Source organism: Flavobacterium sp. W21_SRS_FM3, from assembly GCF_052113625.1.
Lineage (GTDB): Bacteria > Bacteroidota > Bacteroidia > Flavobacteriales > Flavobacteriaceae > Flavobacterium.
Window position 1 is genome coordinate 173,015 of record NZ_JBGQOD010000003.1, and the last position, 57,671, is coordinate 230,685.

At 33.5% G+C, this 57,671-nt stretch carries 45 protein-coding genes and 1 other RNA gene (2 of these 46 running past the window's edge); 34 read left to right on the forward strand and 12 right to left on the reverse strand.

Going from position 1 to position 57,671, the window contains the following annotated elements:
• From ACEN2K_RS07010 to ACEN2K_RS07020, 3 genes are all read left to right on the forward strand, one after another.
• A protein-coding gene (locus ACEN2K_RS07010) for an acyl-CoA carboxylase subunit beta (RefSeq protein ID WP_441758802.1) crosses the window boundary here: on the forward strand, positions 1-506 show its end. The gene continues 1,123 nt to the left of window position 1, outside the view; only the last 506 of its 1,629 coding nucleotides appear in the window; the start codon falls outside the window, past its left edge; it ends in the stop codon at positions 504-506.
• Positions 507-594: 88 nt separating this feature from the next.
• The gene (locus tag ACEN2K_RS07015; RefSeq protein WP_441758615.1) at positions 595-2,154 is read left to right on the forward strand and encodes a S41 family peptidase; all 1,560 of its coding nucleotides are present in this window, start codon (positions 595-597) and stop codon (positions 2,152-2,154) included.
• A 236-nt stretch (positions 2,155-2,390) separates the two neighbouring features.
• Entirely contained in the window at positions 2,391-3,023 is a 633-nt protein-coding gene (locus tag ACEN2K_RS07020) for a hypothetical protein (RefSeq protein WP_441758616.1), read from the forward strand.
• A 76-nt stretch (positions 3,024-3,099) separates the two neighbouring features.
• Here ACEN2K_RS07020 and ACEN2K_RS07025 read toward each other — a convergent pair whose 3' ends face one another.
• Positions 3,100-4,149, reverse strand: a complete 1,050-nt coding sequence (locus ACEN2K_RS07025) for an AMP-binding protein (protein WP_441758617.1) — start codon at positions 4,147-4,149, stop codon at positions 3,100-3,102.
• A gap of 14 nt (positions 4,150-4,163) precedes the next feature.
• Positions 4,164-5,099 carry a CPBP family intramembrane glutamic endopeptidase gene (locus ACEN2K_RS07030; protein WP_441758618.1) on the reverse strand — a complete coding sequence of 312 codons (936 nt, stop codon included), beginning with the start codon at positions 5,097-5,099 and terminating at the stop codon, positions 4,164-4,166.
• Positions 5,100-5,200: 101 nt separating this feature from the next.
• On the opposite strand from ACEN2K_RS07030, the gene arsC reads away from it, so the two are divergent.
• The gene (gene arsC / locus ACEN2K_RS07035) at positions 5,201-5,548 is read left to right on the forward strand and encodes an arsenate reductase (glutaredoxin) (protein WP_441758619.1); all 348 of its coding nucleotides are present in this window, start codon (positions 5,201-5,203) and stop codon (positions 5,546-5,548) included.
• A gap of 100 nt (positions 5,549-5,648) precedes the next feature.
• Positions 5,649-8,132, forward strand: a complete 2,484-nt coding sequence (locus ACEN2K_RS07040; protein WP_441758620.1) for a TonB-dependent receptor domain-containing protein — start codon at positions 5,649-5,651, stop codon at positions 8,130-8,132.
• 135 nt (positions 8,133-8,267) lie between these two features.
• Here the strand turns inward: ACEN2K_RS07040 and ACEN2K_RS07045 are convergent, their stop codons facing one another.
• A complete protein-coding gene (locus tag ACEN2K_RS07045) occupies positions 8,268-8,441 on the reverse strand; it encodes a hypothetical protein (protein ID WP_441758621.1) in 174 nt (57 codons plus the stop codon).
• Between the two features lie 257 nt (positions 8,442-8,698).
• Here ACEN2K_RS07045 and fumC point away from each other — a divergent pair, with 257 nt between their 5' ends.
• Positions 8,699-10,096, forward strand: coding sequence for a class II fumarate hydratase (fumC, locus tag ACEN2K_RS07050; protein ID WP_441758622.1), 1,398 nt, complete (start codon positions 8,699-8,701; stop codon positions 10,094-10,096).
• A gap of 183 nt (positions 10,097-10,279) precedes the next feature.
• Here fumC and ACEN2K_RS07055 read toward each other — a convergent pair whose 3' ends face one another.
• The gene (locus tag ACEN2K_RS07055; RefSeq protein WP_441758623.1) at positions 10,280-11,482 is read right to left on the reverse strand and encodes an NAD(P)-dependent oxidoreductase; all 1,203 of its coding nucleotides are present in this window, start codon (positions 11,480-11,482) and stop codon (positions 10,280-10,282) included.
• 245 nt (positions 11,483-11,727) lie between these two features.
• Here ACEN2K_RS07055 and ACEN2K_RS07060 point away from each other — a divergent pair, with 245 nt between their 5' ends.
• The 4 genes from ACEN2K_RS07060 to ACEN2K_RS07075 all read left to right on the forward strand — a co-directional run bounded on the left by ACEN2K_RS07060 (position 11,728) and on the right by ACEN2K_RS07075 (position 16,463).
• Positions 11,728-12,924, forward strand: coding sequence for a serine hydrolase domain-containing protein (locus ACEN2K_RS07060; RefSeq protein ID WP_441758624.1), 1,197 nt, complete (start codon positions 11,728-11,730; stop codon positions 12,922-12,924).
• A 90-nt stretch (positions 12,925-13,014) separates the two neighbouring features.
• Positions 13,015-13,411, forward strand: a transfer-messenger RNA (tmRNA) gene (gene ssrA, locus ACEN2K_RS07065).
• A gap of 781 nt (positions 13,412-14,192) precedes the next feature.
• On the forward strand, positions 14,193-15,704 hold the full coding sequence (locus tag ACEN2K_RS07070; RefSeq protein WP_441758625.1) for a DEAD/DEAH box helicase: 1,512 nt from the start codon (positions 14,193-14,195) through the stop codon (positions 15,702-15,704).
• 216 nt (positions 15,705-15,920) lie between these two features.
• The gene (locus tag ACEN2K_RS07075) at positions 15,921-16,463 is read left to right on the forward strand and encodes a hypothetical protein (protein ID WP_441758626.1); all 543 of its coding nucleotides are present in this window, start codon (positions 15,921-15,923) and stop codon (positions 16,461-16,463) included.
• 162 nt (positions 16,464-16,625) lie between these two features.
• On the opposite strand, the gene ACEN2K_RS07080 is transcribed toward ACEN2K_RS07075, so the two are convergent.
• Positions 16,626-17,096: an OsmC family protein gene (locus ACEN2K_RS07080; RefSeq protein WP_441758627.1), complete on the reverse strand. Its 471-nt coding sequence runs from the start codon at positions 17,094-17,096 to the stop codon at positions 16,626-16,628.
• A gap of 213 nt (positions 17,097-17,309) precedes the next feature.
• On the opposite strand from ACEN2K_RS07080, the gene ACEN2K_RS07085 reads away from it, so the two are divergent.
• Complete coding sequence (locus tag ACEN2K_RS07085) at positions 17,310-18,167, forward strand: EamA family transporter (RefSeq protein ID WP_441758628.1); 858 nt, start codon at positions 17,310-17,312, stop codon at positions 18,165-18,167.
• 395 nt (positions 18,168-18,562) lie between these two features.
• Here ACEN2K_RS07085 and ACEN2K_RS07090 read toward each other — a convergent pair whose 3' ends face one another.
• The 3 genes from ACEN2K_RS07090 to ACEN2K_RS07100 form a co-directional block, all read right to left on the reverse strand.
• Positions 18,563-20,134 carry a GMC oxidoreductase gene (locus tag ACEN2K_RS07090; RefSeq protein ID WP_441758629.1) on the reverse strand — a complete coding sequence of 524 codons (1,572 nt, stop codon included), beginning with the start codon at positions 20,132-20,134 and terminating at the stop codon, positions 18,563-18,565.
• A gap of 175 nt (positions 20,135-20,309) precedes the next feature.
• Entirely contained in the window at positions 20,310-21,890 is a 1,581-nt protein-coding gene (locus tag ACEN2K_RS07095; RefSeq protein WP_441758630.1) for an NADP-dependent glyceraldehyde-3-phosphate dehydrogenase, read from the reverse strand.
• Between the two features lie 52 nt (positions 21,891-21,942).
• Entirely contained in the window at positions 21,943-22,254 is a 312-nt protein-coding gene (locus tag ACEN2K_RS07100) for a rhodanese-like domain-containing protein (protein ID WP_441758631.1), read from the reverse strand.
• A gap of 295 nt (positions 22,255-22,549) precedes the next feature.
• Here ACEN2K_RS07100 and ACEN2K_RS07105 point away from each other — a divergent pair, with 295 nt between their 5' ends.
• From ACEN2K_RS07105 to ACEN2K_RS07115, 3 genes are all read left to right on the forward strand, one after another.
• Positions 22,550-23,176 carry a Crp/Fnr family transcriptional regulator gene (locus ACEN2K_RS07105; RefSeq protein ID WP_441758632.1) on the forward strand — a complete coding sequence of 209 codons (627 nt, stop codon included), beginning with the start codon at positions 22,550-22,552 and terminating at the stop codon, positions 23,174-23,176.
• Between the two features lie 72 nt (positions 23,177-23,248).
• Positions 23,249-24,037 carry a sulfite exporter TauE/SafE family protein gene (locus ACEN2K_RS07110; protein WP_441758633.1) on the forward strand — a complete coding sequence of 263 codons (789 nt, stop codon included), beginning with the start codon at positions 23,249-23,251 and terminating at the stop codon, positions 24,035-24,037.
• A gap of 76 nt (positions 24,038-24,113) precedes the next feature.
• A complete protein-coding gene (locus ACEN2K_RS07115; protein ID WP_441758634.1) occupies positions 24,114-25,388 on the forward strand; it encodes an FAD/NAD(P)-binding oxidoreductase in 1,275 nt (424 codons plus the stop codon).
• A gap of 73 nt (positions 25,389-25,461) precedes the next feature.
• On the opposite strand, the gene cydB is transcribed toward ACEN2K_RS07115, so the two are convergent.
• Positions 25,462-26,538 carry a cytochrome d ubiquinol oxidase subunit II gene (gene cydB / locus ACEN2K_RS07120; protein WP_441758635.1) on the reverse strand — a complete coding sequence of 359 codons (1,077 nt, stop codon included), beginning with the start codon at positions 26,536-26,538 and terminating at the stop codon, positions 25,462-25,464.
• 6 nt (positions 26,539-26,544) lie between these two features.
• Positions 26,545-27,876, reverse strand: coding sequence for a cytochrome ubiquinol oxidase subunit I (locus tag ACEN2K_RS07125; RefSeq protein ID WP_441758636.1), 1,332 nt, complete (start codon positions 27,874-27,876; stop codon positions 26,545-26,547).
• A 226-nt stretch (positions 27,877-28,102) separates the two neighbouring features.
• On the opposite strand from ACEN2K_RS07125, the gene ACEN2K_RS07130 reads away from it, so the two are divergent.
• The 7 genes from ACEN2K_RS07130 (at position 28,103) to ACEN2K_RS07160 (ending at position 31,660) form a co-directional block, all read left to right on the forward strand.
• Complete coding sequence (locus tag ACEN2K_RS07130) at positions 28,103-29,521, forward strand: MBL fold metallo-hydrolase (protein WP_441758637.1); 1,419 nt, start codon at positions 28,103-28,105, stop codon at positions 29,519-29,521.
• Between the two features lie 100 nt (positions 29,522-29,621).
• Positions 29,622-29,825, forward strand: coding sequence for a YgaP family membrane protein (locus ACEN2K_RS07135; protein ID WP_441758638.1), 204 nt, complete (start codon positions 29,622-29,624; stop codon positions 29,823-29,825).
• Positions 29,826-29,849: 24 nt separating this feature from the next.
• Positions 29,850-30,149, forward strand: a complete 300-nt coding sequence (locus ACEN2K_RS07140; protein ID WP_441758639.1) for a DUF202 domain-containing protein — start codon at positions 29,850-29,852, stop codon at positions 30,147-30,149.
• Positions 30,142-30,972 (forward strand): methyltransferase domain-containing protein, encoded by an 831-nt coding sequence (locus ACEN2K_RS07145; RefSeq protein ID WP_441758640.1) that lies wholly within the window; start codon positions 30,142-30,144, stop codon positions 30,970-30,972. The genes ACEN2K_RS07140 and ACEN2K_RS07145 overlap by 8 nt, the downstream gene beginning before the upstream one ends.
• Positions 30,969-31,160, forward strand: a complete 192-nt coding sequence (locus ACEN2K_RS07150; RefSeq protein ID WP_441758641.1) for a hypothetical protein — start codon at positions 30,969-30,971, stop codon at positions 31,158-31,160. The genes ACEN2K_RS07145 and ACEN2K_RS07150 overlap by 4 nt, the downstream gene beginning before the upstream one ends.
• A 6-nt stretch (positions 31,161-31,166) precedes the next feature.
• Positions 31,167-31,469, forward strand: coding sequence for a thioredoxin (trxA, locus tag ACEN2K_RS07155; RefSeq protein WP_441758642.1), 303 nt, complete (start codon positions 31,167-31,169; stop codon positions 31,467-31,469).
• Positions 31,466-31,660 carry a DUF6132 family protein gene (locus ACEN2K_RS07160; protein WP_441758643.1) on the forward strand — a complete coding sequence of 65 codons (195 nt, stop codon included), beginning with the start codon at positions 31,466-31,468 and terminating at the stop codon, positions 31,658-31,660. The genes trxA and ACEN2K_RS07160 overlap by 4 nt, the downstream gene beginning before the upstream one ends.
• Before the next feature lie 43 nt (positions 31,661-31,703).
• Here ACEN2K_RS07160 and ACEN2K_RS07165 read toward each other — a convergent pair whose 3' ends face one another.
• Positions 31,704-36,929 (reverse strand): PAS domain S-box protein, encoded by a 5,226-nt coding sequence (locus tag ACEN2K_RS07165; RefSeq protein WP_441758644.1) that lies wholly within the window; start codon positions 36,927-36,929, stop codon positions 31,704-31,706.
• A gap of 139 nt (positions 36,930-37,068) precedes the next feature.
• A complete protein-coding gene (locus ACEN2K_RS07170) occupies positions 37,069-42,294 on the reverse strand; it encodes a PAS domain S-box protein (protein ID WP_441758645.1) in 5,226 nt (1,741 codons plus the stop codon).
• A gap of 586 nt (positions 42,295-42,880) precedes the next feature.
• On the opposite strand from ACEN2K_RS07170, the gene ACEN2K_RS07175 reads away from it, so the two are divergent.
• From ACEN2K_RS07175 to ACEN2K_RS07235, 13 genes are all read left to right on the forward strand, one after another.
• Positions 42,881-43,576: a DUF6799 domain-containing protein gene (locus tag ACEN2K_RS07175; RefSeq protein WP_441758646.1), complete on the forward strand. Its 696-nt coding sequence runs from the start codon at positions 42,881-42,883 to the stop codon at positions 43,574-43,576.
• Between the two features lie 80 nt (positions 43,577-43,656).
• A complete protein-coding gene (locus ACEN2K_RS07180; protein ID WP_441758647.1) occupies positions 43,657-44,535 on the forward strand; it encodes a hypothetical protein in 879 nt (292 codons plus the stop codon).
• A 101-nt stretch (positions 44,536-44,636) separates the two neighbouring features.
• Positions 44,637-46,097 carry an NAD(P)/FAD-dependent oxidoreductase gene (locus tag ACEN2K_RS07185; protein ID WP_441758648.1) on the forward strand — a complete coding sequence of 487 codons (1,461 nt, stop codon included), beginning with the start codon at positions 44,637-44,639 and terminating at the stop codon, positions 46,095-46,097.
• 341 nt (positions 46,098-46,438) lie between these two features.
• Positions 46,439-47,752 (forward strand): TolC family protein, encoded by a 1,314-nt coding sequence (locus ACEN2K_RS07190; RefSeq protein ID WP_441758649.1) that lies wholly within the window; start codon positions 46,439-46,441, stop codon positions 47,750-47,752.
• Between the two features lie 61 nt (positions 47,753-47,813).
• Positions 47,814-48,893, forward strand: a complete 1,080-nt coding sequence (locus tag ACEN2K_RS07195; RefSeq protein WP_441758650.1) for an efflux RND transporter periplasmic adaptor subunit — start codon at positions 47,814-47,816, stop codon at positions 48,891-48,893.
• 187 nt (positions 48,894-49,080) lie between these two features.
• Entirely contained in the window at positions 49,081-52,272 is a 3,192-nt protein-coding gene (locus ACEN2K_RS07200) for an efflux RND transporter permease subunit (protein ID WP_441758651.1), read from the forward strand.
• A gap of 80 nt (positions 52,273-52,352) precedes the next feature.
• Positions 52,353-52,658 (forward strand): hypothetical protein, encoded by a 306-nt coding sequence (locus ACEN2K_RS07205; RefSeq protein ID WP_441758652.1) that lies wholly within the window; start codon positions 52,353-52,355, stop codon positions 52,656-52,658.
• A 49-nt stretch (positions 52,659-52,707) separates the two neighbouring features.
• Positions 52,708-52,893, forward strand: a complete 186-nt coding sequence (locus ACEN2K_RS07210; protein WP_441758653.1) for a YgaP family membrane protein — start codon at positions 52,708-52,710, stop codon at positions 52,891-52,893.
• Positions 52,894-53,256: 363 nt separating this feature from the next.
• Positions 53,257-53,484 (forward strand): helix-turn-helix domain-containing protein, encoded by a 228-nt coding sequence (locus ACEN2K_RS07215; RefSeq protein WP_441758654.1) that lies wholly within the window; start codon positions 53,257-53,259, stop codon positions 53,482-53,484.
• A complete protein-coding gene (locus tag ACEN2K_RS07220; RefSeq protein ID WP_441758655.1) occupies positions 53,484-54,683 on the forward strand; it encodes a phospholipase D family protein in 1,200 nt (399 codons plus the stop codon). Before ACEN2K_RS07215 ends, ACEN2K_RS07220 begins: the two co-directional genes overlap by 1 nt.
• A gap of 57 nt (positions 54,684-54,740) precedes the next feature.
• Positions 54,741-55,058: a helix-turn-helix domain-containing protein gene (locus ACEN2K_RS07225; protein ID WP_441758656.1), complete on the forward strand. Its 318-nt coding sequence runs from the start codon at positions 54,741-54,743 to the stop codon at positions 55,056-55,058.
• Positions 55,058-56,665, forward strand: a complete 1,608-nt coding sequence (locus tag ACEN2K_RS07230; RefSeq protein ID WP_441758657.1) for an Eco57I restriction-modification methylase domain-containing protein — start codon at positions 55,058-55,060, stop codon at positions 56,663-56,665. The genes ACEN2K_RS07225 and ACEN2K_RS07230 overlap by 1 nt, the downstream gene beginning before the upstream one ends.
• 249 nt (positions 56,666-56,914) lie before the next feature.
• Positions 56,915-57,671: the 5' portion of a hypothetical protein gene (locus ACEN2K_RS07235; protein ID WP_441758658.1), read on the forward strand. 278 nt of this gene lie beyond the right edge of the window; only the first 757 of its 1,035 coding nucleotides appear in the window; the start codon lies at positions 56,915-56,917; the stop codon falls past the right edge of the window.

The following is a 57,671-nucleotide window of genomic DNA, read 5'->3' on the forward strand; positions in this document are numbered from 1 at the left end:
CTTTAGTATTTGTTCAAGATGTAACAGGTTTTATGGTGGGTTCAAAATCTGAACAAGGCGGAATCATTAAAGATGGTGCTAAAATGGTCAACGCAGTTAGTAATTCAGTAGTGCCCAAGTTTACTGTTATAGTTGGTAATTCTTATGGTGCTGGAAATTATGCCATGTGCGGAAAAGCTTATGATCCGAGGCTAATTTTTGCTTGGCCTAGTGCAGAACTTGCCGTAATGGGCGGAACACAAGCGGCGAAGGTTTTAGCACAAATTGAAGCTTCTTCACTTAAAAAGAGTGGTGAAGTAATCGATGAAGCTAAAGAAGCAGCACTATTTGCAAAAATAAAAGCGCGTTATGACGAACAGGTTTCTCCATACTATGCTGCCTCTCGATTGTGGACAGACAATATTATTGACCCTTTAGAAACCCGAACTTGGATTTCGATGGGAATTGAAGCAGCAAACCACGCTCCTATTGAAAAACCATTTAACTTAGGAGTTATTCAAGTATAATTTGTTTTTAATCTCAGTTTTATTGCTAGTGCACTATCCCTTAGTAACAGCAATAAAACTGAGATTGAATAAAGTCACATCAAAATAGATGAAAAAATGCTTTCTTTTTAGTTTAATACTTGTACTATTTATTCAGTGTACTGCTGTAAAAAAACATAATAAACGTTTGTCTACTATAGTCCCGGCTTCGGCGTTACAATCTGATGTTGATTTTACATACAATAAATTAAAAAAATTACACCCTAATCTTTACTTGTACATAAGTAAAGAAAAACTCGACTATAAGTTTGACAGTTTAAAAACCAGCATTACAGCACCCATGCTTCCACTTGATTTTTATAAAAAATTAAGTCCTGTTGTAGCTGCTGTGAGGCAAGGTCATTCCTTTGTTTATCCTCCGTCAAAATTACTAACTAAAAAAGAAAGTAAAGCATTAGAGAAAAAAGGTACAGGACCATTTTCACAATTTGATTTTGAATTTCTTGATAACAAAATATATGTCGTCAAAAATAAATCGTATGATCAAACTATAAAAGTAGGAAGCGAACTCATCAGTGTAAACGACGTTAAACCACTAGATTTAATTCAACAATTCGGGAATTATTATTCATCAGATGGATTTAATACCACATTTAAAAAGCAAAGTTATACCCAACGTTTTACTCGATTTTTTACTATTGAAAACGGAATAAAAGATAGTCTAAACTATGTTTTTAAGCATAGCGACAGCATTCATAATGTAATTATAAAAAGGTTTAAAAAAGACAGCATCAAGCAAAAATACTCAAAATCAACAACTAAAGCTGTCACTATTGATCACCAAGAAAGAAAAGAATTAAGGCGAAAAAAGAGGATAAATGGTTATGACAAAGAAGACAATAATTATACACGTAATTTAAGTTTTTTAGAAAAAGACAGCAGTACAGCCCTAATTAAAATAAGAGGTTTTAAAAACGGTCCCTATAAACGTTTTTACAAAGAAAGCTTTCAAAAAATAAAAGATAAAAATATTAAAAACGTAATTCTCGACTTAAGAGACAATGGTGGAGGCCGCTTGAGTGAAGTCAACCATTTGTATTCCTACTTAGCTGATTCTACCTTTATTTTTTTAGATAAATCAGAAGTTGTTTCAAAATCAAGTTTATTTAATGGCGCTTATTTTAACGGCGGTTCACTTCCGTTGAAAATCCTCAAAGCGGTATATGCACCCGCTGTCTATGCATATTTATGCTTGACTGTTCGTAAGGACAAAAACTTAATTAACTATTTCGCTACAAGAACAAAACCCCAAGAAGTTAAGAAAAATGCGTTTAACGGTAAGCTTTATGTCATTATTAATGGAGGAAGTTTTTCGGCATCAAGTATCATTTCATCAAATTTAAAAGGTTCGCACCGAGCCACATTTGTAGGAGAAGAAACGGGAGGAGCTTTTAATGGAACAGTAGCAGGATTTATGCCCAACATCAAATTACCCCAATCTAATTTAAAGATTAGGATAGGACTAATGCACATTGTAACTCATTATAAGACTGACACTAAAGGTCACGGGATTTATCCTGATCAAGAAATCACACCGACAGTCCAAGATATTATTACCAATAACGACCCGGAACTTAAGTGGATATTAAACGATATTAAAGAGCAGTAATGCTAATCTTTCTTTAGTGTTGCACAATAACCAAAGGGTTATTCTACCATTACAACTTATTTGAAATCACTATTTTAAACACTTTTTTACCAATAAAATTCTTGACTAAAACTGATTTCAACGCATTATTTCTTATCTTTATATAACACCCCACCTTACCTACTTTCTCTCATTTATTAATTAAATAGTAGTAACGTTACACGTTAGCACTTTTAAGATTTAAAAAATAAATCAAGATGAAATATTCAACTTTGATCTATATAGGTATAATGATGTTTTTGGGGCAAGAGGCTTTTGGGCAAGAATTTAAATATTCTAAAAATCCATCAAAAGAATATCAAATAATTCATTTAGAGTCTGGAGTAAATCTTTCAATACCTGTCCACATTATGATGTTTAGAACCCATAGGCTTGCTGTAGGATTTAATGTTAGAGCCTGGAAGAAAATCACTCCCGTGTACGACTTAGGATTAAAACTTGATTACGACTATCGCTTTATAAAAAAAGGCAGTCAAAAACTAATCACCCCTGAGAGCACCTTAAAAGAGCGAGCTTCACATAATAATTTTAGTCTATTTTGTATCAAACCTAATATTCAATTCAATTTAAGTCCTGACTGGTATTTTGGAGCAGAGTCTGGCGTTGGTTATGCGTTGTCTGATCTAAATGGTGGTATCGGCCTAGGTTTTGTTTCGGAATTTGCCGGACCTCAAAAATTTGGGCTTTGCTCAGGGATTTATGTGGGGAAATCTTTTAACTATAAGGAGTACAACAATAAGATGAGTATCTCATTAGATTTTACTCAGTTTTTAGCTCATGGCCATGCTGAAAATAGTTTGGGCTTGAAATACAAATATTCGTTCTTCTAAAAAACAATCATTTTAACCCATAAAAAAATCCAGTAAACTGAGCATTTACTGGATCCGTTTTTTTAAAATAGTAGTTTTAAAGACTTTGTACAATTTCTTTTCTTTTTACTTTACCATTTTCAGTCTCTGCAAATTTAGCAACATAGAAAACTTCTTTTGGTTTTTCATATTTATCTAAAGAATTAAAAACAGTCTTATCGAATTTTTGCTCCTCACCTTCTATAATAAGCACTAATTTTTCACCTAAAGTAGCATCAGGCATTCCAGCAATAAAAAATCGAGCATGGATTTCATTAGCTAATTTTTCCTCAATTTGTTCTGGGATTAATTTTATTCCTCCACTATTTACAATATTGTCAATGCGCCCTAAAAAGACAAATTGATTTTCATTTATAATCTCAACTAAATCATTGGTAACAATTTGTTCATTTGAAATTTTAGGAGCATCAATAACTAAACAATTAGAATCGTTTTGCGAAATCTTGATATTAGGCAAAATTGAAAAAGCCTTCTCACCAACTTTTTTAGCAGCGATATGTGTTATAGTTTCTGTCATTCCGTAAGTTTCATACACTTCAGTTTTCTTCAGCTTCAACAAACTTTTCTCTAGCGAAGGGCTCATTTTTGCACCGCCTACAATTATTTTCTTAACATCTTTTAAAGCAGCTAATGAATTTTGGGCTTGTAAAGGCACCATGGCAACAAAATCGTATTTGGTTTCATTCTTAGCCAAAGGATGTGAACTTGGTGGAACAAAATCAATATCCAGTCCTAAAATAAAGCTTCGCACTAACATCATTTTCCCCGCTATATATTTTGTTGGCAAGCAATATAATGCTTTGTCACCTGGATTCAAATCAAAAAAATCACCTGTTGCCAAGGCAGAATGTACCATTTTTTGTTTGTCGATTCGTACCATTTTTGGCGTACCCGTTGTACCCGAAGTAGGCAAATCAATGTATTCTTTATTATCAAACCAGTCCAATAAAAAATCTCCAATTGATTTTTCAAACTCATCCCCCTCTTTGATCAAACAATAAGAGACCCGGCATAAGTCATTTTTATCGAGATGGAAGCCGTTTAATTTAAAACGATTGTGTACATTTTTATAGGTTACTTCTTTCATTATTTTTGTCTTATTTAAAGAATATTAGATTCATTTACAGTTATTTTTCCTGTCAGTTTTTCTTTCCAACCAGTCCAACCATATTTGCTACTAAAGATATATAAAAGTATTGGGTATACAACTATAACTGGCAAGATTACATCCAGTCCTGCTTGAGGTTCTGAAATATCTTTAAAAATGGAATGCGTTTGAAAAGCAGACCAATCAGATGTTATCAGTAAAGCACTTACCAGATTATTAGCAGCGTGAAAGCCTAGCGCTAACTCCATTCCCTCGTCCATAAGGGTTATAATACCCAGAAATAATCCTGTCCCTATATAATACACAAAAATAATATTGCCCAGTTTAGTTACCTCTGGATTAGAAAGATGCATCCCTCCAAAAATTATTGAAGTCATTAATAAAGGAAACCATTTATTCTTAGCAAGATTAGCAAAACCCTGCATCAAATACCCTCTAAAAACGTATTCCTCTGTACTGGTTTGAAACGGAATTAAAATAACTCCTATAACGACTAATATTAGAAAAGGAATCGGCTTAAAGTTGAATTGAAAATCCTCAGGGCTTATTTGATAAAAAATTAATGTAGAAACGATGGTAAACATCGACCACAAACCAAAGGAAAATAAGATGCGGTTCCAATCAACCTTTTTTCGAGAAGTGGTAACCGACAGAAAACTTTGGTTATGAATATAGCGCACTACAAAATAAACTCCCATTAAAGTAACCACAAATGAAATGAGCAATAAGAACAAAGTAACATTTGGCTCAAAAAAACGCATCATTTCTTCGGTAGTAGACGGCATGTGCCTGTTGCTATTCATAGCTTCGTAAAAGAAGGCTAGTAATAATGGTACTTGACCTATGAAAGAGGTGGCTATAATGATTATAGACCCAACAATATACTTCCAAAATTTATTTTCCTTATTTACTCCCTGTTCTATAAACATGTATTTCTATTTAATTATATGTATAATTTAATTCTCATAGCTTATTTTTGTTTTAACAATGAATGCTCAACTTGAAAAAAGCGTAAAACAAAAATAGCACAATGATACAAATATACCATAATCCCCGATGCGGTAAATCCAGAAACTGTTTAGCCTTTCTGGAAGATTCAAAAAACGACTTTGAAATTATCAGATACCTTGAAGATACACCCACCTTTCAGGAACTTACTAATCTAATTAAAAAACTCAGCATTAAACCTATAGAATTAGTACGCCAAAAAGAAAAAGTTTGGATTGAGAATTTTAAAGGTAAAATTATTTCGGACGAAGAAATTATATCAGCGATGGTTCAAAACCCAATACTTATTGAACGTCCTATCGTCATAAAAGGAGATAAAGCGATCATTGCAAGAGAGTTAAACAAACTTCAAAACTTTCTGCAGGTGTAGCTATAACTTACACATTTTTTATTTAACAGTTTTTTATGATTCTCTCATTAAACCAAATGCGATTTTTGTAATCCTATTACGATAATCTAAACTAAAAATAATGCGTCATCATTTAAATTACTTTCTAACCTTAACACTATTCCTTTCCTTCTTTTTCACTTTTGCACAGCAACGGCCAGGTCCTGGACAACAAGGTCCGGCAATGGAAAGAATTAAAATTACAGGAACTGTTATTGAAAAAATAAGCAAACAACCTCTTGAATATGCTACTGTTACTTTCATTAATTCAAAAAGTGCTAAAGTAATTGCTGGTGGAATCACTAATCCCAAAGGAGAATTTAATATTGATGTTTTCCCGGGAATGTACACTATTAAAATTGAGTTTATTTCATTTAAATCAATTGAACTAAAAGAGAAGGTTTTAAAAGAAAGTACTAATTTAGGGACTTTAGCCTTGACTGAAGATGCGGCGCAATTAAACGAAGTGGTAATTCGTGCCGAAAAGTCTACAGTAGAGATTAAACTAGACAAAAAAGTATATAACGTAGGTCAAGACATGCTTGTAAAAGGGGGAACTGTCAGCGATGTATTAGAAAATGTACCTTCTGTATCTGTAGATGTTGAAGGAAATGTAAGTTTAAGAGGTAGTGATAATGTTCGTATTTTTATTGACGGACGTCCCTCTAATGCTTTAAATATGGCTGAGGCTTTACGCCAAATACCAGCAGATGCAATTGATAAAGTTGAAGTGATTACTAATCCATCTGCACGTTATGACGCTGAGGGTGGAGCCGGTATCTTAAATATCATTTTGAAAAAAGGAAAAAACCTTGGTTTTAATGGTACTTTTATCGCTTCAGTAGGTATACCGGAAACTTATGGTTTAAGTACAAACTTGAATTACAAAACAGAAAACTTAAATTTCTTTACTTCTACTGGTTATAATTATAGAACTAATGAAGGTGCAGGTTTAACAAACTCACAGTATTTTAACCCTGATGGATCTACTAATAAGTACATATATGAAGATCGCGACACGCAGCGAACAAGAAAAGGGATAAGTACTAAAACGGGAGTTGAGTGGACGGTCGCTCCAAATACATTTTGGACCAACTCCATTAGCTACAGAGAAAATAACGGGAAAAACAAAGACATCGTTAATTACAACAACTTTGATAGTAATAATGTCTTTACATCTTCTAATTACCGTTTAAATGATGGAAATGATAAAGGTAAAGATTTCGAATTTGCGTCAAATTTCCTTAAGAACTTCAATGATAGAGGACATAAATTGACGATGGATGGATCGTATTCTAGAAGTAAAGATGTTGACGACTCTGTTATTGATGGTATTTATGTAAACACCCCAACTTCTAATACTTATCAAACTACTTACAATAACAGCGTACAAAAACAATTTCAGTTCCAAGCTGATTACGTTTTACCTATAGGTGAAGGAAGCCAGTTTGAAGCTGGTTATAAAGGTAATTTTAATGATTTGAATAAAGATTATGATATCTCTAAAAGCGGGAATAATTTAGATAATTTCCTATCAAACACCTTAGAGTACAAAGAGAAAATCAATGCGTTGTACACGCAGTATGGTTTTAAAGTAAATAAACTTTCATATTTGTTTGGATTGCGTTGGGAAGATACAAATATCGATGTTAACTTATTAAAAAGTAACGAATTCAATAATAAAAGGTACAACAAGTTTTTCCCAAGTGCTTTTATGAATTATGAGATTTCAGAACAAAGCAGTTTATCTTTAAGCTATAGCAAACGATTATCTAGACCAAGAGGAAGGTTTTTAGATCCTACTCCTAACGTTTCAAGTAATATTAACATCTTTAGAGGTAACCCAGATTTAGATCCATCATTGACTGATAAATTTGATATCGGATATATTAAGCGTTGGGATAAAGTAACTTTTAACACTTCGATGTATTTTGAAAAAACTACTGATGTATTTTCTTTTGTACGTTATGAAAGCGGAGAGTTTGTAGATGGCACACCAGTTATCCTTAGTACTCCTATCAACATTGGAAAAGAACAAAAATTTGGATTTGAATTCACTTTAAATTATTCTCCAATCAAGAAATGGAAAATAAATAGTAGCTTCAACTTGTACGACACTAAAACGACGGGGGATTTTACCTATACTAATTCACAGGACGAAGTGATTGTTCAAAATTTAGATAACAAAGCATTTTCATGGTTTGCGAGAGTTAATTCTCGTTTAACATTGCCTTACAAAATTGAATGGCAGGCAAGCGGAATGTACTTTGGACCAAGCAATACAGCACAAGGAAAAAGTTTAGGTCAATACATGGTAAATACTGCTTTTAGCAAGGATATCTTAAAAGACAAAGCTACAATTGCATTTAATGTAAGTGACATCTTCAATTCACGCAAAATGAAATCAGAGACTAATTTATCTAGTGTAAGCTCTTACAGCGAATTTCAGTGGAGAAAAAGACAATTTAACTTATCATTCACTTACCGTCTTAATAAAAAGAAAACAGACAGAGATAAAAATGCACCAAAAAACACAGAAGATGATGGCGGTGGTTTTCCAGGATAATACAATGATTTAATTGGGTTAATTAATCATGATAAATGCGGGTTCGTTTCAAACGGACCCGTATTTTTTTTACAGGAAATATTGGCACAAAAAAAAGACCCGTTTTCACGAGTCTTTTTTTATCTAACAGTCAAATTAAATTGATTGTTGTTCTTGCTTCTTTTTAGCTTTTTTTTCTTTATAAGCTTCCCAAGTTGCGCCTCCTATCCAATAGGATACAAAACTAACTAGAAAGAACATTAACCAAAATCCTAATGTAAGAATGGTTAAAAAAAGTAAAAAGCCTAAATACTGTGAAAATTCAAACATGTTTTCCGGAATTTTTGAATGTAGCCACAAATGTAAGTTTAATATCCATTCTTAGCAATAAAAAATTATAAAAACTATCTATCAATTTTTATAAAATACTATTTATCCGTATTTTTGAGCTCGCTTTTAGGAGCAATTTCCAGCTATACGCTATATCCACGCAAAAAAGCGTGGGATACCGCTGCTATCTGGGCTAGGCCATAAATAAACTAGAGCATTTAGAATTCTAAAGTAAAAATAACACAAACAAATATAAAATGAAATTCAGAATAGAAAAAGACACCATGGGTGAAGTGCAGGTTCCTGCTGACAAATATTGGGGTGCACAAACAGAACGTTCTAGAAACAATTTTAAAATAGGTCCATCGGCTTCAATGCCAAAAGAAATTGTAGAAGGTTTTGCATACTTAAAAAAAGCAGCCGCTTACGCTAACTGTGACTTAGGTGTTTTACCAGTTGAAAAACGTGATGCTATTGCGGCCGTTTGTGATGAAATTCTTGCTGGAAAATTAGACGACCAGTTTCCATTAGTAATCTGGCAAACAGGTTCAGGTACACAAAGTAACATGAACGTAAATGAAGTAGTTGCTAACCGTGCTCAAGTGCTTAAAGGTTTTGAAATAGGTGAAGGCGAACAATTTATTAAAGCAAATGATGATGTCAATAAATCGCAATCATCTAACGATACTTTCCCAACGGGAATGCATATCGCTGCATACAAAGCGATTGTAGAGATCACTATTCCTGGTGTGGAGCAATTGAGAGATACATTACACGCAAAGGCAACTGAATTTAAAAACGTGGTAAAAATAGGTCGTACACATCTTATGGATGCAACACCATTAACTGTAGGTCAAGAACTTTCAGGATATGTAGCCCAACTGAATTATGGTTTAAAAGCAGTGAAAAATACTTTAGCTCACTTATCTGAAGTAGCTTTGGGAGGAACGGCAGTGGGAACAGGTTTAAATACACCTGCTGGATACGACGTAAAAGTGGCCGAATATATTGCTGAATTTACTGGTCACCCATTTATAACTGCAGAGAATAAATTTGAGGCACTTGCTGCTCATGATGCAATTGTTGAATCACATGGCGCTTTGAAACAATTAGCTGTTTCATTAAATAAAATTGCTAATGACATTCGTATGTTAGCTTCTGGACCTCGTTCAGGAATTGGAGAATTAATCATTCCTGAGAACGAACCAGGTTCTTCTATCATGCCAGGTAAAGTAAACCCTACGCAATGCGAGGCATTAACCATGGTATGTGCTCAAGTAATGGGTAATGATGTTGCGATCGCTGTTGGAGGAATGCAGGGTCACTACGAATTAAATGTATTCAAACCATTAATGGCGGCTAACTTCTTACAGTCTGCACGTTTATTAGGAGATGCCTGTGTATCGTTTGATGAACATTGTGCTCAAGGTATCGAACCGAACTACAAAAGAATTAAAGAATTAGTTGACAATTCATTAATGCTTGTTACCGCTCTAAATACTAAAATAGGTTACTATAAAGCGGCAGAAATTGCTCAAACAGCACATAAAAACGGAACGACTCTTAAAGAAGAATCTGTACGTTTAGGTTATGTTACTGCCGAAGACTTTGATGCTTGGGTAAAACCAGAAGACATGGTCGGAAGCTTAAAATAATATCCCTTTTAAGCAAATCACACTTATAAAGTAAAACCCCTGCAGTTTTGAAACTGCAGGGGTTTGTTGTTTTTATCTATCAAGAAAAAAGGCTAATATGTATTACTAAAATACACTAAAAGCAAAACATTATTATTATTATTATTATTATTATTATTATTATTATTATTATTATTATTATTATTATTTTCCGTCGACGTACTCTTGTAAATAACTAAATCTAGGAGTCAATTTACCATTCTCAGTCATTTTGGCTCTAGCCAGAATTCCATCTTTATCATCATTAAAGAAAGCTGGAATAACATGCTCTAAGAACATGGTTCCAAAACCTTCACTAGCATCTTTAGGCAACTCACAAGGCAAATTATCTACTGCCATCACGACAACAGCGGCAGGATGGAAAACATCCACTTCTTTATGCTCGGATGGTAAATAGCCATAGAGGGGCTCAGCTATAGTTGAAGCACGAAGGGTACAAGCAATTGGTCCATTAATATCACAAGAAACATCACCCACCACTTTTATTTTACAGTCCTTAGATTGTAGCATGGCTCTCGTAAGAATATCTGGCGCATCATTTCCATGAAAATGACCAGTAATCACTATATCAGATACTTTAGTAAAACGTTCAAAATTTCCAATATAGTCCTTAGAGTTATTGTAAAAATCTTTACAGTTGATTACTTGTCCATCGATACGCTGGTTATAATCTAAAACATCAATTTGAGTATATACTGCCTGTGTATAGTTCTTCGTTAAATAATTTTCAACCGTAACTTGCTTAATTTTAATAGCATCCAATACTTCCTTTATACCACCACCCACTTTTCCGCTTCCTGTGACTACAAATTTAATAGGTGGAAAAACGATACGTTTCAATTGCCTGATTAATTCATCTTTACCCGATAGCGTTTCTGCCTTAGGCAATTTAAATAACTCAAACTTTAAACCAAACGCACGAATGGTGTTGTAAGCACCTACTATTCCAGCATATCTGCCGAAACCAATTAATCTTCGATTATTAGCATCAACAATAGTCTCGTGATCATATAAAGTAATATTCTTATCTAATACAGCCTGTAACAATCCTCTATTATATGGTTGCTTTTTTATCGTATGAGAAAAAAAGAAATAGGATTTATTAGCAATTAAGTTCTCAACTGGAACTTCTTTTACTCCAAATAAAACGTCACAATCGCTTAAATCATCAGTAATCTCGATACCTAAACTTTGATATTGCTCATCTGAAAAAATTCTTATATCTGATCGTTCCACCTTTACAGTAGCAGCAGGATAAAGTTCTTTCAATTGCATTAAGGCATCAGGTGAAAAAACAACTCTTCTATCTGGCGGGCTTTTTCTTTCTTTTATAATTCCGAATTTCATATGCGTGTACGTCTTTTATTTAGGTTTTAAATAAGTTCCAAATTTTAATTGTTACAAATATAACACTTTAAAGTAAATTTGTTTGATTTTTAAAAAAGATAGTAATCTGTAAAGTATTAAAAGCTGACTCCCAAAATGATAGTAATGAGTAGCAAAAAACTTTTATAAAATACTGTTAAGGTTTGAAAAAAAAATATAGCAAAAGAGATTGATTCTATATATTTGCGTTTCAACTCCACAGGATAATGATCTTCATAAAAAAAGCAAATATACTACAAATACTCATGCTTACAGCGGTTTTGAGTTCTTGTAAACAAAAGAATCAAACAAACTCGACCTCAACAGAAAATGAGAAGCCTACAAAAGTAGAATTGATAAAAAAGGGACCAAAACTTTCAGAAAGTTATGTTGCTTCCAAGAAAAATGCTATAACTCATTTCTACAATAAAAACTGGCCTCATAATAGTCTAAATGGAGGATTTCTAGTAGCAAAAGATGGCCACATTATTTTTGAAAAATATGAGGGCTATGCTAATTATAAGAAAAAAACCGTAATGACTGATACCACAGCATTACACATAGCCTCAGTGAGTAAGGTGATTACTGCCACTGCTGTTTTAAAACTGATTAATCAAAATAAAATCACTTTAGAGCAGAAAGTCAATACTATTTTAAAAGAGTTCCCATATCCCGAAGTAACAATTAAAACCTTACTTAACCACAGAACAGGAATGCGTAACTATGCCTATTTTACGGAGAAGAAAGTAATATGGGATCGTCATAAAATCCTGACTAATCAGGACATTTTAACAATTATGGCTACTAAAGGAATTGATCTAGAATTTAAAACTGATAGTCGCTTTAGTTACTGTAATACTAATTATGCAATGCTAGCCTTGGTAATCGAAAAAGTTACTGGTTTGCCTTACAAAGAGGCAATGAAAGAAATTATTTTTGAGCCACTTGGTATGAAGGACACGTTTGTATTTGATTATGAAAAAGACAAGAAAACGGCTACGCCCTCTTACCGAGGTAATTTTTCGATGGTTAATTTGGACTATTTAGATGCAGTGTATGGAGATAAAAACATTTATTCCACGCCGAGAGATCTATTAAAATTTGATATGGGTCGAAATTCACCTCAGTTTTTTGAGCCTAAATTGTTAGCAAAAGCTTTTATTGGATACAGTAACGAACATAAAGGAAAAAACAACTACGGTTTAGGAATGAGAATGATAAACTGGCCTACGGGACAAAATTTTTATTTTCATAATGGCTGGTGGCATGGTAACACGTCAGCATATATCACCCTGCCAAAAGAAAAGGTGACAATCATAGCATTATCAAATAAATTTAGCCGCATGACCTACAAAGTGCGTAATTTGGCTGCTTTGTTTGGTGATTATCCTTTTAAATTAGATGATGATGGCAAAGAGGAATGATTTTTGCATTGTAATAAATCGAGGGTGACTTGTCTATTTAATTAAAAAAAGAATACATTTGCACTCTCAAAATTATTTTGAATACTAATTGGGGTCGACTGGTTTTGACAGCAAGTCGAATTGAGAAGTAAGCACGCCGAGCATTGAGACCTTGCTCGTAAATATAAGATCTTACAATTTTACACGGCGAAAATAACTACGCTTTAGCTGCATAATCCGAATTATAGTACGATTACGCCACGTTCCTATCAGATAGGAAAGCTGGATTCTCCTTGAAAGCCTTGGTTTGTGGCGTTCAGTCCAGGAGAACCGTAAAAATAAACCTAGATTTCCATAAGCTTCGGGTGGATTTCGAAATTAAGAAGATAAGTATTGAGTGGCTGTTTCTGGCCTTGCTCACTATCGAAAATCTAATCAGGAAATAAGCGCGTAGAAAGCTTTTTAGTTGCTTGTTTGGACCCGAGTTCGATTCTCGGCGACTCCACAAAAAAAGCCTGTAATTCTAAGAATTACAGGCTTTTTTAATTTTATCAAGACTGTGTTACAGAACTTCGCAGCTCGGGAAATAGAAAACGGAAAACTTATAAGAGCTTTCGATAAAAAGAGAGTTGGTTTGCTTGTGCAAGCAAGCATAATGCTTCGTCCATCTTGTCCACTGCTACAATCATTACTTTTGAATTTACATGATTACGACTGCATATTCCACTACCCTTACCTAAAAGCTTCCAAATGCCTCTCAGCATCGTCAGTATAAGAAGTGACTTCTATTCCGTTTTTAGTACGAACCTATAAATAGGACATCATATGGCATAACGCCGCTACTCTGGGAATTGTTTTGTTACCATTGATGCTATTTCATGACATTTAAATCTATGTCTACAGTTTCACTACATAGAAAAAAGCCCAGCAATAAGGCGCATTTATAATACATTACTCTGCATAAATACTCGATTTTAACACATCTCTTAGTTGAAACATGTTGAGTAAAAATTGCAATTAATTTTCACTACGCTCTTAATGTGACTTTGAGTCTGTATTTTTCTGTGTTGATTTTAACTCTAATCATATAACAAAGTCCGCGAATCGTATAAAAATATCATGAGTCAAACAGCTTACTTTTATTTTTCAAAATGAAATAAAAAAGTAAAATATAAAAGCGCAGTAATCAACTAGGATTATTACAAAAACAAGTTTCTAAAATTTGACTAAAGACTTATTTATAATGAGATATATTTAGTCTTAACTGCACTCATAACACATATATAGCGATGAAAAATACAACTCAAAATGCGACTCAATTTTATGATTATCAGCAAAAAGATATAGCCACAATATTTACAAGTATCGAAAATAAACCAAATCAAAAAATACTGTATCAATTGCCTACGGGTGGTGGAAAAACCATGATATTTTCAGAAATTGTTAGAAAATACCTCTCACAATACAACAAGCAAGTAATGGTATTAACCCATCGTAACGAACTCTGTAAGCAGACATCAACAACGCTGAAAAAACTCACCGTTCAAAATAAGATCATTGGGAGCAAAACTAAAAATTTTAAAAGCAATGCTACATGTTATGTTGCCATGGTTGAGACAATGAGGAACCGAATCAGGTCTAAAAAAATAAATACTAAGAATGTTGGTCTAGTCATTATTGACGAAGCACATCATAACTCGTTTAGAAAACTAACTAAGAAATTCAAAAATGCCTTCATTATAGGAGCCACAGCAACGCCCTTCAGTTCTGATGTATCAAAGCCTTTGAATAGTTATTATGAAGGATTAATTACTGGGGAAAGTATCGCTAATCTTATTGCTAATGGATTTTTGGCTAAGCCAAAAACGTATCAATATGAAATAGAACTGAACTCTCTTAAAACTGGAATTCACGGTGATTTTACGGTGAGCTCTTCCAATGAATTGTATGGATCAGCCCCTATGCAAGAACTTTTGCTTCAAGCATACAAAGACAATGCAAATGGCAAAAAAACATTAATCTTTAATAACGGAATCGCAGTATCAAAGCAAGTAGAGGAAAATTTTAAAGCAGCTGGGATTCCCGTAAGGCATTTAGATAATAAAACTTCTGAAGAGGAGCGAAAAGAAATATTGCAATGGTTCAAGAAAACTAAAAATGCGGTTTTAACATCGGTTTCGATTTTAACGACTGGTTTTGATGAGCCTACAGTAAAGCATGTTATATTAAACAGGGCGACTACTTCTATTACTTTGTATCATCAAATGGTAGGACGAGGCGCGCGAAAACTAGCATCAAAAAAGACTTTTGGAATAACCGACTTAGGAAACAATATTCAGCGTTTTGGAGCTTGGGAAGCACCTTTAGATTGGAAATATATTTTTGACCATCCAGATGATTTTGCAAAGCAGTTGCACTATCAAATAGTGGGAAATTCATCTACACAATCAAACGCTATCACTGCAGAAGTTCGAAGTCATTTCCCTAAGACTTTAGAAATGACATTTGATATCGAAAGCCACTATCAGGAAGCAATTGACATGGACAAAAAACACAAAACTGTCATTCAGCAATCGATTAGACAGCAAGCAAAGATGTGTCTTGATAATGGAGAAACATTAAGTCATGCATTAGAACTTGCAGCCATTTTAACTCCCGAAGTACAGTGGCGCGTCAAGCAATATGTAAAATGCTTAGACAGTGCCAGTCCTAGTTATAAAAACTGGCTGATGGAAGATTATCAAAATCGTTTAGAAGGTTTAATAAAAAAGTTGTATCCAAAAATTCATGCTGAAGATTAGAATAAAGAGAGATTTTTATCCCTAAAAGTCACTCATAATTAGACTACTCTTTGGTGGTATTTTATTTTTATTCGAAAAATATAACTTCCATAACGATTTGAAAATAAAGCAGTAAAATTAAAATTACATAATATTTGTCGAAAATTTTATAGTCTGATTATGGTGATGATTTAGCAAATTTACAATTACAAATAAACAAAAATTAAAACTAAAATTATGGAAAGTAGAGACAATCACAATTTAGACAAACGTCCGATGATGACAGGAATGTTTGCAGACAGAAAAAGCACTGAAAATGCATATAATGCCTTACACGATCGAGGTTACACAAGAGATGAAATCAATTTACTAATGTCAGACGAAACGCGTAAGAAACATTATTCGGATGCAGATGACCACTCTGAATTAGGAACAAAAGCAGCAGAAACTGCTGGAACGGGATCAGCCATTGGAGGAACTATCGGTGCCATTGTTGGAGTAATCGCAGCAATAGGGACTAGTGTTGTTATTCCAGGATTAGGATTAATAATTGCAGGACCTCTTGCCGCAGGATTAGCTGGTGCTGGTGCTGGTGGAATAACAGGTGGTTTGATTGGCGCACTTGTAGGTTCAGGAATTCCTGAAGAGCGTGCAAAAATCTACGAATCTGGAATAAATGAAGGTCACGTAGTTTTAGGAGTACATCCTAGAACAGACGAAGATGCAGATTATTTAGAGAATAATTGGAAAACAAATAGTGGAAGAGATATTTATAGATAGTATTAAAACCCCTTAATTTAAAAATCGATGCTTATAAATGCATTTTAGATCTATCTAAAAAATTTAAAATTGGGATAAGATGTTAGATTAAATTCTCAATCAATACACAAAAAAAGCCTGTGATTTTTGGAATTACAGGCTTTTGTTATTTTATTCAAGGTGTTACAGAACTTCGCAACTCGGAAAATGCAAAATAGGAAAATTGCAAGAGTTTGCAATAAAACAAAGTTGGTTTGCTTTTGAATGCAAGCGTAATGCTTCGTCTATTTTGTCCTCATCTTTAATCGTTACCTTTGGATGTAAATGAATAGCAAGGAATCGTCCACTGCCGTTGTCTAAAACTTCGAGTTGTGCCTCAGCATCATCAGTATAAGAGGTCACTTCGATTCCATGTTTAGTACATACATATAAATAGGACATCATATGGCAAGAAACGACGCTACTTAGTAATAAATCTTCAGGATTGTATAACTGGGGATTTCCTTTAAAAGCTTTGGCTGCTGACACATTCAAGATTTCTTTTCCTGCAATAGCAATTGTATGACTTTTACTATATTTTTTGGACGTGGCATGAGGATCTTCTTTATCTAAAAACCACTTCAATTTTACTTTAAATAGATGCTTAAAACTCATCGCTATTATTTTTACTTCAAAAGTAATAAAAACCAATATAAGTTAGAGTTTCACTTAATGGTTAGTAGCACTGTTACATCAGATAAAAAAATTAGTACCATGATGAAAGATTTTGTGCTGCTGTTTATTAGAATAATAAATTTTATTCGGTCTTTCGTCCAAAAAGTAGATTAGAAAATTTGTAGTTTTACCAGCCTATAGCGACACAACAAAGTGAAAAATAAACTACTCAACATCCCTCCTATTCCCGCAGTACTCTTTGCCATAATAAGTGTGCAATCTGGTGCCGCAATTGCAAAGACACTCTTTCCAGCACTTGGAGCTGCCGCAACAGCATCGTTACGAATTGGTATATCTGCCATCATACTTTTGGCGGTTTATAGACCCAACTTGTTAAAGATTACACCAAGTCAATGGAAAATTGTTATTCCTTATGGATTATCTCTTGGAGCTATGAATCTAATTTTTTATTTAGCGATTGAGCGGATTCCTATTGGGTTAGCAGTAACACTAGAATTTATTGGCCCATTGGTGGTAGCGGTAGTAGGATCTACACGGTTACTGGATTATTTATGGGTGCTTCTCGCTGCAGCTGGAATTGTTTTGATTGCTCCATGGTCTGATAATGGTGTTGATCTATTAGGAGTACTATTTGCTTTGTTGGCTGGAGCACTTTGGGCAGCTTATATTGTACTTGGAGGTAAAGTATCTAAAATAATGAAAGGAGGCGAAGCTGTTGCAACAGGAATGCTCTTTGCCACCATATTAATACTCCCTTTTGGTGTATTAGGAGATGGATTTCAAAGCCTCACACCAACATTATTTTATTTAGGAATTGCTCTAGCAATGTTATCTAGCGCAATTCCGTTTACCTTAGAGATGAAAGCGCTTGGTCAATTGCCATCCAGAACATTTAGTATTCTAATGAGTTTAGAACCTGCAGCTGCTTCCATATGTGCGCTACTATTCTTGCAGGAATATCTCACTTTCAATGAAGTATTGGCTGTTATCTTTGTAGTAATCGCTTCGGTAGGATCTACGATTACCGCAAGATCAAAAAGAGTTAAATAAAAAGCAAACGGCATTATACTGCTTTAGTTTTGCAATTAGCTCATCAAAAAGAACTATTATTCATTAAGATGATAAAATCGGTTGGCTAAAAACTGAATTAATAAATAAGTTATCGCAACGATGATAGCCAGTGAGATAATAAACGTAATCAAATTCAGTACTATATTAGGAATGAAATTTATTTTTGGATGGGTATAATAGGGCTCACGATGCAATCGTTCGTGGATATTCTGCTGTAGTATTTTGAGTTTATTTTTGATGATAGAGCCTTTTTAAATGGTAACTATTGCTACTAAATCTTATTGAATGTTTTTAACAACTCTAAAATACGTAATTAATTCAAAACATAGTTCTTATAAAATAAATAAATGATATAATTGCTTTTAAAGAAGCAGTTATTTGTTTCCTTTTAAAGGAATTTGAGCCATAGCTCTTTCGGCAATAGCGGTAATAGAAAGCGACGGATTAACACCTGGATTAGCAGAAATCATCGAACCGTCAATAATCATCATGTTTTTATAGCCAAAAACTTCATTATTTTTATTAATAACGCCTTCACTACTATCTTTCCCCATTACAGCTCCACCTAATACATGTGCAGTAGATGGAATTCCGGCTAGAGACTCTAATACAAATGAAGTGGGCTTACCGCCAATTATATCACTGTATTTCTTAGTGAGTGCTAATGATTCTGGAATATCAGCCGTTGGTTTAACACCTGAACTCACTGAAGAAGACATGTTTCCAAAAATATTTTTTTTGAATCTCAAAGTACTATCTATCGATTGCATAAACAGCAAAACCGTCGTGCTTTTTGACCAACTATTAACAAAATAAATTTTAAAATAGCTTAGCGGAAATGCAATAAGTTGTTTTATCATATTCAATAGGCGCACCCCAATGTTTTTGCCATTTGAGAGTGGCAAATGAAGTAACTTCCAGAAACCAGAACCTTCACCATATCGCACCATTTCTAAATGGCTATTCTCGTCCGTGTGTAATAAACTACCTATTGCCACACCTCTTGATAAGTTTTTATTTTTATCTAAAGTTGACACACTTATTAAAGTTTCGTTATTTGTTCGAATATTATCGCCTAATGTTTTCGATAATGAGGGAAGTGATTTCTCCTTTAATTTCAATAATAATTTTACGGTGCCTAAAACGCCTCCCGAAAAAATCACGCCTTTTGTAGTAAAATCCTTTTTTGCGTTCCATAGCTTAGTGCTCGATTTTAATCGAACTGTATAGCCCGTTTCTCCATTTCCGTTATCTAAAGGGATAACATCATACACTTCATTTTCTGCTAAAATTTTCGCTCCGTTTTTCTGTGCTAAATAAAGGTAGTTTTTATCCAATGTGTTTTTAGCATTGTGCCTACAGCCAGTCATACAAGCTCCACAGAAAATACAGCCTGCACGATCAGGTCCTTGGCCATCAAAATAAGGGTCTTTTACTACTTTGCCCTGCTGTCCAAAAAAGACGGCAACATCAGGATGTTCAAATTGGTCTTCCCGCCCCAGTTCTTTTGCTAAGGTTTGTAAAGCAATATCACTATCATACAATTTAGGGTTGCGAGTTGCACCAAGCATTTTAAGGGCTTTTTGATAGTAGGGTTTTAATTCGTTTTCCCAGTCTTCTAATTTGCTCCAACTTCCTGATGTATAGAAATTAGTTTTAGGAATAGGTAATGTATTCGCATACACTAAAGAACCGCCGCCAACTCCTGTTCCAGAAATGATAACTACGTGTCTAAAAATGCTCATTTTCATAATACCAAAAAAGCGTAGATAAGGCATCCACAACCACTTGCGTAGATTCCAGTTGGTTTTAGCAAAATCATCTGCTTGATACCATTTACCTTTCTCTATGACCAGAACCTTATAGCCTTTTTCTGAAAGTCGCAAGGCACTTACTGACCCACCAAAACCACTACCTACAATGATATAATCAAAATCGTATTGCATTTCTACTTTATTGTTTGTTGAAAATTAAGCAATTATTTTGAATTAAGATGCATGCATAGTAAAAGCTAATAATATTTTAAAATGAATTTTAATTTGTTCAAATTAGATTTGGCTTATTGGCATAAAAAAACCGCCTCTTTAATAGGAGACGGTTTGATTCTATTTTAATTTGTTATTACAAAATATAATCAGTGGTGATGAAATTAGACTCATCACTATTTAATAAAGCTTGTAATATTTCATTGTTATAATCATTATCCTTTGAAGCTACGAATGTTCTAATAGAGAAAGAACGCAGTGCATCATGAATACTTAATGTTCCCACAGCAGAATCTTTGCGTCCTGTAAAAGGATAAATGTCTGGTCCTCTTTGACAAGAACTATTAAGATTTACACGACATACTAAATTTACTAAGGTATCAATAAGCGGTGCCAAAGTTTTAATATCATTACCAAATAAACTTACCTGCTGGCCATAATTCGATTCCGCCATATCGTTTAAAGGCTCTTGAATATCACTAAAAGTTAGGACAGGTATAACTGGTCCAAATTGCTCCTCATGATATACTCGCATCTCTTTATTAATGGGATATAAAACGGCAGGGAAAATATAATTAGGACTGTGTTCGCCACCTCTCTCATTAATTATTTCTGCACCTTTACTTTTAGCATCATCTATTAATTCTTGAATGTAAGCTGGTTTCTCTTTCTCTGGTAAAGGCGTTAGTGAAACTCCTTTTTCCCATGGATTCCCAAAAGTCAACGCATCTACTCTAGCGGCAAATCGTTTATTAAATTCGACTGCTATATTTTCATGTACATATAATACTTTTAATGCAGTGCAGCGCTGACCATTAAAAGACAAGGTTCCGGAAATACATTCTTGGATCGCTAAATCTAAGTCGGCATCTGGAAGAATTATTGCAGGATTTTTGGCTTCAAGCCCTAAAATTAAACGCAGTCTGTTTTTATTAGGATGCTGATCTTGTAAAGCGATAGCAGATTTGCTATTCCCTATCAAAGCTAAAACAGTTACTTTACCTGAAGCCATAATTGGCGAAGCGACCTCACGACCTCTTCCATAAACTACGTTGATTACACCCGCAGGAAAACTATTTCTAAAAGCTTCTAATAAAGGTGAAATTAGCAAAACTCCATGTTTAGCTGGTTTAAAAACAACGGTATTCCCCATAATTAATGCAGGAATAAGTAGTGCAAAAGTTTCGTTTAACGGATAGTTATAAGGCCCTAGACACAACACAACACCTAGAGGTCCACGGCGTACCATGGCATTCACGCCTTGGCTCTTAGTAAATTTAGCACTGTCTCGATCTAACTTTTTATAATCTTCAATAGTATCGTAAATATATTCTACCGTTCTATCAAATTCTTTTTGAGAATCAGGAAGTGTTTTACCAATTTCCCACATTAAATATTTCACTACCTCATCACGAGTTGCTTCCATCTGCGTCACAAAACGGGTCATACATTTAATACGATCTTTCACGCGCATTGTAGGCCACAAACCTTGTCCGTTATTATAAGCAGCATCAGCAGCTTCTACAGCCTCTAAGCCTTCTTTTTCTCCCATATATGGAATCGAACCTAAAATAGTAGGTAAATATTCTTCAGTAGAAGAAATTGTAGAAAATACAGGAGAGGTTTGTCCTTCCCAATTTTTTAATTCGCCATTAAGTAAATAAGTATCTTGATTTAATAAATCTTTAATTTGATATTCTTCTGGTATATTATTCATTTCTTAGTTTTTAGTTAGTATAATTAAAAAAAGAGGCAAATGCCTCTTTAAGTTAGGGTGCAACGACGTCTCCGTTCCATGCTAATATCCCACCTGTTAAGTTGTAGGCATTTTGAATACCTAATTCATTCATTACTTCACAGGCTTTAGCACTTCTAGCACCAGAGCGGCAATAAACATAGTAATTCTTATTCTTGTCTAGCGCTTCGATATCATTGATAAAAGCTTGCCCTTGATGAATATCAATATTAATTGCATTTTCAATGATTCCATCATTAAATTCATCTTCGGTTCTTACGTCTAATATTACTGCATTCTCATCTGCTTCTAGCTGAGAAACCCAATCTTCTTGTGTTAAATTCATAGTGGTCTTTTTTGTAAAAATACAATGTTTTTTGGTAACTAAAAACTAACAATATGTGAATTAAATATTAATTTCGAGAAAACGATTTCGCGACTATTTAATAATCAGTCATTTATAAAATTAGTTACAAATGCTCTAAAAAAGCCTAGTAAATCCATAGGTAAATTATCAAAAGTGTATTGGATAAATAGATGAGCATAAAACAATTAACTAGTACCCTAGTTCATTTTAGATGTGCAATATTTAATGTACTTTTACAGTACTGTCACTCAAAATCACTCGAAAAAAAATCACAATGCAAGATTCATTAAAAAATATTTTTCCCAATTTTTCAGATGCCTTATTGGATGATATCAAAAACAATGCTATTGTCCAATCGTATCGTGCTGGGGATATTATCATGAGAACTGGGCAATATATCAACAATACGCTGCTATTAACGGAAGGCCAAATCAAGATTTACAGAGAAGGTGAAAATGGAGGTGAATTTTTTATGTATTATTTGCAACCTGGTCAAGCTTGTGCTGTTTCTATGATCTGTGCGACAAAAAGCCAAACCAGTCAAATTATGGCTAAAGCTGTTGATGATGTAGAACTAATTATGGTACCGTTAGCGTTAATGGAAAAATGGATGATGGAACACCGCACTTGGTATGAGTTTGTCATTTTTACTTATCGAACCCGTTTTGAAGAAGTGCTGGAAGTAATAGATAATATTGCTTTTAGAGCAATGGACGAACGTTTAGAATTTTATTTGAAGCGCCATACTGATGCTTGTGGCTGTAAAGATTTAAAACTATCTCATCAAGAGATTGCTACTGAACTCAACACCTCTAGAGAAGTAATTTCTCGTTTATTAAAAAAAATGGAGCAACGCGGTTTAGTACAATTGCACCGTAATCATATTGAGATTTTAAAATAAAATCATTCCTATGTGATAAATGTTACTGTATTTGAGTTTTTAACAAGCAACCTTTGTAGTAAATATTTATAGATGGAAATTTTTGGTTACTTAGCTTCAATAATAATTGGTCTTTCTTTAGGATTAATTGGCGGTGGTGGGTCTATCCTTGCAGTCCCTATTTTAGTTTATCTTTTCAATGTTCATCCTGAACAGGCAACTAGTTATTCTCTATTCATTGTAGGAATTACTTCTATGATTGGGTCATACAGTCATTATAAATTAGGGAATTTAAAAATAAAATCGGCCCTTGTTTTTGCCATACCTTCTATCCTCTCTTTATTGCTGGTTAGAAAAATTTTGATGCCTCTTATCCCTGATAGTCTCTTCTTTATTCAAAATTTCGAAGTTACTAAAGGCATTTTAATCATGGTTATATTTGCTTTTTTAATGATTGCTACGTCCGTATCGATGATAAAGAAAAATAAAAAAATAACTGTTGTGAAAGAAGTTAACTTTAAATTTCTGGCAGTAATTGGTTTCTTTGTTGGGTTAATCATTGGCTTCTTAGGAGCGGGTGGTGGTTTTTTAATTATTCCTGCATTATTGTTTTTTGCTAATTTACCAATGAAACAAGCAGTGGGGACTTCTCTATTTATCATTTTCATCAACTCACTAATAGGTTTTAGCGGCGATTTACTAGGTGGTGTCGTTTTAGATTACAAATTACTTTTACTGATATCTCTTATGGCTATTGTGGGATTATTCATTGGAACACAATTATCTAAAAAAATAGATGGGTCTAAATTAAAACCTGCTTTTGGATGGTTTGTATTGGTGATGGGAATTTATATTATTGCCAAAGAAATCTTGTTTAAATAAAAACACATGTGACATAAGTCACTGTTTTTCAATGTTTAATCATGTAATATTGTAGTAACTAAAATACTTATCAATCATGAAAGAACATTTTGAAATATTAATTATTGGAGGTGGAAACGCCGGGCTTTCTGTTGCATCACAATTACTTCGTAAAAAAAATAGTTTAAGCATCGGAATTATTGAACCATCAGAGAAGCATTATTATCAACCTGCATGGACATTAGTAGGTGCAGGTATCTACGATATCCATAAAACGGTCCGACAAGAAAAAAACTACATCCCAAAAAATAGTACTTGGATAATTGATGCTGTAACGGAATTTATGCCTACTGAAAACAAAGTGCTTTGCAAGAGTGGTAAAGAAATTAGTTATAATTATCTCGTAGTAAGCCCCGGTATTCAGCTAGACTGGGACAAAATAAAGGGACTCAAAGAAACCTTAGGACAAAATAATGTGAGTAGTAATTACTTATTTGAATTTGCACCTAAAACATGGGAATTTATCGAAAATTTTAAAGGAGGAACTGCAGTTTTCACCAATCCACCAACGCCTATAAAATGTGGAGGTGCTCCCCATAAAATAATGTACTTAGCTTGTGATTATTGGAAAACGAAAGGGATTCTAGACAAATGTGATGTTCATTATGTTTCAGGCGGAGCTGGTATTTTTGGTGTTCCAGAATATGCTGAAACTTTAAAAGAGGTTTTAAAAAAGTTCAAAATTACGACCCATTTTAATTCGAATGTAACCGCTATCAATGGCGATACGAAAACAGTAGAGTATGAAACTAAAGCAACTGATGATACTATAATGCAAAGTCTTTCTACACTTGATGCATCTTGCTATGCTATTGCTGCCCACGATGAAAATGCTGAGACTAAAAAAGTATCAATAAAATTTGATCTGTGTCATGCTGTACCGCCACAATCTGCTCCAGATTTTATTAAAAAAAGTCCGCTTGCTGATCCTGATAATCCTTATGGTTTCGTTGCAGTTGATAAATATACACTTCAGCATTCTCATTTTCCTAATATTTTTTCTTTGGGAGATTGTATCAACGCGCCTTGCAGTAAAACGGGAGCAGCCATTCGTAAACAAGCTCCAGTTGTGGTAGCTAATTTGATTTCGGTAATGAACAATGAAAAACCAACATCCTTGTATGATGGTTATAGCGCCTGTCCTATTCCAACCCAATATGGAAAATTAATGCTGGCAGAATTTGATTATGATAATAAGCCCAAAATGACCTTCCCGTTTGATCAGGCAAAACCACGATGGACCATGTGGAAACTAAAAACAAAAGTTTTACCTTGGTTGTATTGGAATAAAATTCTAAAAGGAACAGCTTAAGACTGTACTATACATAACAAACTCCCTTGTAAAATGCATTGCAAGGGAGTTTTTATTTGTAAGATCTGTACTTTTAATGCTCTCCATAACCCACATCATCCATTTTACCACTAAAAACTTTGTATTGAATGATAAAGTACGTAATCACCAATGCTAATGCAATTGCAAACCAGTACACACCAACCGACAATCCATAGTCATCTGCTGCTACATTATAAATTGTCAGTGAAGGATTTAAAGCATTTGTAGAAGGCAATACATTCGGAAAAATAGAGGCAGCTGTTGCTGCAAATCCGCCTACTAGGAATAAACTGGAAAATAAGAATCCGGTTCCGTCGTGAGTGAAAGATTTTATTTTAAATAATCCGAAAATACCTGAAAAACATAACAGTGGAAATACCCATAAAATAGGATTAGCTATAAAATTATGGAAGGGTTCAGGTTCTATTCTATTCCAAATCAATAATGAGACAATGACTAATCCTAGCAAAACAAAATTAAGTTTAAAAACTAATTCTTTCAACTTAGGGTTCAGATCGGAGTTGGTTTTAAAAATAATCCAGTTGGCCCCATGAATCATTAAAGCTACGACACTTACCACTCCTAAGAACAATGTGAACCAATCAATAATCCCTAATTGGTCTGCCTTTGGGCTAAAAGAAGGATTCCATAACGGCAGAAAGAAAAAATGTGCTTCTTGAGTCGAAACACCATCAGTAACCATTCCCAGATTCACACCTCGAACAACATTTCCTAAAGCTACTCCAAAAAATAGGGCTAACAACAAACTAGCAATACCAAAGGCTTTATCCCAAACGGCTTCCCACATAGGATGGTGAATTTGCCCACGCAGTTCTAGACCTATCGCTCTAAAAATCAGTAGCCACAGTATCATCATCAAAGGCAGGTAAAAACCACTAAAAGAAGAAGCATAAAGTGTGGGAAAAGCAAAAAACAAAACCCCACCCGCAGCTATTAACCACACTTCATTAGCGTCCCAAAAAGGGCCTATTGCATTTGTTATTGCTTTTTTATCTTTTTCTGTTTTCGCAAAAAATAAATGAATAATTCCTGCACCAAAATCATAACCGTCTAAAACAATATAAACGGCTAAAATTCCCATCAAAACAATATACCAGAAAAACTCCATAATCAATTATTTTTTTATAGTTTCAGGACCATTTTTAATAATTTTTCCCACCAATAGCAGAAATAACAAACCCAGTAGCAGGTACAAACCAACAAACCCTAATAAGGTAAACAAGGTATTCCCTGAGGAAACTGTTGGTGATGCTCCATCAGAGGTTCGTAATAAATTGTACACTAACCAGGGTTGTCTACCTAATTCAGAAGTATACCATCCTGTGGTGTTAGCGATATAAGGAAATGGCATCATAAAGAATAAAGACCATAAAATCCATTTAGTTCCAAAAAGTTTTTTTCTAAATAATTGAAAAACGGCTAACGACATAATCCCTATAAAAAGCGTTCCTAAACCTACCATAATGTGGTACGCATAGTACAGCCCTGAAATATTTGTTGGGTGGTTTTTTTCGTCAAATTGATCTAATCCTTTAACGGTGGTATCCCAACTACCATAAGTTAAAAAGCTTAGAACATTAGGCACTGCTATCTTATTATCTAGTTTTTTATCTTTTACATCAGGTTGCCCAATTAAAACAATTTCGGCTCCTTTTTCTTCGGTATGGAAGATTCCCTCCATTCCTGCAAAAGTAACCGGCTGGTATTTTACCACATTTTTGGCTAAAAGATCCCCTGTAGGTACAGCTACAATTATACTGGATATCAATCCAAAAATAACTCCTGTTTTTAAAAATAGCTTTCCATAAGATTCATTGCGTTTGCTCAATATATAAAGAGCGCCAATACCTGCAACCACAAAAGAACTGGTCACTAACGAGGCCGCCTGATTGTGTAAGTATGAAGGCCATAACCAAGGATTAGTAAACAAAGCGCCAAAATTATTCAATACAAATTTGCCATTCGCCAGAACTTCGAAGCCCACAGGATTTTGCATCCAGGAATGGGTTGCTATAATAAGAAAACCACTTGCCCACGAACCTATAAAAATTAGCAATGCGGTTACAAAATGCCATCGGTGGCCTACTATTTTTTCGCCAAAAAGAAATATTCCTAAAAACGAGGATTCAAGAAAAAAGGAGAACATGCCTTCCATGGCTAAGGTCTGTCCTATTATACCACCCGTTAGCTCTGAAAACTTAGCCCAGTTCGTTCCAAACTGAAACTCCATTGGTATTCCTGTCACTACGCCCATGGCAAAATTTAAAGCAAATATTTTCATCCAAAAATGAGTCGCTTTATTATAATGTACATCGTCTGTTTTTAGAAACTTCCACTTAAAGTAAACAATGATCAGAGACAAGCCCATAGTTAACTGCGGAAAAAGGTAGTGAAAGGTTATTGTAAATGCGAACTGCATTCTGTCGTAAAAGAGCATTTCTTCCATACTGACAAATAATTTTAAAGATACCTGTAAATTTAACCAATTTTAGTCAGCTAAGCGGAATAAATCCCTACTTTATCGCCTGATAATTATCATTGTTTATCCCATAAATACTTAATAACTTTGTTTTGAGGGATTTCTATAAATAAACTGAATTTATGTAACATTAGTCACTGTGAAATAGAAATACAACAATTATCTTTGTTTAAGAATTTAAAAAACTACTATCATGCAAATAGAACAAATATATACGGGATGTCTAGCTCAAGGTGCTTATTATATCACATCAAATGGAGAAGCGGCCATTATTGATCCACTTCGTGAAGTACAACCTTATTTAGACAGACTAGAAAGAGACAATGTAAAATTGAAATATATTTTTGAAACGCACTTTCACGCTGATTTCGTTTCGGGCCACGTGGATTTGAGTAAAAAAACAGCAGCTCCTATCGTTTATGGACCAACAGCAAAACCTGAATTTGATGCTATTATAGCCACAGATGGTCAAGAATTTGCTATTGGTAACATTAAAATAAAAGTTTTACATACTCCAGGACATACTATGGAAAGTACGACTTACTTATTAATTGATGAGAATGGTAAAGATCATGCTATTTTCTCTGGGGACACCTTATTTATCGGTGATGTTGGCCGACCTGACTTAGCTCAAAAAGCAGCGCATATGACGCAAGAGCAATTAGCCGCAACATTGTATCATTCTTTAAGAGATAAAATAATGACTTTGGCTGATGATGTTATCGTTTATCCGGCACATGGAGCAGGAAGTGCTTGCGGTAAAAACATGAGTAAAGAGACTGTAGGTACAATTGGGAACCAAAAAGAAACCAATTATGCTTTGAGAGCAAATATGACCGAAGAAGAGTTCATTCAAGAAGTTACAGAAGGATTGCTTCCTCCTCCAGCTTATTTTGGGATGAACGTAGCGATGAATAAACAGGGATATGAAAGTTTTGATACCGTTTTAAACAATGGTATGAGAGCTATTGCTGTAACTGATTTTGAAGCCGCTGCCGAAGATACTGGTGCATTGATTTTAGATACTCGAAAAAATGGTGTTTTTGCCAAAGGATTTATACCGCAATCAATAAATATCGGGATTGAAGGCGATTTTGCCCCATGGGTTGGTGCCTTAATTGGTGATGTTAAACAGCCAATCATTCTGGTTACTGAAATGGGTCAGGAAGAAGAATCAGTAACGCGTTTGAGTCGTGTAGGTTTTGATAATTTGATTGGCCATCTGGAAGGCGGTTTTGATGCTTGGGCAAAAGCAGGAAAAGAAATTGATACAGTTAATAGAATTACAGCTGAAGAATTTTCAAAAGAGGTTAAGGTAGGTGATAGCAAAGTTATTGATATCCGTAAAGAAAGTGAGTATAGCGCTGAACATGTGGAAGAAGCTTATAGTAAACCTTTATCAAATATTAACGATTGGATAAAAGATATCGACCCAAAAGAACCTTTCTTTCTTCATTGTGCAGGTGGATACCGTAGTATGATTGCTGCCTCTATTTTACAAGCTAGAGGTTTTAGAAATTTCTCTGAAGTTGAGGGTGGTTTCAATGCAATTGCAAAAACGACAGTGCCAAAAACTAATTTTGTTTGTCAAAGCAAAGTACTAAAATCTTAAAATTACTAGAATTAATCTACTAAAACACTCATTATAAGCAAATTAACCTGTATATTTAATTCAGTATATTATTTATTTTAACCTTTAAAATCTATAAACCATGAAAAAGAATATGGGTTCCACTGACAGAATTATAAGAATAACATTAGCTGCTATTATTGCCGTTATGTATTTTTCAAATATTATTAGCGGCACAGTTGCTTTGGTACTTGGTTTTTTTGGTATTGTTTTTATTTTGACTAGTTTTATTAGCTTTTGCCCTTTGTACGCTCCGTTTGGATTTAGTACTTGCAAAAAAAATTAATTAAAATTTAAAGCGTACTATTTTATGCCAAATTCCTTTAATAAAGATTTAATTTTAAGAGAACGATTAGCATTACAACGAACAATTCTAGCAAATCAAACGACATTTTTAGCTTTTCTGCGCACTGCCATGTATTTTGCGGTAGCAGGATTAAGTACTAGAAATCTATTAGAAATTAAAAACAGTTTACTAATCGAGATTGCATTCTATTTGATTTCGTTTGTTATTTTGGTTTTGGGGGTGATCAATTTTTTTAAGCATAAAAAAATGATTTCTGAAAACAAAAAACATATTGGAGACTATAAATTAGATTACTATGAATAACGAACAATGTTGTGTGGTTTCTTGCGATAAACCATTGGACCAAAATTATTGGGACGCTCAATACCAAGCTCAAGCTACTGGATGGGATTTGGGTATAGTCTCACCGCCTATTAAGGCGTACATAGACACTATAAAAAATAAGGACATTGCGATTTTAATTCCAGGCTGTGGTAACACTTATGAAGCATCATACTTGTTACAGCAAGGATTTACAAATGTCACCGTAATAGATATTGCGCCATCACTAGTAAAAATCATTGAAGAAAAATTCATCACAAATACTAACATTCAAGTTTTATTAGGTGATTTTTTTAAACATGAAGGTCAATACGATTTAATTATTGAGCAAACTTTTTTCTGTGCTTTACCTCCAACTATGCGTCAAAAATATGTTTGGAAAATGCACCAACTTTTAGCCAATGAAGGAGTATTAGCTGGATTATTATTCAATAGAACATTTGATGTTGGCCCTCCTTTTGGCGGAAGCAAACAAGAATACGAAATGCTTTTTAAAAATGCGTTTGACTTTATAAATATGGATGTAGCGCCAAATTCAGTTGCTCCCAGAGCTAACTCTGAATTGTTTATTGAATTAAAGAAAAATAAGGAGTCCAAAGTAAATCTATACGATTTTGAAGGAATCACCTGTAGTGGTTGCATGAATACAGTTAGTGAAAAATTTGCTGCAATAAGTGAAGTATCAAATGTAAGTATGAGCACCAATTTTGCTGAAGTTTTAATTGTAAGCAAGACCGAAATACCCTTAGCGGAACTACAAAAAATAGTTTCTTATGATGATAAATATAAAATAAAGAAAAAATGAAGCAACTGTTATTAACTAATTGGCATACGATGCGCTGGCTTCGCCTAGCAATAGGACTATTCTTAATTCAACAAGCGATTCAAAGCCATGAAATATTGCTAGGATTTATGGCGGTATTTTTCTTATTTCAAGCTGTTTTTAATACAGGATGTGGTTTAAACGGTTGTAATGTTCCATCTAAAAAATAAAAAACAATGAGCACTTTCAATTCCATCATAAATTCAGAAAAACCAGTTTTGGTTGATTTCTTCGCTACTTGGTGTGGACCCTGTAAAACACTTAGTCCAATTTTAAGAGAGGTTAAAGAAAATTTGGGCGACCGAATTTCTATTATCAAAATCGACGTGGATAAAAACCAACAAGTGGCTTCTCAATATCAAGTGCGTGGAGTTCCTACGATGATTTTGTTTCAAAATGGTAAACAATTGTGGCGACAATCAGGAGTCTTACAGAAAAACGATCTTATAAAAGTTATTTTAGAAAAAAGTAACCAATGACAAAAAAAGCACTACTAATTACGGGAATCGGTATTGTTATTGGTGCAATTGCTGGCTATGCCTATTATCACTTTGTAGGTTGTGCCTCTGGAACATGTGCCATAACATCTAAACCACTCAACTCGACCTTATATGGAAGTTTGATGGGAGGATTACTATTCAATATGTTTGTCAAAAAAGAGAATAAGTAATTTAAATTGCTTTTCTCTTTTTAAAACTGTGGCTATTTACATTTTATTTTAGCCATTTTTCCATTATTTTCTCTAACTCTGAAACAATGATTGGTTTTGCCAGATAGTCATCCATTCCTGATTCAAAACACTTTTGTTTTTCACCGGCCAGTATCCCAGCAGTTATAGCGATTATTGGGGTTTTACTTTCTTCTTCTAGCTTTCTTATTTCGATTGTAGCATCATACCCATTTTTTAATGGCATTTGTATGTCCATCAGAATAGCATCATATTTTTCTTGTTTAAACTTTTCTATAGCTTCAATACCATTTTGAGCAGTAAAAATAGTTCCATTTGGAATGATTTTTTTTATCAATGTTTTTAATAACAGTAAGTTGATTTTATTATCCTCTACAATCAGGATTTGTTTTTGACTCAAAATTCGCAGAGGAGCACTGTTTTTCCCCGCAGCAACATCCTTAGTTAATTGAGGCTGGTTTTCGGTTAATTTTATTTTTGTAAATTTGACAGTAAAATAAAAATCACTGCCCACTTTAAAGGTGCTTTCTAACTCTAATTTACTTTCCATTAGTGCTAAAAGCTGATTAGAAATAGCGAGACCTAAACCTGTACCTCCAAATTTACGACTAGTGGAATTGTCCTCTTGCATGAAGGAATTAAAGATCTTCTCATGATTGATATCTTTTATTCCTATTCCCGTATCTTTTACAGAAAACTTAATACTTACATGGCTTTTAAATGTTGACGGCACTTCTTGAACGGAGAGTTTGATCTGGCCATAACTGGTGAATTTTAAGGCATTACCTAGCAGATTGACTAAAATCTGTTTTAATCGTATCGAATCAGCAATAATAAATTCAGGAATCGTTTCATCAATATGAAGAACCAAATTTATATTCTTCTGAATAGCTTGAAACTTGAACAAATCATAAATTTGCTGAACGAGTTCATAAAGATTAATTTTATCTACATCTAACTCTAATTTCCCCGATTCTATTTTAGAAAAATCCAGAACGTCATTGATAATGTCCATCAAAGACGTCGCAGATTCATTGACTGTTGACATGTATTCTAACTGTCTGTTACCTAAATCAGATTTCATTAAAAGGTGGGTAAACCCAATAATTCCATTTAAAGGCGTTCTAATTTCATGACTCATATTAGCAAGAAAATTTGTCTTGGCTTTATTAGCTGCTTCAGCTTCTATTTTTGCGTTAGTAATGAGCCTTTCCATCATTTTGCGTTCGGTTATATCAATAAAACTAATGACAATTTCGACTAAATTTCCATCGCTATCCCATAAAGGAAAACCATTTACTAATACCCAAGTTACCTCCTCTTTCTTGGAGTTTTTAATCCCAAGAACTCTGTTTTTTATTGGTTCACCACTAGTGACAATTTCATTTACTGGATAACTGTCACTATCTATAATTTCGTTTTGTTCATTTACTAATGCAATAGCTACAGAACTATCATCAGCAAAACTTTCATTAAATATTGTTACTCCCAGTAGATCTGATGCTTTAGAATTACTCATAATAACTGATTTCTCATTATCGTAAACAATTATTGCTGCATCTAAATTGCTCAATAAACCTCGGTACCTCTTTTTACTTTTAAGAAGCTCTTCATCTCCCTTTTTAGCCTTCGAAATGTCCCTTGAAAGACATATAAAATGAGTCTCATTATTTTCATTTTCCTGCATCGGGGCAATCGATAGTTCGTACCAATATTTTACAGAATCCATTTCAATGATATACTGTCTACCATTAGAATAGCCTTTTTCTAGCGCTTCTTTTATTGCTGACAACCAAATCTGCGCTACATGCTCTGGAAACATATCCCGGATGGATTTGCCTAAGTAGCCTTTGTCTGGCATTTTTAGCATTTCATAATTATGCGAATGGTAATTAAAAATGCGGCCATCAATCCCCACCTCAAATAACATGTCAGGAATTGCATCTAAAACTGCTTTCATTTTTTGATGCACTTTTTCAAATTCTTCTTCTGAATGTTTTCGATCCGTAATATCTGTAGTGGTACCAATATACCCAATAATTTCGTTTGAAGCATTTTTCTCAGGCACAGCATGCCCCATTACCCAGCTAATTTTACCATCTGGCCTTACAAACCTGTATTCTGTTAGTGGGATGTCTTTTTGATTGACGGCCTGCTCCCAAGATTTTATAATTGCAGCCTGATCGTCTTTATGAACGGCATTAAGCCAACTATTACCTAAGGATTCTTCTAGAGTTAATCCTGTAAGTTCTGACCACCTCGAATTGACATAGGTTGTTAAACCTGAGGCGTCTGTACGAAATATTCCAACAGGAGATATTTCAGCTAAGGTATGATACCTGTTTTCACTTTCATATGCCTGATTTTCGGCCTGCTTTTTTTGTCTTTCTTTTTCAAAAACTTCTAAACTAAACCCTACATCACCTGCAGCCTCTTCTAATAAGTCAATTTCTTCTGGATCAAAGAAATTCTTCTCACTAGAATAAAAAGTAAACGCTCCTATAGTTTTACCAAACTTTTTAATAGGAACTACCATTAAGGAGCGGTAATTTCTTTTAATGGCTTCGTGTTTCCAAGGACGCATTAAAATGTCATTTTCTATATCATTACATACAATATGTCTTCCTTCTTTTATTGCTTTACCTCCAGGGCCAGAACCTTGCACGCTATCGTCATAAGTTATGGTTTTAATGATATCGAAATACCCATTATCTTCTCCTGCAATCATTACAGGAACTATCTGTTTAGTTGCTTCATTAATTTCAGCAATCCAAGCGGTTCTAAACTTTCCTATTTCAACAGCAATATTACAAGCTTCTTTAAAAAGGGTATGTTCGTCTTTAGTGCGAACAATCATTTTATTGATCTGACTAATAAACAAATAAAGTCGGTTAGCTTTAATTAGTTTTTCTTTGGCTTCAATTCTTTCGGTAACATCAGTTACAATTCCGTGACAAATTATCGTTCCTTCAGGTTCCATTTCTGGCAGTGAATTAACTTCATGCCACACCAAACCTTTAACTGGATGATGATACCTATATTCCCATTTTAGCGGAATTAGTTTTAATCCTGTTTCTAAAACTTTTTCACCTAAAGTAAAATAATCCTCTGGATGTATTAACCTAGAAATGATTTTAGTGTCTTTCATCACTTCCTCATAGGCAAATCCATAAATATCTTCAATAGCGTCACTAACATAGGTATATTGAAAGCTATTGTCCTTATTTTGACGAAGGGAGAATATTAAACCTGGGGAAGTTGCAGCGATTTTAGCAAATTTATCTCGTTCATGAGTTAAATTTTCAATGGCTTTTTTTCGATCAGTGACATCAATTAAATTAGCAATAATCCCTTTGACGCTGGGATCGTCTAGTTTATTATTTAAAATACCTTCAAGCCAAATGTAATTACCGTTTTTATGTTGAACCTGAAATAATACACTTACTGATTTTTCAGGGTTATCTATTGCCTCTTGAACCCTGCTACTGATGTATTCTAAATAAGCTGGATGAATGTACTTGTTTAAATTTATTTTTTCAAACTCTTGTTGCTCCCATCCTGTTATTCGCAAGATTGAGGAACTAATGAACAGAATTTTAAAATTTGCATCAAATAGAGATATTATTCCTTCATTATTTTCCACTAAAGCCTGGAAGCGATTTTCTTTTTCTTCTAGTATTTTATTTGCTTTTCTTTTTTCAGTAATATCTTTAAAGAATACTGAAATTCCGTCTTCAGATGGGTATATGTGATTCTCATACCACAAATCATAATTTTCATAATATTCTTCTATGAAAACATATTTTTGTTCTTGTAATGCTTGGTGATAAGCATCATAGAATTCCATTTTTGCACCGTTAGGAAATTCATTCCAAATGTTTTTTCCTATCATTTCCACTGGGTCGCAATTTAAAATCTCACCCGCGTGCTTATTCATAAAAGTAAAACACCAATTGTTATCTAATGCTATAAAAGCATCGGTAATTCTATCGAAGGTTTTAGCAACTAAATTATTAGCCGTTTTAGTGTCAGTTATATCTTTAAAAAATCCAAGAAATCTATTTTTAGAAAAACGTACGGTGTCAACAGATCGCCATTTTATATCGCCATTTTTACAAATAGTTTTATATTCTCCTTTTGAAGCTCCGGTTTTTAAAAGAATGTTAAACTGTTCTAAAAGTGCTTCCTTAGATTCCTCTGCCGTTAAATCTAAAACTGACATTTGAAGTAGTTCTTCTTTAGAATATCCCGTTAAGACAGAAACTGCGGGATTTACTTCAACATAGTTGTTTTTTTCATCAGTGACAAATATTCCGTCAGGAGCATTTTCAATATAATTCCTAAATTTATGATTACTCTCTTGCTCAATACGTTTTAGCTTTACTGCTATTTTTGACTTTTCTTTTTCTTTAGTAGCTTTTTCATTTTCTTTTTGGGCAGATATGTCTTGTGTATTTCCACGTAAGGCATATACATTCCCTTTTTCATCCAATAATGGAATAACAATGGCGTGAACCCATTTCGTTCGATCATTTGATAATAAAACTTGCTGCTTTACTTCAAAAGATTTTTTATCAATAATTAATTGATTTATTTTATTTAAAAAGATCCCTACATCTTCTTTGGAAAATAGATTTAAATATTCCTGAAACAATTGTTGTTTAGGCACTTTTTTAACTTCATATATAGCATAAAGCTCCTTAGACCATACCATTTTATTTTTACTGAAATTAAATTCCCATGTTCCTAATTTAGCAATTTTTTGAGCTTCATTCAGGAGTTTTTCGCTAGCAAGTAATTCCTGTTCTACAGTACGAATTGCAGTTATATCTCGTCCTATTGCATATATATATTCTTTGGAGGGATTCACACTGGTTCGCCATTGGACAGTAACAACATCTCCATTTTTCTTTAATAGTCGGTTTTCAAAATTAGTTACAATATAACCTTGACCTAAGTCGTTAATTTGTTTTTGGGATTTTTTAATATCATCTGGATGTACAAAGTCTAATATGGGGTTATTAAGGATTTCGTCTTCTGAGTATCCAAAAATTTTCATGAAAGCAGGATTAATTTCCTTATAAAAACCATCAATACCTGCGATGCACACTAAGTCTAATGATTCTTTAAAGTAAAATTGAAAATTTGTCAAAAACTTATCATTCTTGATGATGCTATTTAATTCTAACGCAGATTCTAATTCTTTCGTTTTAATAATAAGCTCCTCATAACTTGCTTTAGTATCACTCATATATTATAATGTAAATCTAATTTATCCCAACATGAATGCCTTTTTAATAAAAAAAGGCTTACAAAGTTATTTAATTAAGGTTAATACACAATGCTTTACTACATTAAATTCAACTTAAAAAATGGCTTATTACTTATGATTAGTTAGTCAACCACTTTTCAATGATATTCTCTAAATCTTTAATAATAATTGGTTTAGGTAAATAGTCATTCATTCCTGTACTGAAACATTTTTCTTTTTCTCCAACCAATATTCCAGCTGTGATGGCAATAATAGGTATGTTCTTGTCTTCCTCCAATATTCTTATTTCGGTGGTAGCTTCATAACCATTTTTATTAGGCATTTGTATGTCCATAAAAATGGCATCCATATCATACTTTTTAAATTGCTCTATAGCCTCGTTACCATCATAAGCCTGAAAAATGGTACAATTAGGGACAATTCTTTTTATTAATGTCTTAGCCAAAAGCATATTTATTTTATTGTCCTCAACAATCATTATATTTTTATGGCTTAATATTTTAACTGGGTTAGCGGTTTCTACATTTACATTTTCAACAATTAAGTTTTCGTTTGATTTTTTAACAAGTGGTTTTTTGAACTGAATAGTAAAATAGAAATCACTACCTTCTCCATAAATACTATTTAACTCTAATGTACTACCCATCAAAGCTAATAATTGATTTGAAATGGTGAGACCTAATCCAGTCCCACCAAATTTCCTACTAGTAGAATTGTCCTCTTGTACGAATGAGCCAAATATTTTTTTATTATTATTTACTTTTATACCAATTCCGGTATCTTTTACAGAAAATTTAATCGAGGTCATAGTATCCGTTGTTGGCATGACTTCTTTAATCTCTAAAACGATCTCTCCAAAATTGGTGAACTTTAAGGAATTGCTCAACAAATTCACTAAAATTTGCTTTAAGCGAACAGAGTCGGCTAAAATTAACTTAGGTATGTTGAGGTCTATATTTAATTTTAGATCTATTTTTTTATCATTAGCCTGATGTTTGAAAAGGTCAACAACTTGTCCTGTTAGTTCAAACAAATCAACTTCGTCAATATCTAATTCTAATTTACCTGATTCAATTTTAGAAAAATCAAGTACATCGTTTACAATCTGCATTAGAGATTTTGCCGATTCATTTACAGTAGACATGTATTCTAGCTGATTAAAATCTAATTTGGACTTCATCAACAAATGGGTAAAACCGATAATCCCATTCAACGGAGTTCTAATTTCATGACTCATATTAGCAAGGAAATCTGTCTTGGCTTTGCTGGCTGCCTCGGCTTGCTCTTTCGACTTGGTAATTTGGTTTTCCATATGTTTCCGCTCTGTAATATCTATGAAGCTAATTACGACTTCCACAATAGAGCCTTCCTCATCTACCATAGGAAAACCATTAATTAAAGCCCACAAAATGGCCTTACTTTTAGGGTTATAAATACCTAAAACCATATTTTTAATAGGCAAAGCTGAATTCAAAATTTGGTTTATTGGATACTGATCAAAATCCATATCAGTACCATCCTCATTTATAAATTTCCAACTGCGATCAACTGTCTTTTTTCCTAAAATATCTTCTACATTCAATCCTAGCAACTCAGAAGCTTTTTTATTACTCATGATAATAGTAGAATCTGAGGAATGAACAATTATCCCAGCATCTAAATTATTTAACAGACCTCGATACCTTTCCTCGCTCTTTTGTAAGGCAAACTCCCCTCTTTTAGCAGCGGTTATGTCGCGAGATAAACATATAAAGTGTAGTTGATCATCTTCATCGCTTTGTTTCATTGGAGCGACAGATAATTCAAACCAATGCAATCCATTGGGCAACTCCATTTGATATTGCTTACCAATTGAAAATCCTTTTTGGGCTGCCTCTTCTACAGCAAGTAAACTTATTTCTGCTACCTCAGGGGGTAATACTTCTGAAAACTTTTTACCTATGAACTCACTTTGATGCATTGCCAACATATCGGTATGGTGCGAATGGAAATTATAAAAATGACCGTCTTTACCCACTTCAAAAAGGAGATCAGGAATAGCATCTAAAATACCTTCTAGTTTTTTATTTACTTTTTTGAACTCTTCTTCCCCATTCTTGCGATCAGTAATATCAGTAATAGTACCAATGTAACCTACGATCTCATTTTCTGAATTCTTTTCAGGAATGGCTTGACCCATCACCCAAGCGACAGTTCCGTCTGGCCGAACAAATCGATACTCAGACAATGACTTTTCATTTTTGATTGTGGCATTTTCCCAACCATTTAAGATTGCTATTCTATCCTCTTCATGTACCGCATCTAGCCATCCATTACCTAGGGCTCTCTGATACGGTAAACCCGAAATTTGAGTCCAACTTGGGTTGACATACGTAGTATAACCTGAAGCATCAGTACGAAAAATACCTACTGGTGATACTTCTGTCAATGTATGGTATCTTTTTTCACTTTGAAAAACGGCTTCTTCAGCTTTTTTCCTTTGAATTTCTTTTTCAAAAACTTCAAGCGCAAAGCTGACATCTCCCGTTGCTTCTTCGAGCAAGGCTATTTCTTGATCATCAAAAAAGTATTTATCGCCAGAGTAAAAAGTAAATACACCTATTAATTTTCCGAATTTTTTAATGGGTAAGGCCATTACAGATTGGTATCCACAAGCTAAAGCCTCAGCTCTCCATGGTTTCATCAAATCATCATTCTGAATGTCGTTACAAACTATGTGTTTTTCATCCCTAATCACTAAAGCCCCAGGACCGTTACCATTATTAACATCTTCCAAGGAAATTGCTCTTATATGATCTACATAACCAGAGGTATCACCTGCTGTCATCACTGGATTCAATTTTTTAGAATTATCAGAAAGTAATCCTATCCACGCCATTTTAAATTTTCCCCATTCCACTGCAATTTTACAAGCTTCCCTGAAGAGGGTTTTCTCATCAGTTGTTCTGACAATCATTTGGTTAATCTGGCTGATAAATAGGTATAATCTATTTGCCTTAACAATCTTTTGTTCGGCTATTATTCGATCAGTAATGTCAGTAATAATTCCATGACAAATAACTGTGCCCTCAGGTTCAACCACGGGTAGTGAATTAACTTCATGCCAAACTAATCCTTTAACAGGATGAAAATAGCGATACGCTCCTTTTAGGGGAACTAAAGTTCTTTTAGTATTTAGTATTTTTTCAATAACGTCATCAATATCATCTGTATGTATTCGTTTAAATATACTATTTGCGTCATTTTGTACTTCTTCAAAACTTAAGCCGTAAATTTCCTTTATGGCTTCACTTGCATAAGGATAACTGAGTGAACCATCTAAATTTTGACGCATAGAATAAATTAAGCCAGGGGACGTAGCTGCAATTTTAGCAAACTTGTCTCTCTCGTTTATTAAATCGTCGATAACATTTCTCCTTTCAGTAACATCCCTTAAATTAGCAATTATACCTTCAACAGAGTCATCATCTAACATATTGTTAAGCACTCCCTCTAACCAGATGTAGCGACCATCTCTATGTTTTACCTGAAATAAAACGGGTAAAGGAGTATTAGGTTTAGTTATTGATTCTTGAATCATCGTATTTACATAGTCAATATAATCAGGATGATAATAATCTTCGGGCTTGATAGCATCAAATTCTTCATCAGTATAGCCCGTCACCCGCGCAGATGATGAACTTCTGAACAAAACTTTTAAATTTTGATCAATAACAGTTATAATCCCTTGATTATTTTCGACTAATGCTCTAAAGCGTTTTTCATTTTTCTCAATAATGTCCTCCGCCTTTTTCTTTTCAGTTATATCAGTAAAGAAATTAGAGATACCGTCAGGAGATGGATACAAGTGATTTGCAATCCAGCGCTGACTTGGCTCATGGAATTCTTCAAAATATTTGTACTGCTGTGTTTCAAAAGATTCTTTAAAAATACTGTGAAAAGGTTTTAAAAGTGTTTCAGGAAATTCATCCCAAATACATTTTCCTATCATAACATTAGCCTTTCGCTGTAGAATTTCAGCTGCTTTATTGTTCATGTAGGTATAACACCAGTTAGTATCTAATGCTACAAAAGCATCGGTAATTCGTTCAAAAGTCTTGTTTAGCAATTCTTGTGCCCGTTTCATTTCAGTTATGTCATTTATAAAGCCCATATATCTAGTTTCAGAAATTTTTACGGCGTTGACATTTCTCCACCTAATTTCCCCAGATTTATGAATCGTTTTAAATTCCCCTTTAAATGAACCTGTTTTTATTAATTTATTGAAAGACTCTTTTAAGTCATTTAATGATTCTGAAGGCGTCAAATCCCTCATGCTCATAGTCAGAAGTTCTTCTTTAGAATATCCAGTAATTGAAGTTGCTGCAGGATTTGCTTCTAAATAATTTCCATTTTCATCTGTGATAAAAATGCCATCTGGAGCATATTCAATATAATTTTTAAATTTTGCATTGCTCTCCTCTTCAATAAGCTGTAACTTGAGTTTTTCTTGGTTCTGCTTCCGTGTTTTTAATTTTTCATCATTCGCTTTTCGTTCAGAAATATCTTGTGTATTTCCTCTAATTAAAATGAGTTTGCCTTCATCATCTAATACAGGAACTACCATGACATAAATCCACTTTTTACGCTTACCTGGAAAAGTAATTTCATATTCAAAATCAAAAGATTGCAAGTCATTTTTGAGCTGAGTCAATCTGTTTTTAAACAATTCTATTTCCTGATCCGAAATAAATCTTTTATATTCCTCTACTAGATTTAAGCTTTTATCAGTTTCAAAAATGGCGTACAGCTCATCTGAAGAAATCAATTCATAATTAGCTACGTTCAATTCCCAGCTACCCATCTTTGCTAGTTTTTGGGCATCATTGAGTAACCTTTCGCTTGTCGCTAATTTATTTTCAATTAATCTTTTCTCGGTAACATCACGACCAATTGCATAAACGAGGTCCGATTGTAAGTCAACACTGGTTGTCCACTGAATAATAGCAATTTCACCATCTTTTCTTACAATTCTATTTTCGAAATTAAAAGAGTCTTGCCCTAACTTTAAGTCCTGCATGACCTTAGTGGAATCTTCTAAATCATCAGGATGGATAAAGTCTAAAAGCTTTTTGTGCAAAATCTCCTCTTTTGTATATCCAAAAGTCTTAATGAAGGTTTCATTAATCTCTTTATAAAAGCCGTCAGTGCCAGCGATACAAACCAAATCAATAGATTGATTTAGGTAAAAATCAAAATTTGCAATTTGATGTTCTTTACTGTGCAAACGCTCAATTTCTAGCTCTTGATCTTTAGCTATCTTGAGAAGTTCTTCATATGTTGGTTTGGGAAAATTTATACTCATAAAAATGGAACTAGTAATTATATTCTAAAAGCGTATCCAGCAACTATTTCTTTATTTGAAATAATGCAAAATCATCAGGCCGTCATGTATCTAAATCATTGATTCTATTCTAATAAATGTGATAATTTCTATTTGTTTAAAATAAAAATTCAGTAAAAAAAGAGAAACAATTTCTCGAAAAATGTGAACTAAAAATACTATTTAATTCTGTATAAATCAATACCTAAAAATTATTTTGTGATTAATCACCTAATTGTTGATTTTTCTATTCACAAATTAAAAAAACCACTACGATTCATTTCTATCCTAAAAAACTGCTTCTATAAATTTAAAGCAATTGCTATTTCACTTATTTCCTACTTACATTGCCCCAGTTCCCTTACTTCAGCAGCTTATAAATATCCTTTATCGACATAAAAAACAAATGGCTACAAATCAGATGCTTGTGTAAGTAAAATAGAATTAGCGTAAATAGTATAATTTCTTTAAAAAAAAGCTAACAATTTGACATACTGATAATTATCATGTTTATTCCGTACAGTAATTCTTAATTTTACTTTATTATTAATTATTAATCTGGATGAACATGAAAAAGTTATTATTAATATTCGCATTTACAGTTTTGGGAGCGCTATCCTTAGTAGCTCAAGATAGAGATCAAGACAGAGATCGAGATCGTTTAATGCTAGTGGACGGTGATGTTTTACAAATTAGAGACCGTGATCAAACGCGATTACATGACCAACTAACACTTACTGACGGTACGGTAGTAAATGCGGATGGAACATATCAGAAAAAAGGGGGCGACCGTTTACGGTTGCGTGATGGTGAATGTTTGGATATGACGGGAACACTTTATTCAAATGAGTACCAATACCGAGCTAAAATCAAACAAGAAAACCAAAATCTTACTCAAAATCAAATGATGGAACGCAATAAAAACCGTTACCATTTAACAATGATAGATGGAAACATGTATCAAATTAAAAATCAAGAGCAAAGTCGTTTACAGCAAAAATTAAACTTGGGTAATGGAACGACTGTAAATCCTGACGGAACATATCAAAAAGGCAATCGCAAACTGAAACGATTAAAAGAAGGTCAGTGTTTTAGTATGGATGGAAAAATGTTTAAAAACACCTACCAACAAAGAAAAATGATCCTGCAAAAAAATAGAAAGGCTAACAAAAACATGGATCAAAACATCAATAGGAATAAAGTGCAAAAAAAACCTGCTATGCAAAAAATAAATAAAGTTCAAAAAAAAGGTAGAGGGAATTAATTCTATAATCTAATTAGTACAAATAAAAAGGACTTTAAAATACTAAAGCTCTTTTTTGTCTCATATTTAAACTACTCAAAATGAAAAATTGTAGCCTATTGTTAGTTTTGTTTTTGAGTTTGCCCATCTATTTACGGGCACAAGGAGAACTTAAAGTAGATAAAGTCAAATCTTATCTGTTAACAGATATCAGTTTTCAAAATGATGCCGTATTTATGGGACGCAACGACTCTATTGCGGTACCCTACCTAGTCCCGTCAATTGGATATTACGACGCTTCTGGTTTTTTTGCTGATGCATCTTTATCTTACCTAACTAAATCAAGTGAAAACAGAGTAGATTTATTCTTATTAACAGCAGGTTACCGCTTTGATTTTAATAAATTAAGTGGTGCAATTTCTGGAACTAAATACTTTTTTAATGATAATAGTTATAGTATACAGTCCGAAATTGAAGCTGATATTTCGGCAGTACTTACTTATGATTTAGATATTGTTCAAGCCTCATTAACCGCTAGCACTTATTTTAGTAAAGACAGTAATACCGATTTTTTTATTGGCACACAGCTAGCAAAATCCATTTATACAACAGATAAGAGTTTAGAAATAATACCAACGCTGGCTCTTCATGCAGGATCTCAGTATTTCTATGAAGAATATTACAAATACAATCGTGTAGGAAATAGAAAAGGAAATGGTAACGGGCAAAACCAGCAAGTAGGTACTACGGTGGTAGGAATTGATGAAGTGAACAAATTCAATTTACTAAATATCGAACTGAGTTTGCCAATACGGTACTATTCTAATTCATTTATATTTTCGTTCTCACCTCATTTAGCCTTCCCTCAAAGCAATGCCACCATAGTGACAGAAGATGGTATAATCAAAGAAGATCTTAAAGAGGTATTTTATTTTTCGGCTGGTGTTAGCTATTGGTTTAACACCTCAAAAATGAAATAGCAGCAGATAAATACGCTCGCTCAAAAAAGTCATAGAAACCATTATAAATAAATAAATAAATAAATAATAGTAATAATAATAATAATAATAATAATAATAATATGTCAAGAATAGTAGTACTAGGTGCAGGAATTGCAGGTCATACAGCAGCATGTCATTTGAGACGTAAACTTTCAAAAGACCATGAAATTCTTGTTGTTTCTCCCAATAGAAACTACCAATGGGTTCCATCTAATATTTGGGTAGGAATAGGTAGAATGCATGCTAAGGATGTTATATTTCCGTTGGAACCTTTGTATGCTAAGAAAGGCATTGGCTACAAGCAAGCCAAAGCAGTTGCCTTTTATCCAGAAGGAGATGCCGAAGAAAAAAATCCTTTCATTCTGGCTGAATATGTTTATGGCATTAAAGAAGGAACACAAGAAAAAGTAACCTACGATTATTTAATTAACGCAACTGGACCAAAATTAGCTTTTAATTTGACTGAAGGTTTAGTCCCAGAAAAAAACAATACCTATTCTGTTTGTACTTACGACCATGCTAGTCAAACTTCAATAGCCTTACATCAACTTATTAAGCAAGTTAAAACAACAAATAAAATAGCCAAAATACTAATTGGGACCGGCCATGCAAAAGCAACCTGTCAAGGAGCTGCTTTTGAATATATATTGAATGTTGAACGAGAATTAGTCAAACTAGGAATTAGAGACAAAGTGCAAGTGACTTGGATTTCAAACGAATATGCTTTGGGCGATTTTGGTATGGATGGCATGATGCTTTCTTTTGGTAAAAACGTCATGAAATCAAGCGAAATGGTCGAAATGGTATTTAAAGACAGAGACATTAAATGGATTCTGGGTGCTGGAGTTACTAAAGTAGAAGACGGAAAAGTACATTACGAAAATCTTGATGGGGAATACAAAACGGAAGAATATGATTTTGCTATGTTAATCCCAGCTTTTTCGGGACATGGTTTTAAAGCATTCGATAAAAACAACAATGATATTACCGATAAACTATTCAAAGGATTCATGATTGTTGATGCGGATTATACTCCAAAACCTTACGAAGAATGGACCGTTCAAGACTGGCCAGAAACCTACCAAAATCCTAGTTACCCCAATATTTTTGCTCCAGGAATTGCCTTTGCGCCTCCTCATAGTATTTCAAAACCTCGAAAAAGCAAAAACGGAACTGATATATTTCCATCACCACCAAGAACGGGAATGCCCTCTGGAATTACAGCAAAACTAGTAGCGGATAATATTATAGATTCTATAAAAACAGGAAAAATGAGCTTGCATCATAAAGGGTCTATGGGTAATATGGGCGCTGCTTGTATTGCTTCTGCAGGCTATGGAATGACCAAAGGAAACGGCATCAGTATGACAACCTACCCTATTGTTCCCGATTATGTAAAGTATAAAAATACAGGCGGAAGAGATTTAAAAAGAACTTTTGGTGATATGGGACTTGCAGGACATTGGGTAAAACTAACATTGCATTATGCCTTTCTTTATAAAGCTAAAATGAAACCTTTTTGGTGGTTGATTCCAGAATAAAATCATCGTTAATTTTAAAAATTGCCTTTTATAAAAAAACAAAAATAATGATACCAAAAATAACCAAATCGCAACGCGCTAAAATGCAAAACCTCATCATACAATTTTTTAAATTCTTCTATTTGAACTTTAGAATTTTAAAAATTGTTGCGGGTGGACATGGAAGTACACGAAACTAAAAAATAGCAGCTCCAGTATTTTTTTATGTTTAGTAACTAACCAGAAGCATTTTAGAGTTGAGTCTAAGATGCTTTTTCATTTTATTTCCTGAGTGTGACATTTGTTACTGTGTACGCCTTATTGTGAAATTATCTTTGCGTTAATAATTAGAAATAAAAATTATGAAGAAAATAAATTTAATAGTACTATTAGGAATAATTTCCCTTTCAGCTAGTAGTTATAGTCAAGAAACCCTGCCTATTTCTAAAAGCGAACTTTGGCAAAAAGTTTCCGATAAAAACTTACAGATTAAAATCGCCAACCAAGATTTTAAATCAGCGCAGGCAGATTATAGACAGTCAAATGCTATTTTCTTACCTAACATTACTGCTTCGCATACGGGGATTTCAACAACTAATCCTTTGATGGCTTTTGGTTCTAAACTGAATCAGGAAATTTTAACCGCTTCTGATTTTGATCCTAATTTATTGAACAATCCTAATCGCACACAAAACTTTGCTACTAAAATAGAGGTTTTACAGCCTATTATTAATGTAGATGGGATTTATGGTAGACAGGCTGCTAAAGCTAAGATGAATGCCTTTGCACTTCAAACAGAACGTACCAAAGAATACCTTGAATTAGAGGTGAATAAATCCTATATGGAATTGCAACTAGCTTACAAAGCAGTGGCCGTTTTAGAAAAAGCAAATACAACCGTTGCAGCAAATTTGAAATTAATTGATAACTATTTCAAACAAGGAATGCTTCAAAAAACAGATTTACTGTCAGTACAAGTACGTGTCAACGAAGTGAAAAATCAATTGCAATATGCAAAAAGTAATGTGCAAAACGCTTCTGATTATTTGGCTTTTTTACTAAATGAAGATATTGGTGATAAAGTTTACAAACCAACAGAAGAGTTAGAAAATACTATTGCGGTAGAAAGTATAGACACTAAACTTTCTGAAAACAGAAAAGATATTCAAGCGATGGACCTTTCGACGGAAGCCTATCAAAAAATGATGTTGTCTAGTAAAATGAATTTCTTACCACGCTTAAATGCGTTTGGAAGTTATGAGTTATATGATGATAAATTGTTTGGTACCACCGCCAAAGGATATGTTGTAGGTGCTCAATTATCATGGAATGTTTTTGATGGTTTAAAATCTATTGGAAAACTGGACAAAGCCAAAGCTGATTTCCAAAAAGCCGAAATTGAATCCCAACAATACAAAGCCAAAAGCCAACTGGAATTGAACAAAGCCAGTCGTCAGATAAAAGATGCTGAGAACAAGGTTGCCTTATCTAAGTTGGATTTAGAACAATCACAAGAAGCATACAGAATAAGAAACAATCGTTTTACACAAGGTTTAGAAAAAACGACCGACTTGTTGCAAGCGGAAACTCAAATGTTCAAAAAAGAATTAGAATACCTACAGTCTGTTTTTGAATACAATTACACCCAACAGTATTTACAATTTTTGACAAAATAAAAATTGTTATAAAATAGAAAAAAGCGCAAAGAATAAAGACAAAAAAATCAAACGAAAAACCATGAAAAAAATAATAACACTACTATCAATCTCCCTTTTTATTTTAACATCCTGCAACGGAGAGAAAAAAGAAGCGGTAGCTGAATCTCCTGCAATAGCTGTCAAAGTAAGCGGAGTTTCAGAAAACGACAACAGTCCATTTGTGAGTGCAAGTGGAAAAATTGAAGCCGAAAACAGTGCTGAATTAAGCACTAGAATGATGGGATATGTGACCAAAGTACATGTTCAGATAGGGCAAAAAGTACGTGCAGGTCAAACATTAGTAAGTATTAACAACTCTGATTTGCAAGCTAAAAAAGCTCAGGCAGATGCTAATATTCTACAAGCAACTGCAGGCTACAATAGTGCTAAAAAAGATTACGATCGTTTTACCAACTTATTCAAACAGCAAAGTGCTTCACAAAAAGAAGTAGACGATATTACTGCTCGTTATGAAATGGCAAAAGCTGGACTTGAAGGGGCTAAACAAATGCGTAATGAAGTTATGGCACAGTTTAATTATTCAAATATTACCGCTCCATTTTCAGGTGTTGTGACAAATACTTTTGTTAAAGAAGGCGACATGGCAAACCCAGGAATGCCATTAGTAAGTGTAGAAGGTGCTTCAAAACTACAGGTTACTGCAATGGTTTCTGAGAATGATATTAATGCTATCAAAAAAGGAATGCCTGTAAAAGTGCTGGTTAAATCTTCTAACAAAGACCTGACTGGAAAAGTGAGTGAAGTGAGTTTGTCTGCTAAAAATACCGGTGGTCAATATTTAGTAAAAATCGATTTAGATAAAACCGACAGTTCTATCTTATCAGGAATGTTTGTTAATGTTCAATTTCCTATTGAAAAAATAGCTAGTACTACCTCAACTAATAGGATTTTAGTTCCTGAAAGTGCTTTGGTAAAACAAGGACAACTTACTGGAATATATACTGTGGGGAATGAAAATGTAGCCATTTTAAGATGGTTGCGCATTGGTAAAAACTTTGGAGATCAAGTAGAAGTTTTATCTGGATTAGCAGCTGATGAAAAGTACATTGTTTCTGCCGAAGGGAAATTGTACAATGGAGCGAAGGTAAGCGTTCAGTAAAAAAAAGTTTAAAGTTTAAGGTTTAACAGTTCAAAAATCAGAACACCTAAACTGAAAATGAATAAAAAAGTAATCCTTAATTCTGCGTGAGGGATAGCAGTGGAAATCCTTTTTGTTTTTTTAAACAAAAAGATTGAAACGAATAGCCCGTTCGCCGCGGCGAACACGCCCAAATAAATAAAAAATTATGCAAGAAGGAATTTCAGGTAAAATTGCCAATTTTTTCATCAATTCAAAACTAACGATCTTGATGATGGTAGGTTTGATGATCATTGGTGTATATAGTTCTTTTCTTATTCCAAGAGAAGAAGAACCACAAATTAATGTTCCGATGGCTGACGTCATGGTCGGGTATCCCGGAGCAAGTCCTACAGAAGTAGAAAGTCGTGTGGCTAAACCGCTAGAAAAAATCATCTCTAATATAAAAGGAGTAGAACACGTGCATACGATGGCGATGAATGGCCAGGCGATGCTTATAGTTCAATTTTATGTAGGTCAAGATGTAGAGCGTTCATATGTGAAATTGTACGACGAATTAGCCAAACACGAAGATATGTTCCCTAAGGGAGTGTACAAACCGATGGTAAAAACGCGTTCTATTGATGATGTTCCTATGTTAGGAATCACGCTTTGGAGCGATAAAATGGATGATTTCCAGTTGCGCCAAATTGCTGAAGAAGTAACATCAGAGGTAGAAAAAGTAAAAGATGTAGCCATTACCAAAGAAATTGGTGGAAGAAGTCGGGTGCTAAAAGTGATTTTAGACAAAGATAAAATGGCAGAGAATGGCATTGACCCAATGGGAGTAATGCAAATGATCCAAGCGAATAACAGTAGTTCACAATCAGGAAGTTTTGTTAGTAAAGATGAAGAATATTTAATTACTACTGGTAAGTTCTTAACCTCTGCAGATGATGTAGAAAATCTGGTCGTGGGTGTTAATAAAAACATGCCGGTTTACTTAAAACAAGTAGCTACGATTCAAGATGGTCCTTCGACAGCCAAAAGTTACGTGTCTTTTGGATACGGAAAAGCGAATGACAATTTCAAAACAGCACAATCTGAATATCCTGCAGTAACCATATCAGTAGGTAAAGTAAAAGGTGCGGATGCGATGAAAATCTCGGAGAAAATCCTTGAAAAAGTAGACCATCTAAAAGCGACCATCATCCCAGATGATGTACATGTTGAGGTCACTCGTAATTATGGTGAAACAGCCTCAGACAAAGTAGGTGAATTATTATTGCACTTAGGAATCGCAATTTTGGCGGTGACTATCTTAGTAATGTTTGCTATGGGCTGGAGAGGTGGATTAGTCGTATTCTTCTCAGTACCATTGACTTTTGCATTGACATTGTTCAGTTATTATATGCTGGATTATACGTTGAACCGAATTACACTTTTTGCCTTGGTTTTTGTGGTGGGAATTGTAGTTGATGATAGTATTATTATTGCTGAGAACATGCACAGGCATTTCAAGATGAAGCGATTGCCTTTTAAACAAGCCGCGATTTATGCGATAAATGAAGTAGGAAATCCAACGATTTTAGCCACATTTACGGTTATTGCAGCAATTTTACCCATGGCATTTGTATCTGGAATGATGGGACCTTATATGAGTCCGATGCCTATAGGTGCTTCGATTGCGATGCTTTTATCATTGTTTGTTGCCTTGACAGTAACGCCATATTTAGGATACCATTTATTGCAAGAAAAAGACGAGCAAGAGCATAAAGAAGCCGAAGGTTTAGAAACGAGTTTCATTTATAGAATGTACAACAAGTTAGAGCGTCCTTTACTGGAAAGTAGTATGAAGAGACGTGTGCTTGTAGCTGTGACTGTTTTATTATTATTTGGTTCAGTTGCTATGTTTTTTACCAAATCAGTTTTAGTAAAAATGCTGCCATTTGATAATAAAAATGAATTTCAAGTAGTAATTGATATGCCTGAAGGAGCGACTCTGGAAAGAACATCAGCGGTTACTAAAGAAATTGCACAGTATTTAACGACCATTCCAGAGGTAGTTAATTATCAAAACTACATTGGAACATCGGCTCCAATTACGTTTAACGGATTAGTGCGTCACTATGATTTGCGTGGTGGAAGCAACATGGCTGATATTCAAGTGAATTTATTGCACAAGGAAGATCGAAAATTACAAAGTCACGACATTGCTAAAGATGTGCGTCCGCAAATTCAAAAAATTGCCGCCAAATATGGTGCGAATGTGAAGATTATCGAAGTTCCGCCAGGACCTCCTGTATTGTCTACATTAGTTGCTGAGATCTATGGACCTGATTATAAACAGCAAATTAAAGTAGCGCGACAAGTAAAAGATATTCTTCATAAAACAGAAGGTATTGTTGATATTGACTGGACTGTAGAGGACAATCAAACAGAATACAAACTAGAAGTGGACAAAGAAAAAGCGATGAGTAATGGCATTGCTCCACAGCAAATAGTGGGGAATTTGACGTATTTATTGCAGGAATATCCTGTTTCTAATTTGTATGCCGAAAATTCTAATGACAATGTAGGGATTGTTCTTTCGCTTGACGACAAAGACAAAACAAGCTTGCAAGACATTCAGAACTTAAAAATAAAAGGCAATCAAGGGAATATGATTCCGGTAAGTGATTTGGTAAAAGTAAAAACAGATACTTTACAAAAAACCATTTATAGAAAAGATCAAAAACGTGTGGTTTATGTAACAGCAGATATGGCTGGAGCCTTAGAAAGTCCTGTATATGCTATTCTGGGAATGACAGAGAAACTGGATAAAATGAGTATTCCAAAAGGCTATAAAGTGAATGAATTGTACATGGAACAACCTACGGATGAAAGTGATTTTACTGTAAAATGGGATGGAGAGTGGCAGATAACTTTAGAAGTGTTCCGTGATTTAGGTGTTGCCTTTATGGTTGCCATCGTGATCATCTATATGTTGATTGTGGGTTGGTTTCAAAACTTTAAAACACCTATCGTGATGATGCTTGCGATTCCGTTATCATTAATTGGAATTGTTTTTGGTCACTGGTTATTAGGAGCTTATTTTACAGCAACTTCATTCATTGGTATGATTGCCTTGGCAGGAGTTATGGTAAGAAACTCGGTTTTACTGATTGACTTTATCGAAATCCGACTGAATGACGGTATCGAGTTGAAACAAGCAATTATTGAGGCTGGAGCAGTGAGAACCTCTCCTATCCTATTGACAACTGGAGCGGTAGTAATTGGAGCGTCCATCATCTTATTTGATCCATTGTTTCAAGGACTGGCTATTTCACTAGTATTTGGAGCCATTGTTTCAACGATTCTTACTTTGATTGTAGTGCCGTTAATCTACTTTATCACAGAGAGAAAAAAATGGGAAAAATAAAAATTGGTTTAAAGTTTAAGGTTTAAAGTTGTAGCAACCGAACCTTAAACTTGAAACTTCAAACCTTAAACCAAAAATCAATGAAACTACTCATCATAACAGCCATAGTGGCATTTGACAAAGACATCAAAAAAATGCTAAAGCAAGCAGATGTAAAAACTTTTACCTATAAAGCGGTAACAGGATTTAAAGATTTGTCTGAAGAAGCAATAGAAAGCAATTGGTTTGCTTCCGATATGAATTTAAACGACTCGATGTTGTATTATGCTTTTGTAAAAAAAGAAAATGTAGATCCTTTCTTTGAATTAGTGAATGCCTTTAATAAAGAACAAAAAACCTTATCCAATATTCATGTTGCGGTATTAAACATCGAAAAATCAAATTAACAACTCTTAAATTAGAGGAGAAGATGGCTTCGTTCCTCGCAATGACATTATGAAAAATAAAGTATTTAGAATTATAGTAGGCTCTTTTATCTTAATTAGTTTGTTATTGACCTATTATGTCAATCAAAACTGGATGTGGTTTACCGCTTTTATAGGAGTAAATTTAATTCAGTCTGGTTTTACCAAGTGGTGTTTACTAGAGACTATTTTAACTAAAATTGGTTTGAAAGACTAATTCTAGTTTTTATATAATATTCAAAACCCGAGTTGTTATAGCGACTCGGGTTTTTTTTATGTTTTTTTAGCGAAGTAAACTGCTGAAGCAATCCTTCAATGGGGAGTAAAAACTTAAAAATAATTACTTAAGAAAAAAATTACAATCCCAAAACTGAAAAAAGTTGTATATATTTGATGATATATCCTAGTTGTACACAAGCTTAAAGCAGGTGCTTATATTAGCACTTACGGTTTTTCCATACACATAATTCAAACGCTCTGAAAACGAAAAGAGCTAATATTTCCAACACTAAAATGCTAACTATAGTATGTAGCACAGGCAAAAGCATAATCTTACTTTGTGCTAACTATAGTATACTCAATGAACACAGAATTATCCCTGAATTTCGGTAAAATTATTAGAGAACTTCGAAAAGAAAAAAAACTTTCTCAAGAAGAATTAGGATTTCAATCAAATCTTCATCGAACATATATTGGAATGATTGAAAGAGGAGAAAAAAACATTACTCTCGAAAATATTGAAAAATTATCAAAAGGTCTTGATGTATCTATGAAGTTAATATTTGAAAAACTTAATAAAATACATTAATGAAAATCACATTTTTGGGACAAGGTTTCGAGTCCGAATCTAAAAAGTCTGTTGGTAACACAATAATTCAATTATTCAAAGAAAATAAATTTAGCTCTTTTACTGGAATCTCAGCATTCGCTAGTGAGGCTGGTGTTGTAGGACTTTCTGAATGTATTACTAGTGGAGCCGAATTTTATAAGACCTTGAACTTAATTGTTGGAATTGACCAAGAAGGAACTTCAAAGAAAGCATTAAAAGAAATTAATGACCTAGGGATAAACAGTTACATATTTTATCAAAAAGAATCACCGATTTTTCATCCAAAAATTTATTTATTTGAAGGAGAAAATGACACAACATTAATTGTCGGTTCATCAAATTTAACAGCAAGAGGATTTTTTGGAAACGTTGAGAGTTCATTAATGGTTGAATTCAAAAATGATAATCCCAATGGAATACAGTTACTAAAAGAAGTTAAGGATTATTACAGCACATTATTTGATTTTTCAGACCCAAATTTATTCAAAATTTCACCAGAAATTATCAATCAATTCGTTAGTGAGGGAATTGTTCCAACAAGAAAGATTTGGGAGAAAAAACACAAGAAAAACACCTCAAACAAAACGCCAGCAGAAGAAAATAACTTGGTAATCCCAAAAAGACCAACAGTTAAAATTCCATTAAATTTTAAAGGCAGATACAAATCAAATAAAATTGTTTCTAAATTAATTACAGAACTTGAAATAGATAGAAACTTTGAATTTGAAAACGAGGAAAATAATGAAGTTTTATGGCAAAGTGGTGCTTTGACAGAAAGAGACTTAAATATTCCTAAAGGAGCAAACACAAATCCAACAGGTTCAATGCTTTTCAAAAAAGGTACATTAAAAGATATAGATCAAAGACATCATTTTAGAGATAATGTTTTTAATACTCTTGAATGGGAATTTGACACAACAGCTGGAAAAACACATTTAGAAAGAGCAACTGCTCAAATAAGATTTGTGATTAATGGAACAGATTATGGTATATTTCCAATTACAATAACTCATAATCCTAGAACTGATACAGCTTCTTACAAACAAAAGAATTCAATGACGCAATTAAGTTGGGGAGAAACCAAAAATTTAATAGCCCAAGATGAGTTAATTGGAAAATCCGCAACTCTCTATAAAGACGTAACTGTTGCAGATGCGTTTACGTTGATTATCGAATAAATATTTTCATAGTTCAAAAATTTAATTTACTTTTGGACTGAAGTTGTCCAAAATATTATGGAAATAGAAAAATCATTCGGGGAAACAATTAGAGATTTGCGCATTGAAAATCATCTAACATTACGTGAAGTTGCAGATCATTTAAAAATTGACACTTCAATGCTTGGTAAAATTGAAAAGAATAATCGAAATCCATCTAAACAATTTATTAAGGATATTTCAACCTTATTCAGCATTGAAGAAGATTATCTTACCGTAGCTCATTTAAGTGATACTGTGGCTTATTCAATTTTAGAAGAGGAACTAGCAACTCAAGTTTTAAAAGTTGCAGAAGAGAAAATTAATTACTACAATAAAAATAAAGCCAATAAATAATGCAATTAATCAAAGAAGCAACAAGCGAAAAATTAAGAGGTGGTTTTTACACACCTGAACCAATTGCAGCATTTATTTTAAAATGGGCTTTTAATGGCAATAGAGAATTAGATATTTTAGAACCAAGTTGTGGAGATGGTGTTTTTTTAAAAGAAATTCAAAAAGAAAACTATGAATACAATTCTGTTACTGCAATTGAGTTTGATGACGTTGAAGCTGCAAAGTCAGAAGCTATTGGTTTAAATAAATCGACTGTAATTAATGAAGATTTTCATAAATATTGTATTAATACAGAGAGAAAATTTGACTTAATTATTGGAAATCCACCATACATTAGATATCAATATTTTGACAAGGAACAACAACAATATGCAGCAGATATTTTTAATAAAGCAAGTTTGAAATATTCGAAATTAACGAACGCTTGGGTTTCATTCGTTGTTGGTTCATCACTCCTTTTAAAGGAAGAAGGTAAAATTGGTTTCGTGTTACCAGCGGAAATTCTTCAAGTTTCTTACGCTCAACCATTGAGAGAATTTTTAGCTCATTTTTATAACAAAATAAATATTGTTTCTTTTGAAAAACTTGTTTTTCCAAATATTCAACAAGAAGTAGTATTGTTGCTTTGTGAGAAAAACAACTCTAATTCTCATTTAATTGAACATCTAGAAATAAGAGATGCAGAAGAACTTAAAAATCTAGATGTTTCTAAATTAAAAAGCCCTAAAAAGAAGATTGATTTCAAATCAAACAAATGGACTTTTTACTTTCTTGAGCAAGAAGAGATTGACTTTCTAGAAAGACTTCAATCTGACAAAAAATTCAATCAATTAGGAAAATTCGCAAAAGTAGAAGTAGGTATTACAACTGGCTCTAATCCTTTTTTCACAGTTCCTCTTTCGACAGTCCAATTTTATAATCTAGAGAAATATGCAAAACCATTAGTTGGTAGAAGCGTACAAGTTCCTAGTGCAATCTTTACAATGAAAGATTGGGATAAAAATAGAGATAAAGAAGCTAGAACGCATTTTCTGTCCTTTCCGAAAATGACAGATTTGAATGGTTCTATTGGAGCTAGAGATTATATAGCTTGGGGAGAAGAAGAAAAAATTAATGAAGGATATAAATGTAGAATAAGAGATGAATGGCAAATTGTACCATCACAAAGAATCTCTGAAGCTCTTTTTATTCGCAGAAATAATAAGTATCCAAAATTAATAATTAACGAAGCCAAGGCGTTTACTACAGATACAATGCATCGTGTTACAGTAAAACCAAACGTTGAGCTGAAAGCTTTGACAGCTAGTTATTACAATTCTTTATCATTAGCGTTTACAGAAATTTGCGGAAGAAGTCACGGAGGAGGAGTTCTAGAATTAATGCCAAATGAAGTAGAAAGAATCCTTTTACCTTACAGTGAAAACAACTCGGACTTACTTCCTTTTATTGATAAAATGATAAGAGAGAAAAAAGACATTTCGGAAATTTTAAAAATAACAAACCTAAAAATACTAAAAGAAAATTATGGCCTTTCTGACTCTGAAATTGAATTAGCAGATAATATATGGAAAAAACTATCAAATAGAAGATTGAATAGAGGAAAATAAATCATCTCTTTGAGCCATATAAATATACAACTTAATCGATCGTTAAAGTAAAAATTGAAAAAGAGTATGGCTTCGATATCTAGTTTGCGAAAAAAAAGCCAGTGTACAACAGCTGTTTTGATATAGCTGGAATTTAGTGGAATTACCGTTTCGCATCAAGTTTTCGTTAAGCCGAAAATTGAACGGTTACGAACTTCCAGCCATCTCAAAGCAGCAAAACGTTGGCAGATATTTTAAAAAACAATGAAAATGAACAAAATCTTCTTATTTACCATATTATTTCAATGTGGATTAATATTTTCTCAAAATAATCGAATTGATAACAATCAAATAATTCCAAGAGATATTGATTTTAATGGTAATGTAAAAAAAATCACTTTAAAAGTTTTAGACTTAAATAAGAAAGATGAAAAAATTGACACAACTAAAACAATTTCTGAAATATATTTTTCAAAACTAAAAAAAATACTGAAAATAAATAAATTTGATAAATCATTAGACAATTTATGGAGTATAACTGAATTTGATAATTTAGAAAGAGTTACAACAATTTCAAGAAAAAATGAAGGCAAAATGTTTAATTCTGTCATTCAATATTTTTCTACTGAAAGCAAATTTCCGGATTCAACTACTATATATTTTAGTGAAAAATATATCGAAAAATATATAAATTATTTTAAAAATAGTTTTGTGGTAAAACAGGAACATTTTGTCAATGATACATTACAAGATTACCGATTATACAAATACAATAACAAAAATCAGTTAATTGAAGACTTGTATCTTAATCCTGAAAATGATTCAGATGAAACTCTTGTTTCTAAAGCAGATAATCAGTTGACATTTTATCCTGAAAGATTAACTAAATATGAATACAAAGTAATAAAAGATACCTTAATCTCGATAAAAATTCGACCTAAATATAATTTGAAAGAAGTAACAAAAAAAATAAAAACTAAAAAATATTCTCTTGAAATCACAGAAGAATATGACAATGATTTTTTCA

Coding starts and splice junctions, on each gene's coding strand:
- ACEN2K_RS07015 (WP_441758615.1), top strand. CDS start 595: ATGAAAAAATGCTTTCTTTTTAGTTTAATACTTGTACTATTTATTCAG.
- ACEN2K_RS07020 (WP_441758616.1), top strand. CDS start 2,391: ATGAAATATTCAACTTTGATCTATATAGGTATAATGATGTTTTTGGGG.
- ACEN2K_RS07025 (WP_441758617.1), bottom strand. CDS start 4,149: ATGAAAGAAGTAACCTATAAAAATGTACACAATCGTTTTAAATTAAAC.
- ACEN2K_RS07030 (WP_441758618.1), bottom strand. CDS start 5,099: ATGTTTATAGAACAGGGAGTAAATAAGGAAAATAAATTTTGGAAGTAT.
- arsC (WP_441758619.1), top strand. CDS start 5,201: ATGATACAAATATACCATAATCCCCGATGCGGTAAATCCAGAAACTGT.
- ACEN2K_RS07040 (WP_441758620.1), top strand. CDS start 5,649: ATGCGTCATCATTTAAATTACTTTCTAACCTTAACACTATTCCTTTCC.
- ACEN2K_RS07045 (WP_441758621.1), bottom strand. CDS start 8,441: ATGTTTGAATTTTCACAGTATTTAGGCTTTTTACTTTTTTTAACCATT.
- fumC (WP_441758622.1), top strand. CDS start 8,699: ATGAAATTCAGAATAGAAAAAGACACCATGGGTGAAGTGCAGGTTCCT.
- ACEN2K_RS07055 (WP_441758623.1), bottom strand. CDS start 11,482: ATGAAATTCGGAATTATAAAAGAAAGAAAAAGCCCGCCAGATAGAAGA.
- ACEN2K_RS07060 (WP_441758624.1), top strand. CDS start 11,728: ATGATCTTCATAAAAAAAGCAAATATACTACAAATACTCATGCTTACA.
- ACEN2K_RS07070 (WP_441758625.1), top strand. CDS start 14,193: ATGAAAAATACAACTCAAAATGCGACTCAATTTTATGATTATCAGCAA.
- ACEN2K_RS07075 (WP_441758626.1), top strand. CDS start 15,921: ATGGAAAGTAGAGACAATCACAATTTAGACAAACGTCCGATGATGACA.
- ACEN2K_RS07080 (WP_441758627.1), bottom strand. CDS start 17,096: ATGAGTTTTAAGCATCTATTTAAAGTAAAATTGAAGTGGTTTTTAGAT.
- ACEN2K_RS07090 (WP_441758629.1), bottom strand. CDS start 20,134: ATGCAATACGATTTTGATTATATCATTGTAGGTAGTGGTTTTGGTGGG.
- ACEN2K_RS07095 (WP_441758630.1), bottom strand. CDS start 21,890: ATGAATAATATACCAGAAGAATATCAAATTAAAGATTTATTAAATCAA.
- ACEN2K_RS07100 (WP_441758631.1), bottom strand. CDS start 22,254: ATGAATTTAACACAAGAAGATTGGGTTTCTCAGCTAGAAGCAGATGAG.
- ACEN2K_RS07105 (WP_441758632.1), top strand. CDS start 22,550: ATGCAAGATTCATTAAAAAATATTTTTCCCAATTTTTCAGATGCCTTA.
- ACEN2K_RS07110 (WP_441758633.1), top strand. CDS start 23,249: ATGGAAATTTTTGGTTACTTAGCTTCAATAATAATTGGTCTTTCTTTA.
- ACEN2K_RS07115 (WP_441758634.1), top strand. CDS start 24,114: ATGAAAGAACATTTTGAAATATTAATTATTGGAGGTGGAAACGCCGGG.
- cydB (WP_441758635.1), bottom strand. CDS start 26,538: ATGGAGTTTTTCTGGTATATTGTTTTGATGGGAATTTTAGCCGTTTAT.
- ACEN2K_RS07125 (WP_441758636.1), bottom strand. CDS start 27,876: ATGGAAGAAATGCTCTTTTACGACAGAATGCAGTTCGCATTTACAATA.
- ACEN2K_RS07130 (WP_441758637.1), top strand. CDS start 28,103: ATGCAAATAGAACAAATATATACGGGATGTCTAGCTCAAGGTGCTTAT.
- ACEN2K_RS07135 (WP_441758638.1), top strand. CDS start 29,622: ATGAAAAAGAATATGGGTTCCACTGACAGAATTATAAGAATAACATTA.
- ACEN2K_RS07140 (WP_441758639.1), top strand. CDS start 29,850: ATGCCAAATTCCTTTAATAAAGATTTAATTTTAAGAGAACGATTAGCA.
- ACEN2K_RS07145 (WP_441758640.1), top strand. CDS start 30,142: ATGAATAACGAACAATGTTGTGTGGTTTCTTGCGATAAACCATTGGAC.
- ACEN2K_RS07150 (WP_441758641.1), top strand. CDS start 30,969: ATGAAGCAACTGTTATTAACTAATTGGCATACGATGCGCTGGCTTCGC.
- trxA (WP_441758642.1), top strand. CDS start 31,167: ATGAGCACTTTCAATTCCATCATAAATTCAGAAAAACCAGTTTTGGTT.
- ACEN2K_RS07160 (WP_441758643.1), top strand. CDS start 31,466: ATGACAAAAAAAGCACTACTAATTACGGGAATCGGTATTGTTATTGGT.
- ACEN2K_RS07165 (WP_441758644.1), bottom strand. CDS start 36,929: ATGAGTGATACTAAAGCAAGTTATGAGGAGCTTATTATTAAAACGAAA.
- ACEN2K_RS07170 (WP_441758645.1), bottom strand. CDS start 42,294: ATGAGTATAAATTTTCCCAAACCAACATATGAAGAACTTCTCAAGATA.
- ACEN2K_RS07175 (WP_441758646.1), top strand. CDS start 42,881: ATGAAAAAGTTATTATTAATATTCGCATTTACAGTTTTGGGAGCGCTA.
- ACEN2K_RS07180 (WP_441758647.1), top strand. CDS start 43,657: ATGAAAAATTGTAGCCTATTGTTAGTTTTGTTTTTGAGTTTGCCCATC.
- ACEN2K_RS07185 (WP_441758648.1), top strand. CDS start 44,637: ATGTCAAGAATAGTAGTACTAGGTGCAGGAATTGCAGGTCATACAGCA.
- ACEN2K_RS07190 (WP_441758649.1), top strand. CDS start 46,439: ATGAAGAAAATAAATTTAATAGTACTATTAGGAATAATTTCCCTTTCA.
- ACEN2K_RS07195 (WP_441758650.1), top strand. CDS start 47,814: ATGAAAAAAATAATAACACTACTATCAATCTCCCTTTTTATTTTAACA.
- ACEN2K_RS07200 (WP_441758651.1), top strand. CDS start 49,081: ATGCAAGAAGGAATTTCAGGTAAAATTGCCAATTTTTTCATCAATTCA.
- ACEN2K_RS07205 (WP_441758652.1), top strand. CDS start 52,353: ATGAAACTACTCATCATAACAGCCATAGTGGCATTTGACAAAGACATC.
- ACEN2K_RS07210 (WP_441758653.1), top strand. CDS start 52,708: ATGAAAAATAAAGTATTTAGAATTATAGTAGGCTCTTTTATCTTAATT.
- ACEN2K_RS07215 (WP_441758654.1), top strand. CDS start 53,257: ATGAACACAGAATTATCCCTGAATTTCGGTAAAATTATTAGAGAACTT.
- ACEN2K_RS07220 (WP_441758655.1), top strand. CDS start 53,484: ATGAAAATCACATTTTTGGGACAAGGTTTCGAGTCCGAATCTAAAAAG.
- ACEN2K_RS07225 (WP_441758656.1), top strand. CDS start 54,741: ATGGAAATAGAAAAATCATTCGGGGAAACAATTAGAGATTTGCGCATT.
- ACEN2K_RS07230 (WP_441758657.1), top strand. CDS start 55,058: ATGCAATTAATCAAAGAAGCAACAAGCGAAAAATTAAGAGGTGGTTTT.